46 protein-coding genes and 1 tRNA gene (1 of these 47 running past the window's edge) are annotated in these 57,671 nt (G+C 58.7%); 12 read left to right on the top strand and 35 right to left on the bottom strand.

The window, feature by feature from the left end:
- Positions 1–1,757, top strand: partial view of a MobF family relaxase gene (gene mobF, locus ACMXX3_RS00235; RefSeq protein WP_421082816.1) — the final stretch only. 1,873 nt of this gene lie to the left of the window's left edge; the window shows 1,757 of its 3,630 coding nt (coding positions 1,874–3,630); its start codon lies beyond the left edge, outside the window; it ends in the stop codon at positions 1,755–1,757.
- Positions 1,758–1,824: 67 nt separating this feature from the next.
- Here mobF and ssb read toward each other — a convergent pair whose 3' ends face one another.
- On the bottom strand, positions 1,825–2,376 hold the full coding sequence (ssb, locus tag ACMXX3_RS00230; RefSeq protein ID WP_421082815.1) for a single-stranded DNA-binding protein: 552 nt from the start codon (positions 2,374–2,376) through the stop codon (positions 1,825–1,827).
- A gap of 255 nt (positions 2,377–2,631) precedes the next feature.
- On the opposite strand from ssb, the gene ACMXX3_RS00225 reads away from it, so the two are divergent.
- Positions 2,632–3,138 carry a hypothetical protein gene (locus ACMXX3_RS00225; RefSeq protein WP_421082814.1) on the top strand — a complete coding sequence of 169 codons (507 nt, stop codon included), beginning with the start codon at positions 2,632–2,634 and terminating at the stop codon, positions 3,136–3,138.
- Positions 3,139–3,182: 44 nt separating this feature from the next.
- Here ACMXX3_RS00225 and ACMXX3_RS00220 read toward each other — a convergent pair whose 3' ends face one another.
- The 9 genes from ACMXX3_RS00220 to ACMXX3_RS00180 form a co-directional block, all read right to left on the bottom strand.
- Positions 3,183–3,983 (bottom strand): hypothetical protein, encoded by an 801-nt coding sequence (locus tag ACMXX3_RS00220; RefSeq protein WP_421082813.1) that lies wholly within the window; start codon positions 3,981–3,983, stop codon positions 3,183–3,185.
- A 68-nt stretch (positions 3,984–4,051) separates the two neighbouring features.
- The gene (locus ACMXX3_RS00215; protein WP_421082812.1) at positions 4,052–4,951 is read right to left on the bottom strand and encodes a hypothetical protein; all 900 of its coding nucleotides are present in this window, start codon (positions 4,949–4,951) and stop codon (positions 4,052–4,054) included.
- Positions 4,944–5,201 carry a hypothetical protein gene (locus tag ACMXX3_RS00210; RefSeq protein WP_421082811.1) on the bottom strand — a complete coding sequence of 86 codons (258 nt, stop codon included), beginning with the start codon at positions 5,199–5,201 and terminating at the stop codon, positions 4,944–4,946. Before ACMXX3_RS00210 ends, ACMXX3_RS00215 begins: the two co-directional genes overlap by 8 nt.
- 444 nt (positions 5,202–5,645) lie before the next feature.
- Entirely contained in the window at positions 5,646–7,466 is a 1,821-nt protein-coding gene (locus ACMXX3_RS00205) for a type IV secretory system conjugative DNA transfer family protein (protein ID WP_421082810.1), read from the bottom strand.
- Positions 7,463–8,998 (bottom strand): conjugal transfer protein TraC, encoded by a 1,536-nt coding sequence (locus ACMXX3_RS00200; RefSeq protein ID WP_421082809.1) that lies wholly within the window; start codon positions 8,996–8,998, stop codon positions 7,463–7,465. Before ACMXX3_RS00200 ends, ACMXX3_RS00205 begins: the two co-directional genes overlap by 4 nt.
- A gap of 16 nt (positions 8,999–9,014) precedes the next feature.
- Complete coding sequence (locus tag ACMXX3_RS00195; RefSeq protein ID WP_421082808.1) at positions 9,015–10,562, bottom strand: SCO6880 family protein; 1,548 nt, start codon at positions 10,560–10,562, stop codon at positions 9,015–9,017.
- A gap of 5 nt (positions 10,563–10,567) precedes the next feature.
- On the bottom strand, positions 10,568–11,524 hold the full coding sequence (locus ACMXX3_RS00190) for a hypothetical protein (protein WP_421082807.1): 957 nt from the start codon (positions 11,522–11,524) through the stop codon (positions 10,568–10,570).
- 90 nt (positions 11,525–11,614) lie between these two features.
- The gene (locus ACMXX3_RS00185) at positions 11,615–11,947 is read right to left on the bottom strand and encodes a hypothetical protein (protein WP_421082806.1); all 333 of its coding nucleotides are present in this window, start codon (positions 11,945–11,947) and stop codon (positions 11,615–11,617) included.
- 69 nt (positions 11,948–12,016) lie between these two features.
- Complete coding sequence (locus tag ACMXX3_RS00180) at positions 12,017–12,667, bottom strand: hypothetical protein (protein WP_421082805.1); 651 nt, start codon at positions 12,665–12,667, stop codon at positions 12,017–12,019.
- A gap of 192 nt (positions 12,668–12,859) precedes the next feature.
- Between ACMXX3_RS00180 and ACMXX3_RS00175 the strand changes: the two genes are divergently transcribed.
- Positions 12,860–13,018, top strand: coding sequence for a hypothetical protein (locus ACMXX3_RS00175; RefSeq protein ID WP_421082804.1), 159 nt, complete (start codon positions 12,860–12,862; stop codon positions 13,016–13,018).
- Between the two features lie 77 nt (positions 13,019–13,095).
- Here the strand turns inward: ACMXX3_RS00175 and ACMXX3_RS00170 are convergent, their stop codons facing one another.
- The 8 genes from ACMXX3_RS00170 to ACMXX3_RS00135 all read right to left on the bottom strand — a co-directional run bounded on the left by ACMXX3_RS00170 (position 13,096) and on the right by ACMXX3_RS00135 (position 19,489).
- Positions 13,096–13,794 (bottom strand): hypothetical protein, encoded by a 699-nt coding sequence (locus ACMXX3_RS00170; RefSeq protein ID WP_421082803.1) that lies wholly within the window; start codon positions 13,792–13,794, stop codon positions 13,096–13,098.
- A gap of 98 nt (positions 13,795–13,892) precedes the next feature.
- On the bottom strand, positions 13,893–14,549 hold the full coding sequence (locus tag ACMXX3_RS00165) for a hypothetical protein (protein WP_421082802.1): 657 nt from the start codon (positions 14,547–14,549) through the stop codon (positions 13,893–13,895).
- Positions 14,550–14,566: 17 nt separating this feature from the next.
- Positions 14,567–15,715 carry a transglycosylase SLT domain-containing protein gene (locus tag ACMXX3_RS00160; protein WP_421082801.1) on the bottom strand — a complete coding sequence of 383 codons (1,149 nt, stop codon included), beginning with the start codon at positions 15,713–15,715 and terminating at the stop codon, positions 14,567–14,569.
- A 41-nt stretch (positions 15,716–15,756) separates the two neighbouring features.
- Entirely contained in the window at positions 15,757–16,065 is a 309-nt protein-coding gene (locus ACMXX3_RS00155) for a hypothetical protein (protein ID WP_421082800.1), read from the bottom strand.
- 289 nt (positions 16,066–16,354) lie between these two features.
- On the bottom strand, positions 16,355–17,215 hold the full coding sequence (locus ACMXX3_RS00150) for an RNA polymerase sigma factor (protein ID WP_421082799.1): 861 nt from the start codon (positions 17,213–17,215) through the stop codon (positions 16,355–16,357).
- Positions 17,212–18,093: a DUF2637 domain-containing protein gene (locus ACMXX3_RS00145; protein ID WP_421082798.1), complete on the bottom strand. Its 882-nt coding sequence runs from the start codon at positions 18,091–18,093 to the stop codon at positions 17,212–17,214. Before ACMXX3_RS00145 ends, ACMXX3_RS00150 begins: the two co-directional genes overlap by 4 nt.
- Before the next feature lie 151 nt (positions 18,094–18,244).
- Positions 18,245–19,081: a hypothetical protein gene (locus tag ACMXX3_RS00140; protein ID WP_421082797.1), complete on the bottom strand. Its 837-nt coding sequence runs from the start codon at positions 19,079–19,081 to the stop codon at positions 18,245–18,247.
- A 12-nt stretch (positions 19,082–19,093) separates the two neighbouring features.
- Positions 19,094–19,489, bottom strand: a complete 396-nt coding sequence (locus ACMXX3_RS00135; protein ID WP_421082796.1) for a hypothetical protein — start codon at positions 19,487–19,489, stop codon at positions 19,094–19,096.
- 822 nt (positions 19,490–20,311) lie between these two features.
- Here ACMXX3_RS00135 and ACMXX3_RS00130 point away from each other — a divergent pair.
- Positions 20,312–20,839 (top strand): helix-turn-helix domain-containing protein, encoded by a 528-nt coding sequence (locus tag ACMXX3_RS00130; RefSeq protein ID WP_421083133.1) that lies wholly within the window; start codon positions 20,312–20,314, stop codon positions 20,837–20,839.
- Here ACMXX3_RS00130 and ACMXX3_RS00125 read toward each other — a convergent pair.
- From ACMXX3_RS00125 to ACMXX3_RS00115, 3 genes are all read right to left on the bottom strand, one after another.
- Positions 20,796–20,872, bottom strand: a tRNA-Met gene (locus ACMXX3_RS00125). The genes ACMXX3_RS00130 and ACMXX3_RS00125 overlap by 44 nt on opposite strands.
- Positions 20,873–21,031: 159 nt before the next feature.
- Positions 21,032–24,076, bottom strand: coding sequence for a UPF0182 family protein (locus tag ACMXX3_RS00120; RefSeq protein ID WP_421082795.1), 3,045 nt, complete (start codon positions 24,074–24,076; stop codon positions 21,032–21,034).
- 147 nt (positions 24,077–24,223) lie between these two features.
- Complete coding sequence (locus tag ACMXX3_RS00115; protein ID WP_421082794.1) at positions 24,224–25,321, bottom strand: PDZ domain-containing protein; 1,098 nt, start codon at positions 25,319–25,321, stop codon at positions 24,224–24,226.
- Positions 25,322–25,497: 176 nt separating this feature from the next.
- On the opposite strand from ACMXX3_RS00115, the gene ACMXX3_RS00110 reads away from it, so the two are divergent.
- Positions 25,498–26,892, top strand: coding sequence for a zinc-dependent metalloprotease (locus tag ACMXX3_RS00110; RefSeq protein ID WP_421082793.1), 1,395 nt, complete (start codon positions 25,498–25,500; stop codon positions 26,890–26,892).
- 69 nt (positions 26,893–26,961) lie between these two features.
- Here ACMXX3_RS00110 and ACMXX3_RS00105 read toward each other — a convergent pair whose 3' ends face one another.
- The 4 genes from ACMXX3_RS00105 to nudC form a co-directional block, all read right to left on the bottom strand.
- Positions 26,962–27,546 (bottom strand): M48 family metallopeptidase, encoded by a 585-nt coding sequence (locus ACMXX3_RS00105; protein ID WP_421082792.1) that lies wholly within the window; start codon positions 27,544–27,546, stop codon positions 26,962–26,964.
- Positions 27,546–29,357, bottom strand: coding sequence for an ATP-dependent helicase (locus ACMXX3_RS00100; RefSeq protein ID WP_421083132.1), 1,812 nt, complete (start codon positions 29,355–29,357; stop codon positions 27,546–27,548). The genes ACMXX3_RS00105 and ACMXX3_RS00100 overlap by 1 nt, the downstream gene beginning before the upstream one ends.
- Before the next feature lie 235 nt (positions 29,358–29,592).
- Positions 29,593–31,455 carry a family 43 glycosylhydrolase gene (locus ACMXX3_RS00095; protein WP_421082791.1) on the bottom strand — a complete coding sequence of 621 codons (1,863 nt, stop codon included), beginning with the start codon at positions 31,453–31,455 and terminating at the stop codon, positions 29,593–29,595.
- Between the two features lie 170 nt (positions 31,456–31,625).
- Positions 31,626–32,603 (bottom strand): NAD(+) diphosphatase, encoded by a 978-nt coding sequence (nudC, locus tag ACMXX3_RS00090; RefSeq protein WP_421082790.1) that lies wholly within the window; start codon positions 32,601–32,603, stop codon positions 31,626–31,628.
- Positions 32,604–32,886: 283 nt separating this feature from the next.
- On the opposite strand from nudC, the gene ACMXX3_RS00085 reads away from it, so the two are divergent.
- On the top strand, positions 32,887–33,870 hold the full coding sequence (locus ACMXX3_RS00085; protein WP_421082789.1) for a phosphotransferase: 984 nt from the start codon (positions 32,887–32,889) through the stop codon (positions 33,868–33,870).
- A 108-nt stretch (positions 33,871–33,978) separates the two neighbouring features.
- On the opposite strand, the gene ACMXX3_RS00080 is transcribed toward ACMXX3_RS00085, so the two are convergent.
- Positions 33,979–37,668 carry an ATP-dependent helicase gene (locus ACMXX3_RS00080; protein WP_421082788.1) on the bottom strand — a complete coding sequence of 1,230 codons (3,690 nt, stop codon included), beginning with the start codon at positions 37,666–37,668 and terminating at the stop codon, positions 33,979–33,981.
- Positions 37,669–37,687: 19 nt separating this feature from the next.
- The gene (locus ACMXX3_RS00075) at positions 37,688–41,161 is read right to left on the bottom strand and encodes an ATP-dependent helicase (RefSeq protein WP_421082787.1); all 3,474 of its coding nucleotides are present in this window, start codon (positions 41,159–41,161) and stop codon (positions 37,688–37,690) included.
- 164 nt (positions 41,162–41,325) lie between these two features.
- On the opposite strand from ACMXX3_RS00075, the gene ACMXX3_RS00070 reads away from it, so the two are divergent.
- Positions 41,326–42,021, top strand: a complete 696-nt coding sequence (locus ACMXX3_RS00070) for a 3'-5' exonuclease (RefSeq protein ID WP_421082786.1) — start codon at positions 41,326–41,328, stop codon at positions 42,019–42,021.
- A gap of 140 nt (positions 42,022–42,161) precedes the next feature.
- Positions 42,162–43,511 carry a threonine/serine ThrE exporter family protein gene (locus ACMXX3_RS00065; RefSeq protein WP_421082785.1) on the top strand — a complete coding sequence of 450 codons (1,350 nt, stop codon included), beginning with the start codon at positions 42,162–42,164 and terminating at the stop codon, positions 43,509–43,511.
- A 225-nt stretch (positions 43,512–43,736) separates the two neighbouring features.
- Here the strand turns inward: ACMXX3_RS00065 and hemL are convergent, their stop codons facing one another.
- From hemL to hemE, 8 genes are all read right to left on the bottom strand, one after another.
- The gene (gene hemL, locus ACMXX3_RS00060; RefSeq protein ID WP_421082784.1) at positions 43,737–45,062 is read right to left on the bottom strand and encodes a glutamate-1-semialdehyde 2,1-aminomutase; all 1,326 of its coding nucleotides are present in this window, start codon (positions 45,060–45,062) and stop codon (positions 43,737–43,739) included.
- Positions 45,063–45,128: 66 nt separating this feature from the next.
- Positions 45,129–46,145 (bottom strand): porphobilinogen synthase, encoded by a 1,017-nt coding sequence (hemB, locus tag ACMXX3_RS00055; RefSeq protein ID WP_421082783.1) that lies wholly within the window; start codon positions 46,143–46,145, stop codon positions 45,129–45,131.
- A gap of 9 nt (positions 46,146–46,154) precedes the next feature.
- Positions 46,155–46,988: a uroporphyrinogen-III synthase gene (locus ACMXX3_RS00050; RefSeq protein ID WP_421082782.1), complete on the bottom strand. Its 834-nt coding sequence runs from the start codon at positions 46,986–46,988 to the stop codon at positions 46,155–46,157.
- Positions 46,988–47,998 (bottom strand): hydroxymethylbilane synthase, encoded by a 1,011-nt coding sequence (hemC, locus tag ACMXX3_RS00045; protein WP_421082781.1) that lies wholly within the window; start codon positions 47,996–47,998, stop codon positions 46,988–46,990. The genes ACMXX3_RS00050 and hemC overlap by 1 nt, the downstream gene beginning before the upstream one ends.
- A 441-nt stretch (positions 47,999–48,439) precedes the next feature.
- The gene (locus tag ACMXX3_RS00040; RefSeq protein ID WP_421082780.1) at positions 48,440–49,741 is read right to left on the bottom strand and encodes a ferrochelatase; all 1,302 of its coding nucleotides are present in this window, start codon (positions 49,739–49,741) and stop codon (positions 48,440–48,442) included.
- Entirely contained in the window at positions 49,741–50,589 is an 849-nt protein-coding gene (gene hemQ / locus ACMXX3_RS00035; protein WP_421082779.1) for a hydrogen peroxide-dependent heme synthase, read from the bottom strand. Before hemQ ends, ACMXX3_RS00040 begins: the two co-directional genes overlap by 1 nt.
- Positions 50,590–50,624: 35 nt before the next feature.
- Complete coding sequence (gene hemG / locus ACMXX3_RS00030) at positions 50,625–52,103, bottom strand: protoporphyrinogen oxidase (protein ID WP_421082778.1); 1,479 nt, start codon at positions 52,101–52,103, stop codon at positions 50,625–50,627.
- Positions 52,104–52,114: 11 nt separating this feature from the next.
- On the bottom strand, positions 52,115–53,242 hold the full coding sequence (gene hemE / locus ACMXX3_RS00025) for a uroporphyrinogen decarboxylase (RefSeq protein ID WP_421082777.1): 1,128 nt from the start codon (positions 53,240–53,242) through the stop codon (positions 52,115–52,117).
- A 139-nt stretch (positions 53,243–53,381) separates the two neighbouring features.
- Here hemE and ACMXX3_RS00020 point away from each other — a divergent pair, with 139 nt between their 5' ends.
- The 4 genes from ACMXX3_RS00020 (at position 53,382) to ACMXX3_RS00005 (ending at position 57,599) form a co-directional block, all read left to right on the top strand.
- Positions 53,382–54,677: a glutamyl-tRNA reductase gene (locus ACMXX3_RS00020; RefSeq protein WP_421082776.1), complete on the top strand. Its 1,296-nt coding sequence runs from the start codon at positions 53,382–53,384 to the stop codon at positions 54,675–54,677.
- 44 nt (positions 54,678–54,721) lie between these two features.
- A complete protein-coding gene (locus ACMXX3_RS00015) occupies positions 54,722–55,399 on the top strand; it encodes a TetR/AcrR family transcriptional regulator (RefSeq protein WP_421082775.1) in 678 nt (225 codons plus the stop codon).
- A gap of 92 nt (positions 55,400–55,491) precedes the next feature.
- Complete coding sequence (locus ACMXX3_RS00010) at positions 55,492–55,713, top strand: DUF3107 domain-containing protein (RefSeq protein ID WP_421082774.1); 222 nt, start codon at positions 55,492–55,494, stop codon at positions 55,711–55,713.
- A 257-nt stretch (positions 55,714–55,970) separates the two neighbouring features.
- A complete protein-coding gene (locus tag ACMXX3_RS00005; RefSeq protein WP_421082773.1) occupies positions 55,971–57,599 on the top strand; it encodes a DEAD/DEAH box helicase in 1,629 nt (542 codons plus the stop codon).
- Positions 57,600–57,671: the final 72 nt, after the last annotated feature.

The following is a 57,671-nucleotide window of genomic DNA, read 5'->3' as shown; positions in this document are numbered from 1 at the left end:
ACCGCAGCATAGCCGCCCGCCTGGATGCTGAACACACCAAACTCGCTACCCTTGTTGCTGAACAATCCAAGTATCAGATACGCCCCGGCCAGTTACTGATTGTCGATGAAGCCTCTATGTCCTCCACCTCTGATTTGCACCAGCTCTACCAGCAGGTAGAAGCAGCTGGGGGCAAAATGCTTTTGGTGGGCGACCCTAAGCAGCTGGACGCTGTAGACGCCGGCGGTTTTTTGGGCTGGATGGAAAACAACGAACTATCTGCCAACCTCACCAGTGTTTGGCGGTTTAAAGCCGACTGGGAAAAAACTGCCTCCCTCCAACTGCGCCAAGGGGACATCAAGGTCATTGACACCTACCGCGAGCAGGGCAGAATCATTGATACCGACGACATTCTAGAAGCAGCCTATGCAGGTTGGAGCCAGGACACCCAAGCCGGTAAATCCTCCGTCCTCATTGCTGGAACGAACGCTGATGTGCTTGAGCTGAACCAACGTGCCCAGGCCGAACGCATTGAGCTTGAAGCCGTCGATACCTCTGAGAAGTTCGCTATCCGAGCCGGGCTGACTGCTTATAAGGGCGACACTATCCTAGCCCGCCAGAATAACCGCCAACTCATCGACTCCGAAGGTGACTTCATCAAGAACGGCACCCGCATGATCGTTGAGGACGTGCTTGCCGATAGAGTAAACGCCCGCAGGGAAGATACTGGGGCAACTGTCCAGCTCCCCCTTTCCTATGCCCGTCAATCCGTAGAACTTGGTTATGCCTGCACTATCCACCGTGCCCAAGGACTTACCGTTGAGACCTGCCATGTTGGGGTAGATGAGACCTACGGGCGTGAACAGCTCTATGTGGCGATGACCCGCGGTAAGGAATCAAACAAGGTCTATGTTCACGCCGAAGGTGTAGCTGAGGCCCCAGAGGCCGCCGATAACTGGGGCATGATGAAAGCCGTTGTTGCCCAAGACTCCAACGAGCTACTAGGGCAGGTGCTCAACAAGACCACCGGCGATAAGACCGCGCACGAAACGATGGATGCTGAATATGGTTGGGCACTCGATTTAGGCCGGGCAGCCAGAGAGCTAGACTATGTTGCTGACCTTTCAGCCACCCGCCGCACTCATCAGTGGTTCACCGAGCAGTTCAGCCAAGATGTTCAGCAGGTAGCTGATACCCCCGAATTGAAGAAACTCATCAAAGCTGTCAAGGAATCCGAGGCCGATTTTAGCGACCTGCCGCAGGCTATGACCGTCCCCGAAGCAACGACCTATTTTGAGCAAAAACGGGCAGAGACTGACTTATCTCTCTTAGCTGTACCGCGGCATATGACTGAGGACGAGGCAGAAGCGGCGGCAGCTATCACCGATAAGATCAACAGCCGCCTGGACACGCTCAAGGGCATGTCATCTCAAGAGCCCTGGTTTATTGAGCTGAAAGCTACTGCACCGGCCGCAGCTGATGCAGTGCTGACATGGCGGGCGCTATCGAATCAGACAGATGCTGACACCATGCTTGGAGACCCACCTAAAGCTAGTGAGAGGCGACTGACTGACTTCTTCGAGCAGGTAAAAGATATTGTTGAGCAGGCCGAGGCCCGCGAGACAAGAACTTTGGCCTACACCGACCATAACCTTATTGACACTGGCGATAGCTGGCAGCAGGAAACTGGCGGAACCCAGTGGGATGAGTGGACACCGGCGCACTCCCCCGCCCCAGAGCACCAGCCCGCTCCCGAGTCTGGCCCGGATATGCACTAGAGGCACAAGGTAAGACCCCCACCAGAGAGAGTTTCTGGTGGGGGTCTTTTAGCGAGAGCCTGATTTTTTAGGCGGCAGAGGGGCCGGAAAAGTCAGGTTGCTCTTGTGCTTGGAACTGAGCGGCCTGTTCGTGATTAGGCTGCTGGTAGTTCTGCTCAGGTGCCTGCTGGGCTTGTGCTGTAGCTTGAGGGCCCTGGTTCATCTGAGCTTGAGGGCCCTGCTGTGCTTGGGCGTTGTTCGGGTGAATCTCAACGGTAGCGAACTTCAACGACGGGGTGACGTCTGAGGCCCAGATACGATTACCGACTTGGGGGTTGTTCTCGCGGTCAAGGTAGGCATGGTTGGTTAAGTCCCCCTCAACGTTCACGTACTGCCCCTTTTTGAGAGAGGCGGTGACGTTTTGCGCGAGGTTGCCGTTAGCCCGGTTGTTCGCGTCGATTGCTACATCGTAGTAGACAGTGGGCCCATCTGCCCACTGGTTCGACTGGTTATCGTAAACGCGGGTGTTCTCTGCCAGGGTGAAGGTTGCCAGTGTACGGCCTTGTGGGGTCTGAATCATCTTAGGGTCATCGACGAGGTTGCCGCTGACCTGGTGATTACGGATGCGTGGGGACGCCATGTTTGGGACTCCGTTCTATACGGCTGTGGCTTCTGTGGGGTGCCTCAGCTCTGATGGGTACATGGTGAGGTGTTGGGCCTCACTATGTATTGCCATGAGGCCGGGAAACTGTAAAGCAAAAAATTTTCGTCTCTGGTGTTGCGCTCAGTACGCAAATCGCTATAGGATTATCTATACCAACATCTAGAGAGTTTCTATAGGAATCTCAAGATAAACAACGGGCTATCTCACAGCCCCCAAACAAAGGAGCCAAACATGGCCGCTAAAGCAATTGACGTCCAGGAGTTCGAGCAGGGACTCAACGAAGTAACAACCCACGCAGGAGGCAGCTTCACCCGCGAACACAGCGGCTTCTACTACCAAGTCACCATGAACAACCACAACTACCTTGTCCAAGCCAAGGTACGGCGCATCGGCCAGCAGCCAGACGAAAAGAAGGAAAGCAGCACAGCTACCATCAAGAACGATGCCCTCAAAGAACTAGAGAGCCTAGCCGAGATGTACGGCTCCGTCCCAGCTCTGGGCTACCGGGTCATCGACGAGTATTACGGCATCAACGACTTCGTGCTTATCACCCTCGATAACCACGAGAACCACCAACGAGGCCGCTCCGTCCTCAGCCGCACAGGAACCGGGCGAGTCTACAACGGCAAGCAGTTTTCCAAGCTCAACCTCATCAAGAATGACCTCATCGCCGCAGTGCGATACGACCAGCAGCAGTACACCAAGGGCAACCTCGTAGTAAAGCAGCGCATCGTCTAAAACAGAAGGGGGGCGGGAACTAAAGTTCCCGCCCCCCTTATTTTCTACTCCCATCCAGGGCCCTGCATCTCACGCCTATCTGCCTGCTCTTGAAACTGCTGATACTGCTGGTCAGCCACAGCCTGCTCACGAGCCTGCCCCGGCTCCGCTACTGTCCCAACTGGGACAGTAGCCCCCCGCGTCAGCTCAGTCTCACCAAAAGCCGACCACGACCCCTCAACCGCCTGCCCCGGCTCCCCCTCAACAGACGCAACCGGCTCATCATCAGCCCAAGACCACTCACCAGAGACAACCACCGGAACCCCATCAGGAACCTGCACCCCATCCGAAGCAACCACCACCGGCTTACTCCCATCCATCAGTCCGTCCGTCGGCTCATCCGCCCACTCCCAGCCCAACTTTTCCTCAGCAATCACCCGAGCCTGCTCATCAGTCACAAGCTCCCCTTCCGGCAAATGATGCTCATCAACCGGCTCCCGAGCAACCAGCCACGCAGCCTTACCCACATTCACCAGCTCATCACGCCCCACCTCAAAATCAATCGACGCATCTTCCTCCGCAGTCAAAAACACATCATCCCCAGCCACCTCAACCGGCTCAACAACCTGCCCATCAGACCGATCAATAAAAGCCACCGTCTGCCCCTGCTCATCTTGCACCTTCACATAAGAACCCCATTCCTCCTTCTTCTCCGGGGCCCACGAAGCATCCTTCACCTTCCCCTCACGCACCAGCCGAGCCAGACGCTCCTTCATCTCCCACGCCTCAGCCTCAACCAAAGCAGCCAGAGCCTGCGCCAGCTCCATAACCTCATCAGTCAGCTCATTATCCTGACGTACCACCATCACCAATCACCTTTCTCAAATCAGTTACTACAAGGGGCAGAACCATGCGGCTCTGCCCCTAGAATCATCTACTGCACCGAAGAAACCCGCTGCACACTCAGCTCATCCACGACCCACTGACCGTTCTCATCCTCATACTCCCAATAGGTCTTAACCAGCTCAGCCCCAGAAACCGCAGCCCGAACCAACGGCTGACCCTCACCATCAAAAGCAACTACCGGCTCACCAACCTGCAAGACCGGCACAGCAGCAGACGGAACCTCAACCGCAGCAGAACGCACCACAGTGCCCTCTGCATCCTCCGCAGCGATACGCCACCGGCCAGCAGAAACCCCCGGCAACTCATCAGTAATCTCATGCAAAGCTCTCTGCCAAGCCCACTCATCGACCTCAACCGCGTTCGGGTCAGTCACACGACCGTAACGCTCATCCGGAATATGCCCGTTACGACACTGCCCCTGAGACCCACTAGCCAAACGCCCCAAAAGCCCCGGCAAGTACGCATGAAAAGAGGTATAAGGCGTCAATGAAGCATCAGGGTTATGCCAAGCCTTCATCTCTGCGTTCGCTGCAACCCACAGATATTCCACAACATCCGAGTGCTCAAACCAGCACCCAGGAATCAACTTGGAATCTATCTTGTACGTCACCGCGAACCAGTCCACCCAACTACGCAGCCATATCAAGGCATCCCGCCGTTCACCGGCAGGCAGCTCCCGCCAGGCATACCCCAAAAACGGGTAAAGATCACGCAAGTTCGCAGCGTCAGCCGACCTCAAAGCAGGCGGGTCATACCTCTGAGGCTCCCCCTGCCCCGGCGCTATCGGCTCACTCGCGGCTATCTCTGCCTCATCAGGCAAAGGCTCTTCCTCTACCTGCGCTTCATCAGCAAAACTTGCCTGCTCCATTGCAGCAAACTCAGCATCCAAATCAGCATCAGATTGAATGTCATCCCACTTACTAGGCATGATAAGCCTCTTTCTCTTCCTTCTGCACCGCTCTCTTCAACAAGGCTCCCTGGAAACGCGCGCTAAGCATCAGCAGGGCCTCAAGCTGGGTACAGGATTCCTCAGCCTCTATCTGAACTATCCGGTCAAAACAGGGAGTATCAACCAGCGCCTCACACCCCGGCGGAGCACCAGCAATAGCATGAGATATGCCCTCAGCCCCAAAAGGCTTACCGCACACAAAGCAACCCTGCCCAGCCTGAACCATCATAAGAATCAATCTCCTTTCAACGTTTACGCCCTGTATTGCCACCGGCACGGCTGAACGTCAATCGCCCATACCGAGCCCGCAAAGAATTAATAATCCGCAACGAGGCCACCCGCCGCGAAAGCCCCGAAAAGTCCCGAGGATTAGAGTCCAAAATCCGGTGAACCTGCTCATGGTCATCACGACACAGCAAGATCACATCATCATCACGCTCACCAGAAACCCACTGACCACCGGGCAGCTGACGCACACCCTCATAACTCAAATGGTGCAGCTCCAAAGCCACCCCCTCATTCTCCGCCCGGCCACAGGCGGCGCAGGCCGGCAAAATATTTGCCGCCCGCAACCGCCCATAGAACCCAGCCCTGAACTTAGCCCACTCAGCAGACCTCAAATATCCCTGCCGGTAGCCAACAGAGCGCGAGGCGTGCTTACGTCGCAGCCCCATCAAGCCACCTGCTTAGACTTCGCCTGCATTTCGTAGGCTTCTTCAATGCTGGTAGCTCGACCAGACATCAATTCCTCAAACCGTTTCTTTGAGTCCTTAATGTCCTTAGCGTCCTTCCGGTCAATCCAACGGGTCATCTTCATCAAGATAGGCCGCGCATTACGGTTCAGCAGCAACCCATAGCCGGTTGGAATACGCCGAATCTCTGCAACGGTCAGCACCTGCACCTTAGTTTTCTGCTCTGAAACACTTCGCCCTGACTGCCACGAATCAGAAGTGCTAGCCACCGTCACTTCACGCTCACCAGCCAACTCAGCAAAACGCCTCAGCTCTGTGTCGTTGTTCGAGCCACCCAACTGAATCTGCAAAATAGCCGAATCAATCAGCGCCTGAGCTTCATCCTCACCCCACTGGCCGCGAGCCTGCGCCGGGGACTGGAAGATAACAAACGCCGAGATACCCACACCGCCACCATCAGCCATAATCTGCGGCAGCGAGTTCCACGGTGCCATATTGGCAATCTCATCCAGCACCAGCGACAGCGGCGGGTCAAGACGGTTGCCAGGCATCACGAACGCCATCTTGCGGGCTGTCTCCACAATCTCATCCATCAGAGCAATCAAGAACGGGGCCACCGCAGACCCACCAGCTTTAGAACCGACCAGATAGAGAGTAGAACGCGAGGCAATGAACTCTTGCGGGTCAATCACCTTATCCCCTGGCTTCGGGTCAAGGGCTTCGGCCACCTCCGGCACGCTCAAGGCCGAGGTAGCACCCATAACACCCATCCATCGAGCCCCACGATGCCTAGGGTCAGCCTTAATCTCACCGTCTAGAGCATCAGCCCACCCCGGCACAGCGTCCGGTGAACGACGTAGAATCTTCACAGCCTCAGCCGCAGCATCAGCGTTCTGACCCCACAAGGCGAAAGTACCCACCGAGACCTTACCCAGTGCAGCCGCGTGCAGCAGGTACGCCAGAATAGTTTTGGCAATATCCGCCCACTCAGCGTTCGTGCTTGAAGTGTTGAGGCGGGTAGCACCCACCAGAGCCTCAGCACGGCTCACAGCCCCTACCGCCGTCTCACACCCGCGGTAAGGCGTCCATTTCAAGGTTGAACGAACCCCAGACAGCCCCTGCGGGTCAAAGACGATACACGGGCCGACCTTCTGCCGCAGCTTATACGTCATAGCCACATTGTCCCCGCGCGTGGAGGTCGTAATGACAGCCCCCGGTGAATCCAAAATACGATTGACCACCAGGTAGAAGCCCTTACCAGAACGAGGCGGGCCCAGAACGACTACCGAATCTTCTAGTGACTGCCATACCTCCTGAGAATCACTGACCCCCAGCTTCACCCCAACATCCTTGAGAGTGGGCTTAGCCATCGTCGGACGAATCGAGGACGCCTTCTTTTTCAGTGCAGCCCGACCTGCCTTCTTATTGATTTCCCGACCCTTAGCGATACCCTCACGCTTTTTCAGGTCAGACAGGAACTTGTAGTCAGACTCTTTCCAGTTGCTCCACGCAATCATTCCAGCCACCGCCAGCACCACAAGCAGCACTAAGGCCACCACAAGGACAGTGACAAGCGTAGAGTTTTCCGGGTAGCAAGCCCCCGGCTCAACGACCACCGAGGCATCAAACCCACTAGAGAAAAAGCGCAACAACTCACCGGGGCTAACATGCCCCATCGACCCGGCACCACAGGCGACCGCAAAAGCCACCGCCAACACACCCACCGAACCGACGCCAACGCCAAGCACACAGATGCACACCACGGCCAGCAAAAGCAGCTGAGGATCTACATACCGGCTCATGCTACAGCCTCCATCTCGCTCTCATAGTGGGCAACTTCCATTGCCTCATTCGTATTGAAAACAGGCTCTTCGGGCTTAGACATCTTGTTATGAACCTTGAACGGCTTGCCCTCTAACAGCCACAAGCCCTGTCCCTGCCGCAGCCCAGAAACAATATCCCACTGCCGCTCAGACAGACCCAGCTTCTCAATCGTCCTCTCCTTCTCACTCTTGCCCTGGTGATAAACCACCTGAACAGACGAGTCACCCAGCAATGAATAAGCTGTTGCGCGAGAGGCCGAACCTTCATCACCTGCCATATCCAAATCCGCCAGCTTATGCAGCACCAACACATTGAACAGACCATAAGCACGAGCCAACTTCACCTGCGTCATCATGCGCTGCAAGGAACCAGCATCATTGAGGGCTTCCATGCCCTCTTCATAGACCACAATGCGCTGACCATACTCATCAGTAGTCACCGCAGCCTCAGCCCAAGTCTGAATACAGGCATAAGAGATTTTCTTGACCTTATCCGAGCTATTAGCAAAGGAACGGGTATTGAACACAGTGATAGGAGCCCAGGGGTTGAACTCCACGGTAGAGGGCCCATCAAACAACCCCTTCAAGTCACCTTCGACCAGGCGCTCAAGCGTATCGGCCAGCTGCTCGAACGCACGAGCTCGTGACTCGCGTTCCAGCTGTTCAGGTTCAGGCGAGAGAACTTCAGTCAGCAAGTCCGGGATAATCACAGCCCGCCCCTCAGCCTCAGCCCGCACCACTGCCCTATCCAAGGCATAAGACAAGGCGTTAGACTCCGCAGAGGTCAAATCGCGGCCCTCAGTAACAACACAAATCGCGTTCATCAGCGCCAAGCGACGCTCACGCACCATATCCGCCCACTCACCATCAGTAAGCGGCTGACCCTCCGCGTTAGTCCGGGGACGGTTGCCAGCATCCAAGGGATTAATGCGCGTACCAGAGCCATGACCGACGCTGATAACATCCCCCGATAGGTAATGAGCAACCGGCACCCACTCACCCTTCTTATCGGTCATCACCAGCCCGCGGCGTCCAGCCTGCACCAGACGGCATACCAGCGACTTAACCAGCGTGGACTTACCCTTACCCACACCGCCCAGGGCAATCATGGACATACCAGTGATGACCCCGGCAGCGTACAGTTCCCACGGGTCAAAGAAGAATCCGCCGCCGCCCATCTCATCAGAGCCGATATAAACCCCCGGCACCCCCAGCGACCCCGAGGCAACAAAAGGGTAAGCCGACGAAAGAACATAGGTGGTTGTCCGGCGAGTCCGAAAGACTGAGACCAGACGCCCGAAAAAGTTATGAGGACGGTTCGCCCCACCTGCCCCATACAAGGGGCCAGGAATGTAGTTCACGCGCTCACGGTCAATCTCACGCTGATACTTCTTCTGAACCTTGCGCTGTAAAGCACGCTTTTCTGCGCGGGTAAACTCCACATCATTAGGGTCATCCCACGAGAAAATGCCGAGCTCTTCGGGCTTTTCCTGAAACTTCTCAACCATCACAAACTCCCCTTGTCACCTAGTACCTATCGGCCCCATACCCTAGCTGGGCAGTGGCAGCCAAGAAACCTTCAAACTGCGACCCGTAGCACTTAATCAGCTTGAGGTGTGCCCGAGTAGCTGCTGACTTCAAATCCCTCTCATAAGCATCCAGTTCGTCTTTAGAACGCGCTGAGATGGAGATATAAGCCGAGTAGGACACGTCGCCAGAACCTTCCACCAGCTCATCTTCTCGACGCTCCAAGTCCTCCATCTCGCGCTGTTCCTCACGAGACAGACGCCGACCCATGCTCTGCTTGATACCCTGAGCCGTTTCGTAGTTCTTGATCTCACCGTTAATGCGCTTGAGGGCCTGCTCATCTTCACCGCGCTTAATGACCTGAGTTACTGCGTGCCTAAAATCCAGGCCCAAAATAACCTTTTCCATAAAGCCCGGCTCTACCGGCTTCATCGGCCACTGCTCTACGAAATAGGCGCGGTGCCACACATCATTCATCTGCATCTCAGTCCAATAACGGTTAGCACCCACAATTACCGGGTCAGCATGTTCGGCAATCAAATCGTTCGAGGGCGTCATGAAATCAGAGGTCATAGCTCGGCGTTCTTGAACCGTAATCCACCGTGATTCATACCCAGCTGAGGCAATATCTCCGGCTAAGGTCTCCATCTTGTAATCGGCAGTTCGCAGCATACCGACCACCCCGCCGCCGTTGTCCTTGATTTCGCGAGCCATCTCCGGGATAGAGAGATTGACCGTCAGATACTGCTCATGCTTTTTCTGCACATTGTTCTTGAGCAAATCCATGTACCCCTGATGAGCCACCGGATTAATGAGCTCACCGGCTCCGTTAGCTTCGGCAGCCTTCCGGTAGTAATCAATCATCTGTTCGCCCGAAACAACTTTGGTCACATCAGAGGGGAACATCGCCTGAACCTCACGGTGAGAGCCCACCAGATTAATCAGGGTCTCCCACTGCTCAAGAATCTCACCCTGATTAGGCACATCCTGCATCAGGAAGTTCTTAGCCTCAATCACCGCAGTGACAACAAGACGCTTTTTCACCGGGTTATGCACCACGCAGAACCCCGCCGGTGAACGATAGACGTTCAGCTCGTTAGCCGCCCCCGGCAAGTTCAAACGAATCGGCTTCGGGGTCTTAGCCGGAATAGGCTCCCCCCACTCGCGCGCTTCGGCCTCAGCCTTAGCATCAGCCTTGGCCGCGGCTGCATCCGCCTTAGCAATGGCCTTGGCATCAGCATCAGCCCCGGCCCGACGGTACTTATTCTGACCAGTAAACTTTCGCATCAAGTGCTGAATCATAAGCTCAATCCATTCAAAAAGGTGCAGATTCATAAACCTGCCCCAGCCAACAAAACCAATGAAGAAAAGCATGGCAACCGCTGAAACCCAGCCCCAAGGGAAGGGCAGCGAGGTAGAGATAATCAGGGTGAACACCAGCAAAACCAGCACTGCCGCAAGGGGCAGGGGCTCCAACCCGAGGATAAAACCGCGCTTCTCCTTACGAGGAAAATTAACCTTTTCTAGCTCGTACTCTTCAACAGCCATATCTCTTACTTCCTACGAATACGACGGGTTACATGCCGGGTAGCTGAGCTTGCTGCACGAGTCGGAGCCGCAGCGCTCTGACCCATTGCGTTATCTACCCCGCCGATACTTCCAGCAGCCGTAAAGGAAACTAGCTTCACGGCGGTAAAGGGCATAGCAATCGCCAGAATCAGACCAGCCAGACCCGCAAAGAACTGAGAGGATGAGTTGGCATAGTTGAAGATGTCCTGACTCATCACAATCAGGCCAGCAGCCAGCGGCTTAGACAGCAACAGGCCAACCACCAGCTGAGCCCACGAGCTAAACCAAGACTTAGTAACCTCCAAGCTGGTAGCCACCACAGCCCAACCAGCCATAGCCGCCAAAATAACAATCGCCATTGACCGCAGCGCCATCACAAAACCGAGGATGATCGACAAGAACCAAATAACAATCGCCAGTAGCAGCGCACCAAGCAGCTGCCACCCGCCGGCCTTTTCTGCCAGGCCGTCCCACATGAAATAGCCCTCAGCGACGCCGGTAATCTGTGAATCGCTCACCTGCAAGCCCAGAATGTTGATAAAAATCCCGGCATGACCATCCGATGAGCCGCCCATAATCCAGCTAGTTGCCTCATCGGCAGCAGCTGAACCGATTTGGATAAACCACACCGCAATATAGGTTGCTGGAATACCCAGTACCGCCCCACAGAAAGCGCGGGCCATACTCAACCCTGAACCCTTGACGATGGCAATCATTACCTGAATCGTTACCATCAGCACCAGAATCGGGGTAATAATCGGCATCCACGTTGCCAGCATCCCCTCATTGGTCGGAGTGCCCACTACCGCCGCCCACCACGAATCATCAATATTGGAGGATTCAAAAGCATTGGTCAGGTACTGGTCAGAGTCGGCAATGAACTTTTCGATGGCGTCAAAAAAGGTCTGCCCTGAGTCTTTGAAGATGTCAAGGAAAGCCATGTGCCCCTCAACCCCTTTCGCTGGAAAAGCCTGTTTAAAAAGTCAGTAGCCGCTGTTGTGATCTCACGGCGGCTACTGACGGGTGCGTTCTTAGAAGATTGATTGGCCGGTTGCCCAGAACACCAACGCCGAGATGGAGCCGAGGATAACCACACCGATAATGCCAATCAGGACGCCGCCGATACCGACCTTCTGCGCCGTGGAGTTAGAGACCGCCCGGCCAATCAGAGCGATAGCAACACCGATAGCCAAGATAGCCACCGACACCAGAATCAGGGTGCCGACGATAGAGCCGGTAAAACCCTGCAACCAGGCATACCAAGGGGCATCAGAGTTAGGGGTTACACCAGGGTCAAAACCTTCTGCTAGAACGGAGCCAGCAGCGACAGCCACAGGGGCAGTCAGAGAGGAAAGAACAGACACGGGAATCTCCTTCAAGAGTGTGTTGTGTAAATAGTTTGGGAAGTAATCGAGGGGATGAGGTAAGCGGCTTTAGAACTCCTTGGCGTCCCCGCCACAGGTAGCTTGGTCAAAATCATCGGGAATAACCCAAGTGACCTTAGAAGCCGTTGGGGCCTTGGGATTGACCCGGTTCATAGTCGAGCTGGAAACCACCTTGATTTTGTAGCAAGCATCCGACTTGTTCTCATCCTGCTCGGAGGGAACAAACTCAACAGTTGCCGTTGTCATCCGCCCGTTATCGGTATTGTCCAAGTCGTATTCTTCGTTCAGTGCGTCGAACTTTGAGCCCAGCACCGATTTAGCAATCTCCAAAGAGTCGATAGATTTACCGTTCTCAGGGGCTTTATCTTCGGTGTTGATCTCTTCAGTTTCGATAGCCTGAATGTTCTTATACGCCGCCTGAACTCGTTCCGGCTCAGCTACTGTCGGGGCAACATACAGCGTTGAGCTCCAGGCAACCCCACCAGAGGCAGAACCCAGAATCAGGGCACCAACCAGCGGTAAAGCCATCTTTGATACGTCTAGGTGACGTGACAGAAAGTTTGCCCGGCCAGTAACCCGTTGCGCCATAACTGCGACAATGAGCACCGCACCAAAAAGCACCAGAGCCACCAAAGCCCCGCCTAGCACCATGCCGACGCCGTGAACGAGAGTGGGGACAGATGACGAACTACTAGTCATGTGCCAGCACCTCCTAAATGGTCAATAAACGGTTCGAGCGCATCCGCTCACCATGTATTGCCCCCACCGACGCAACCTGTAAATCACGCCCACGAAATAACCGCTTAAAATTCCTGCCACTAGTACCGGAGCTTAAAAACGACCTGTAGGCTGAAGGTATATTCAACGACCCATCCGCAGGAGCAAACCATCATGGAATCCACCATCGCCATCATCGTTCTCATCGTCCTAGCCCTCTTCGTCATCAACTTCGCGCTAGGCCTTGCAAAGACCGTTCTCAAACTCGTGTTCTCACCTGCCGGTGCTATCCTTGGCGGTGTGGCAGCTATCATTTTCATCTTTGGCGGCTAGTCCACACGAACCTCTAAACGCATCAGCGGGGCTAGGTCACACCAGACCTAGCCCCGCTGCTTTATACCCGCAGATTATTACTGAACCTCATCACGCCAAGCATAGGAAGCCACCGACCAACCGGCAGCATCCTTAACCATCACCACGTCATAGACCCGTATCGTGCTCTCATCAGCCCAAGCCGACCCATCTCGCCCCAACCAATCCCAGCGCACCGCGAACTGCATAAACCGCAGCTCCCGCCCATCCCGGCTAACCCCTGAGAACTCTTGCACCTCATTGGTGTAGTCACTAAAGATGTCATAGTCCATCACATGAGGGGAAGAAAAGGCTTCACGCTCCACAACCTGCTCATCCCAAGCCACCGGCTCACCAGCCTGCGCCGAAACCCTGGCAACTAAGTCCTCATCGAACAAAGCAGCTGTGCGAGCAACCGCCTCACCATAGCCACGATCATCCCGCGCATCCCAGGTAGCAAGAGAAGTCACCGCCGCACGAGCAACCCCCTCAACTTGGCTACGGTCTATACCTTCAACCTTCGGAAAGACCACATCCCGCCGCTGCATAAAGGCCGAGGACGACGCGGCAGCGGTAGGCTCCACAGTCACCATTGACGCCGCCGGTGAGCTCTCAACCTCCCCCATAGCCCCCTGGCTCTCCTTAGTCTTGGGCAGAAAAGCCAAGATGCACACCAGCACCAAGGCCAGCGCCAACACCCCGGCAGTTACCCAACCAGCTTTAGCCCCTGCCGCCTGCTTCTTCTGTGAAACCATCATCAACTCCCCTTTGCCTCATTCTCTCTTCAATCAGTCCGTCAGTCCCACTATCCCCCTACTGTCCCAAGCGGGACAGTAGGGAGGGGGCCCATACCTAGCTAGTTCGCTTCGAATACACGAGTCTCAACACCATCAACGACCCAGCGCCCGCCCTCTTGAATCAAGGTCAGCTGCAAAACCGCATAGCCTCCATCCATCGACGCCCCATCACGACCAACCCACAACCAGCTAGCCATTTTCTGCTCAAACCGTGTGGCCCCCGTCGGGTCAATCAGCGGTTCAGTCGCTGCATCCGTCACCGTAGGACGAGTGTAAGCCTGATGTTCCTGAGCCATCACCCACTGACGCTGAATCCCGTTACGCTCAGGCTCCGCCAGCTTCTGCCGTAGCTGCTCACTCATCAGTTCATCAGCCCGCAGCATCCCAGCGGTCATAGTCCTATCAACCATCGAGTCAAAGCAATATGAAATCTCCATGAACCGCTGAGCTACCGCAGCCGAATCAGTAAAATCTACCCCCTCAGCTGTGGCGCATGTACCATCAGCAAGGATGTAAGTCTCTAAGGATGGCTCAGCCGTCGCCCCAGGACTCTCAACAACTGAACTGACTGTCGGTGACGCAGACGAGGCCAGCGGCGCAGAGACTGGCGAATCATCTGCCCCTAGCTTCATTGCCACCAGCACCGCAAGCACACCCACAACCAGCACCAAAGCAGCTATCAGAGCAACTAGCACCTTATTGTTCCGTTCAAACATCTTTGTTCTCTTCTTCCTTACTGAGACACCCAAGCGCCCTTAGCCTTCAACAAAGGCTCAGGGTCAAGGTTGCCGGAGCGGTCACTGTACCAAGCAAAATTGCGGGTATCGAAGCCGGGCTTATAAATCTCCAAGTGCAGGTGAGTGCCCGGCAGCGCCCCACCCATCTCCAAGATGGTGCCAGAGGTATTACCTTCCACCCCGATCACGTCCCCGCGCTTGAGCTCCTGGCCCACGCTCACCTGCTCAGAATGTAGATGGCAAAACCCGAATGTAAACTTTGGTTCAGCAGTGGCAGTACCCCATACGCACCCGTCCTTCGGGTATTCCTCAATAATCACTAGGTCAGTAGGGGCAATAATCGGGCCGCCGGGGTTATAACCAGCACCAGGGGTAGCAACATCTACACCCCAGTGAAACCCACCGTTAGCAGCATCTACACCATTGCCCAAGTCACGCGGCCCGTACCCATTGGTAAAGACACAACCGGGGCAAGGATTAGTCCACTCACCATCTCCCAAGTCTCCATCCCATGAGACGTTGCCTGTCTGAGAACATCCTTCTGAGAACTTAACTTGAGCAGCACCCATAATTTTTTCGATGTAGGCCTGAGTCTCTGGGTACGGCGGCACGCCACCGTATTCCATGACGGCCCCGATACCGGCGTTATAGCCTGCCAGCACCAGCCGCAGCAACTCGTTTGCATCATCCCCAGCCTGTTCTTGGTACATGGCCTTGAGGTCATTGATGAACAGGGCGTAAGCCTTCATCGCATCTTCTGGGTTGTAGGGGTCACCACCGGGGACGTAATGCTGAAAAGTTGAGTCAATAAACTGGGCCAGGCCTTTAGCCCCGGCATGAGAACCTGCGTTCGGGTCAAAGTTCGATTCAGCCCAAATCTGAGCGGCCACGACTGTCTCAGGCAACCCCGTCTCTTCGGCAGCCTTCTTAATCAAATCCGCGTATTCCTCCGGCACGTTGATGGTCTGCCCATCGGTGGAGCCCACCGTTTCAATACCTGCGGTGCATTGCCGTGAGGCGCTTTGAGCTTCTTGCTGCTGTTGCCAGCCAATCACCGACGTATTGACCAGCAAAAAGGCAACAAGCCCGCCGATAATCCCGGCAATGAACAAGAAAGGAAACGCCCACCACAGCAACTTGAGCATGAACCCTTTAGCGGCAAACGAAGCCACCTTGCGCCCGGCGCTCACAGAAGAACACCCGGCACAACTGTCCCACCTGGGACAATACGAGCAGAGCTGACCGGAACAAACTCCTTATCGGAGCCAGCGGGGGCACCAAAGAGCAGAATACTCACCAGCATTAAAGCCACCACCGCTAGAATCGTCAGCACCCCAAAGAGAGCCAGACGCCCGCGCGAGTCTCCCATCCAGGTTCCCAGTCGCTCTATCAAGTCCGAGGACTGCGAAAAATCCTCACGGAACCTTTGCCACAAGGAAAAATCGTTGTCCTCTAGCTGTGATGAATAGCGTGAACGTTTACGAAAAATACCCATACCCTCTATTGCCCCCGCAACCTACGCCTGTAAAACAAAACCCCACACCGGGGGCCTACGCGGCCCCCAAACCCCCGCGCAAGCTGTCCCCAGCTTGACCGGGCCTGCCGCGCGTTTCGCTAAAGCGACTCCCAGCGCTGGGGCGCTGTGAGCCCTCCGGGAACGCTTGCCCTAAGAGCTTGTGAGCCAGTAATAGCGTCGCGTCAGAACGGGGGGGTAAGTTTTCAACGGCAGGTACAAGAAAGTGCTCCCTAGCTTGTGGGTGAGCTAGAGAGCACTTCGAAGTTTTTCAAGGAATTAGCTTCTGACCGGGTTGGGGATTTAGCGAACCAGTTTCTGCTAAAGAGCGCGCTACACAGTACAACCGTTCAGCCCGTCCAATGTAGATACGTGCAGTATTGGGGGTGTAGCCGGTCATCTCTGAGACTGCTGCAATCAGCTCCGACGCCGGAACATTCCACCCACCAGCACGCAGCACAGCCAAGGGGATAACCCGCAGCCACTGCCGCTCAGCCTCATCGCTTGAGGGGAAACATTCAAGAATCTCCCGGACGGTAAGCGGTTGCCCTAAACGTCCGGCAGCAACCCTGTCCCAGTAGACCCCTAGCGAGTTATCGACCAGCTGAGCAAGATCCTGAACTACTCGCAGTGAATTACGCATAGTAGCCGGGGTAACTCCTAAAACCTCAGCCGCTTGCTTCACATCCCCGTCATACTCGCGTACCAAAGTCACAGCCCTATCAACCATGAATCCGTTTTCTGCCGCCTGATAAACGAGCCCCATAATGCGGGCTAGCTTCTCGGCTGAGAAAATCTGTTCGGTCACGTCCTCCGAGATGTCGGCAGTAACCGGGGCGTAGGGGTGAACTTCATCAGCCTGAAACCCTCCTACCGGCGCTTCACGGCCTGCGGTGCGTCCCCCACGTTTTACCAGGTTGTTTGCAATACCTGAGAGCCATGCCTGAAAGGTGCCCTTAGCTGGGTCAAAGGTATCGAGGCGGCGGGTTGCGACGATGAAAGTTTCTTGGGCAATGTCCTCTGCATCATGCCGACGCCCGAGAACCGTCATCTGCCGGATTGTACTGCGCTTGACCTTTTCGAGGTCATTGAGCATGTCCTCAGTCCAAGGGGTTATTGCTTCGGTGCTCATGCTGCTTGCTCCTCATCGTCGAAAAGTTCGGGCATGGTGTCTTTGAGCTGGTTCAAGCGGTTAGAGCCGGTGCGGGGGCTTTTGCCGATGAACTGCCCGATACTTGCGCCGGTGACTTTCTGCCCTTGGGCATGCTGTTCTTTGACCCACTGGGCAATAACCTCTAAATCATCCTCTGCGGGCTTCTGAGAGCCTGAATTATCTTCTGTGAGCTCCTGAGCGTTTTCAGGCTTTTCGTCGCCCTGGGCAGCTTCTGAGGGCTCATGCGGGGTATTTTCAGCAACAGGTGAGGCTTCAAGGGTGATCGGCGCAGCAGATAGCGGCTTTTCGATAACCGGCGCGGGGGCTGAAACTGGCTGCTGAATCTGCTGACGTGGGGGCAGCTCGTGCACTTCCTCAGCTTCTTCAAGCTCTTCGTTCTCTACTTCAACAGCCACCTCAGCAGCAGGTGAGCGGAAAGCCAGACGCGAGAGCTCTTCTGTAGCTGCAAAAACCGCAATCGGTGCAGCTGCTGCAATGGTGGCCCCGATAATCACCTGTGCCGGGGTAGTGCCCTCCCCCTTGCTGATAGCGTGAACCGCGTTAGCTACCACCGAGATAAGGGTAAAGACACCGAGCGAAACCCACGTAGCAAGGACTTTCTCATTACGGGCTTTATGGATAACCGCGGCCATCGAGTAGGCCAAGATTGAGATGTCGATAAAGGCCGGAACCGTCCACCGTAGCGAAACCGGCAGACCTACCCAGGCAGCTACATCCATAAGGCCGTTGAAGGAAACGAGGAAGGACGTAAAGCCTAGAATCATAATCAGCCCGACGGTGAGCCAAAGGGTTTTCATGGAGTCGGGGTTGATTCGAGGGCTGTTGCTCTTCTTCACGTTCTGCCTGTCCTGACCTGCTCTGCTAAACTGACCGGGATAGCCTGTTGCATCTGGTCGTTGAATAACTTGATGTGTTTGCTGGTTATCTAAATGAGTGGGAGTCTGGATTTTGCGGTTCGGCTCCCACTTTTTTGTGCTCAAAAAGTGGTTACTCATCATCGCCTCGCAGTGCTGCTAGTACCGCATCCAGTGTTGCCACGGATGATTCCAAGATGTTGATGATTTCCTCGTTTTCCCCGGTCAAGTCCGGTTGAAGATTGAACTGATTGATGAGCCCGGCTGTTGCCAGCAGTGAGCGGGTGGTGGTTGTTACGAGCTGGTGCGTGACCTGCCCAGGGTCGAATTTTTGTTTTTGATTGGAGAGGATCGAGACTTTTACGGCTTCTTCCATTTGCCGGGCCAAATCTTGTACCTGCTGCAACCCGTGGTCTGTCGTTTGTGGGCTGCTTGTCTGGGGTTCTTTCTCTGGCTTCTGGGCTGGTGTTGAGCCCTTGAAGTAGCCAATCCCTAAATCACCAACTGGCGTGTCGAGAAAGCTATCGTCCATCTCCAAAGCAGGCTTTTTCTTGCTGGTTCGTACCTTGCCGTCTAGCCCAGTTGTTTCCAGCGTTTCAGGTAGTTTCTGAGCTGCTTGGGCTTTTTGGATTTCCCGGTTCACTGATGATTTTGAGATGCCGGTGCTTGTTGCGATAGCGCGTGTAGGCATACCGGCTTCTGCCATCTCGATAACCGTTTCTGTTCGTTTTTGGCCGGTGAGTTTTACCCGCAGGTCTCCGAACTCTCCATTGATGTATGCGTCCCAGCTGTCATAGCCCAGAGTTTTCCAAACTTGGTGTTGCCAGGCGTGTATGTAGAGTTTGCTGGATTCGTGCAGGGACTCGCGCAGTTGTGCGGTGAGGTTTTTGGCTTCGAGGATTGTTAGTTCTTCGAGTACGTCCCCCTCTGCAAGAGCTGGGGCAACGATTTTTTCGATAGTGGTGCTCATGGCGTTTTCCTCCTATTGGTTGTTTGCAGCTAGTCGGTCTGCTCGGCAGCCGGGGCACTCGCGCCCGGCTAGATGTTCTGTGTGGTGGATGGGGCAGGTTAGTCGCTGAGTTACGGGTGCGGGCTTGTTGTGTTCAAGGACTGATTCAGCCAGGGACACGAGCTCTCGGAACTCTTTGGCGATGCAGGAGAAGGCGAACCGTTGAGGGCTTCGGACGTCCTGGGTTGAGCGGGCAAAGATGATGTCGATGATTTGGGCCAGCACTTCCTCGGTAACGGTTGAGGTGTCGTGTCCTGCCTGGTGCAGGTTTCCGCGTAGCTCTTGGTGATTGACTCCGCGGGTGATGACGGGTGCGGGCTTCTGATTTTTTGCTTCTTCGGTCAGTCCGTCAGTCCGTGAGTTTTCCACAGCGGCATTTTCTTTGACCGACTGACTGACTGGGATAGTCATTGGGATAGTCCGCGCGCGCGTTCCTATTAAGGCAACCTCATCAGTTTGTGCCAGAGTGGCACCTAAGTCGTGCCGTTCTGGCACCCAGACACCACTAGGTGCCAGAGTGACACCTAGTGTCTGACTAGTGGTTTCATAACTAGGTGCCAGAGTGGCACCTAGTGCTGTAGCTGAGTTATCCACAGGGTTCTTTGACTCATCTAGAGTTTCTAGGGGCGCACCAAAATGTGCCTGCCCGGCCTTATGAATCTGCTTTAGTGCTTTAAGGGTTCGCCAAGGGGTCTTAGTTCCCACGTTGTAAAGATGCAACACAATCAGGTCAGTTGGGCGTCCGCCAAATCGCTTGTAAGGGCGACGTTCACGGTGCAGCAAGTCGGCCTCTTCAAACTCTTTCAAGGTACGAATCACAGTCCGCTTACCCGCTGCGGTCTCATGCATGATAAAAGCAACGCCCTTATCACCTTCATGATCGGCAATGTAGCCGTCATCGTCGGCCTGCTCTGCAAGAAATCGAAGAATTGCAGTACGAACTACCGCCCCATTCTCGAACTCGTGAGTGCGTGCCCATTCAATAGCCTTGCTGCTCACTGGGCCACCAGACCCTCTTGGTGAGTCGGTTCAAACTTAAGAAGTTCGCACAGGTCTGTATCAAGAACTTGGGCAGCTAGCTCGACTTCCTTGACGCGCCATTCCACGCGCCCGCTCAGCCTATTTTGAAGAGCCGCAAGGGTCATCCCTAGCCCCTCTGCTAAGTGCTTTTGGGTTGTCCGCCGTCGCAAGATGGAGACTCGGATATTTGTTGAGATTGCTTCGTCGATGTCCATGAAACATAGATTACGTCATTTCGACGTACTCCACAACAGAAAGTACATCATTTCGATATATTTGCGTCATATTTCGATTGATAATGTGTTTCTACGCTGTAGAATCAACCGTATGGAAACAACTACACTTACAGCAGATACAGCCCTAGCCGCAGAAGTTCGTGCATGGATGGGCCGCCGTCAGATAACGCAGACTAAACTAGGTGAAATTCTGGGGGTTCCCCAAGCCAGCATCTACCGCCGACTAAAGGGTGAGATTAGCTTTAGTTTCAACGAGCTTCTTATCATTGCCTCATATTTCGGCATCACGGTAGCCGAACTGGTGGGCCCTGCCCTCTTAAATGCAAAAAGCCCCTCCCCTTTGCAGGTATCACAAGAAGGAAGGGCCAAAAAGAAAATCGCCCCTGTGGAACTAGTTCCAACAGGAGCGACTTATCAAGTGGTTGCGGGGGCAGGATTTGAACCTGCGGCCTCCGGGTTATGAGCCCGGCGAGCTACCGAACTGCTCCACCCCGCGGCGACTCATATAACTATACGCACCCCACACCCATCATGCAAGCCCAAACTGACATTTGTGAGTGAGAGCATAAATTTCACTGCTAACCCCGTCTAACAAAAGGACGGCGCCCCCTCCCCTGCTTACCGGGGAAGGGGCGCCGTCTTGCCACACTAGGATCTAGTTGGACGGGGTGGGGCTGGGTTCAGCGGTTGCCTCATCTGCTGAGGTGCTTGCTGTTCCGTCAAGCCCCTCTGCCTCAATAGCCCGCTGCAGGGCGTCGTTGAGGCGCTTTTGGGCATCGCCGTAAGCTGACCAGTCCCCGGCCTTCATTGCTGCGTCCGCATCCTGCATGGCCTGGCGGGCGTCCTGCAGGGCTCCGGTCAGGCTGGCATCAGTTGAGGCAGTCTGATCACCGGTAGCTTCAGCAGCCTGGGCATCGTCCACACCAGCGTCAGCTGCGGTCTCAGCACCTGATGAACCGCTAAAGAGTTCATCCAGGGCTTCTTCCAGGGTGGGGGCGAAACCAACCTTCTCGCCGAAGCCCACGAGGACGCGGCGCAGGGAGGGGTAGGCGGCATCGCCGGAGGACTGAACATAAACCGGCTGGACGTAGAGGATACCGTCACCGACCGGCAGGGTCAGCAGGTTGCCGTTGATGACGTTCGAGGCACCCTGGCGCAGAAGATTCAGCTCGGTCGATACGGAGGTATCGGAGTTGAAGACGTTCTGGGCTTGGCCGGGGCCAGGAACAACAGATGACCGGGGAAGCTCCAGGAGGGTGAGCTTGCCGTAGGAATCAGCCTTCTCGCCGTCCTTACCGGTGCCAGCGTCGCCGTTAGCAGCCAGGAAACCGTACATGACGTTTCGGGAGTTGCTGTCAGACTGCTGGGGGATGAAGCTGGTAGTCAGGGAGAACTGGGCTGAATCTTCACCCGGCATCTGCAAGGACATGTAGTAGGGCGGCAGGGGCCGGCCGCTGTCGTTGGTCGGGTCGTTGGGGATTGACCAGCGGTCATCTCCGTTGTAGAGGCTGCTCGCGTTCGTCACATGGTAGGAGTTGAGGATCTCTCGCTGGACCTTGAAGAGGTCCTGGGGGTAGCGCACATGATCGATCAGGGAGGCTGACATCTCGCTATAGGGGCGGACAGTCTCAGGGTAGACCTTCTGCCAGCTCTTGAGTACCGGATCCTGGTCGTCCCAGGCGTAGAGGGTCACCGAACCGTCGTAGGCGTTGACGGTAGCCTTGACGGAGTTTCGGATGTAGTTGACCTGGGTGTTTGGCAGGGCCTGGGCGGCACCGGTAGCCGTATCAGAATCTGCTGTCGCAGAGTCCAGGCGGGCAGCCTGGGAATAGGGGTACTGGTTGCTGGTGGTGTAGGCATCGACGATCCACAGCACCTGACCGTCCACGATGGCTGGGTAGGGGTTGCCGTCCACCGTGAGGTAGGGGGCTACCTTCTTGACGCGCTCGGAGGGGTTGCGGTCGTAGAGAATCTGGGATTCAGGACGGACGGCGTCCGAGAGCAAAATATCTGATGACTGGAACTTGATGGCGTAGGACAGGCGGTTGAAGGCGTTGCCAATGTTGGGGCCGCCGTTGCCACTGAAGGTGTACTTAGCGTCCGAGCCTTCCTTGTCATCGGCGGTTTGGGGGCGGTCCAATTCTAGGGGCTCGTCCTCGGAGCTACCGCCGACGATGGAGTAGGTGGGTGAGCTCTGGCCGAAGTAGATACGGGGTTCGTAGTCCTCGCTAATTGCGCCGGTGGCACGGATGCCGGACTGGATGAACTTGGGCTTACCGTCTGCTTCAACCTGGTTGCCGTAGGCTGCAATCACACCGTAGCCGTGGGTGTAAACCACATGCTGGTTGACCCAAGATGATCCTTCATTCTGGGCGGGGTTGAGCTCACGGGCTGCAATGACAGTGTCGGTTTCAACGCCGTTAATGGAGTAGCGGTCAACCGAAAGGTTCTTCCCGAACTGGTAGTAGGGGCGGAACTGCTGCAGCTGGGCGAAGGCACCGGAAACGACGTTGGGGTCCAGCAGACGGATGTTAGAAATCGTCTCGCTTTCCCCCCGGAGGGCTCCGGCCTGGGTGCTGGTGGTGGCGTCGTAGTTTTGGACGTCAATACTATCGAGCCCGTAGGCGGCCCGGGTCGCGTCGATATTGCGCTGGATATAGGGGGCTTCGGTGGCCTGTTCGTTGGGAACGACCTGGAAGCGCTGGATTACCCAGGGGTAAATACCGCCGGCGACCAGGGAGGCGATGACCAGGACGGCAGTGCCGATAATGGGCAGGCGGAAACTACCCTTGAAGGCTGCGACGATAAAGAGGGCAGCAACCAGCAGGCTTGCAATAGCCAGAATGGCGTTGACCGGAATAATGGCGTTGACGTCGCTATACATAGCACCGGCCCAGGAGCCAGATTGATCCTGGGTAGCGTTGTAGCGGGCCAGCCACAGGGTTACCGCCCGCACCAAGATGAAGGCGGCACCGAGCAGGGCAAAGTGACGGCGGAAGTAGACCGTTGTGGTGATCCCCTTCTCCCCCACAACCAGGCCACCGTAGAAGTAGTGGATGGCGAGCGCGGCCATAGCTGAGAACATGATGATGGTGGTCAGCAGGCCGGTCAGGACGTTGAGGAAGGGCAGGGTGAAGATGAAGTAGCCTAGGTCCTTGCCAAATTCGGGGTCGGCAGAACCGAAGGTTTCGCCGTTGAGGAAGAGCAGGACGGTTTCCCACTGGGACATTGCTCCGACGCCGACGAAAGCACCAACGAGGATTGGAACGACCACCAGCATTGCCTTGCGGACTTTTTCGACACCCTGGCGGTAGCGTTCCATGTTTTGGTTGAACAGGTCTTGGAACTCAGCGTAGGGGTCTGGGATGGGGTTGCCGTCCGAGTCGATGCGGGGTGGGCCGGGTCGGCGGGGGGTGGGGGCCGGGGGCGTTCCGTGCTTGTAGGCGTAGAAGATGCTGGCCCAGACGGCCAGGCCGGTCAACAGAGCTGCTACCAGGAAAACCGCACCCTTGGTGAGGTTTTGGGTGATGAACACCGTGAGATAGCCCAGCTGGTCGTACCAGAGGACGTCGGTGTATACCTGGGTGGCGAACACGAAGACGACAACGAGGACGGCGATGATTGCCGCGGTGATGCCGAGGGGGGTGTTGCGGGGGCTCCGAGGAGGCGTGGAACGGGGAGGGGTACTCGCGGTGCTCACAGGTTTCCTTCAGTGCTGGAGAGTGGTGTGCTGAAGTTGGCACTTTACTTGCACCATTGTGCCAAAGATAACCTTGAGTTTCGAGGGCACCCCCTGGGTTTTACGCTCTGGGCTGGCTGTTGTAGACAGCGGGGGTTGGGTGGGGTCTTATTGGTTGTCGGGCAGGGGGCAGGAGGCGAGAGTAGCTGGGTCGGTACCGGTGCCGATGGCGGTGACGGCTTGGGCAGCCTCATCAAGGGTAGATACTCCGATGACGGTCAGGCCGTCGGGGATGTGGCCTACAACTTCATTGCAGTTTTCGGTGGGGGCAAGGAAGACGGTTGCGCCTGCTTCTTTTGCCCCGTACATTTTCTGACGGATGCCACCAATGCCGCCTACGCGGCCGTCCGAGTCGATGGTGCCTGTGCCGGCAATGTGCTTGCCGCCGGTCATTTCTCCTTCGGTGAGTTCGTCCATGATGCCCAGGGCAAACATCATGCCGGCTGAGGGGCCCCCAACTTCTTCGAGCCCGTAGGTTACCTGCATGGGAAAGTCGAAGGTGCGGGAGAGGTAGAGGCCCAGGACGTAGCGATCAAGCTCTTCATTGTGGACGGGGGTGACGGTAACGTCGCGGGTTTCGCCGTCCTTTTCGAGGGTGAGGGTTGTTTCTTTCCCTTTGCCCTGGTTGAGGAGGTCGATGAGTTCGGCATAGGTTTTCAAAGGGGCGCCATCGAGGGCGGTGAGGATTTCACCTTCCTGGATGAGTCCGGCGCTGGGTCCACCCTCAACTGTGCCTGAGACTTTCAGCTGCTCCCCGTAGTCGATACCGAGCTGGGTGAGGGCAGCGGCCTGGGCGACTTCCTGGGAGTTGGTCATATCGGCACTGTTTTGGGCGCTGACGACGTCGCGGGTGAGGGTCGGGTCGTAGATGAGGTCGCTGGGTAGGGCGGTGGTGGATGATCCTAGCCACGAACTTAAAGCCTGCAGGGCACCCAGGGTTGAGTTAGGGCCGCCTGCAACGGATACCGTTGTCATATCAAGGTTTCCGGCTACCGGGTAGGTCTGGGTTCCTTCAATTTCAATCAAGGGTTTACCCTTGTAATCCCCGATGGTGTTGAAGGTCGGCCCGGGCGCCTCCGTCACGAAATCAACCGGAATCACAAAGGCCAGCAGGCACAGGCCCGTCGTGCCCACTGAACTCACCCGCCGCATATCAAGACGACGGGAGGACGGGGCAGCAGGTTCATTCCGGCGAGAAAAAAGCATGCTACTAGATTACTAGCAAAACCATTGCCCTTCCTCCCCCGTCCCCTAGAATCAGGCAAACTCCCACTTGGCTCACGGCTAAAGCTGGGGCAAGCTACCGGCAAAAAACAGTAGGCTAGATTCAAAGACCTAAGGCGCCCCGGTGCGCCCCGGCCAAACCAGAGGAATCCACCACCGTGTCACAGAACCCATTTGACCCATCATCAGGCCGCGACCCTCTCGAAGAATTCATCAAAAAACTTCGCGAACAAGGATTCGACCCCTCAGCTATGGGGGGCTCAGCCGCTTTCGATCCCGACGACTTCAAAAACATGGGTTTCCCCTTAGATCCCAGCATGATGTCAGGTATCTTCGCCCAGGTTAATTCCATGATGAGCGCCCAGCCCACCGACGAACCCGTCAACTGGGACATGGCCAAGCAGCACGCCCGCCAGGTTGTAGCCGCAGGCGAAGATCCTTCAGTGACCGCCTCCCAGGTCGGGGCCGTCCGCGATGCTTCTGCCCTAGCCGACCTGTGGCTGGACCCCGTCACTGCCTTTGACCGTCCCAGCTTCGGGGTTGAGGCCTGGTCAAAGGCCGAATGGGTGGAGAACTCCTTCACCACCTGGAAAGAAATCTCAGGGCCGGTAGCTGAAGAAGTATCCCAGGCCATGTCCACCTCTATGCAGCAACAAATGCCCGAGGAAATCTCAGGCTTGCTCGGGGGCGGCAACATCTTTGCCGGTATCGGTGGCATGATGTTTGGGATGCAGATGGGCCAAGCCATCGGCAAACTGGCTGAAGAAGTCGTTTCTTCCACCGACATCGGCATTCCCCTGGCCCAAGGACGGTCGGCCCTCCTACCTGGCGGCATTGCGGCCTTCGGAGACGGCCTAGAAATCCCTGCCCAAGAAGTCATGCTCTACCTAGCAGTGCGCGAAGCTGCCCTGACTCGTTTGCACAAGACCCACCCCTGGCTGCGGGAAGATATTATCGCCCTCATCAAGCGCTTCTCCCGGGGTATCCACGTCGATATGGAACGTATGCAAGATGCGGCCCAGACCATTGAGTTTGACCCCTCAAACCCAGACTCCCTCATGGATGCGATTTCCGGGGACATGTTCAAGCCCCAGCACACCGAAGACCAAAAGCTAGCCCTGGACCGCCTTGAGACCCTCCTTGCCCTCATAGAAGGCTGGGTCAGCCTGATTACCGAACAGGCAACCGGCAACCTCCCCAAGGCCCCCCAGCTTGCCGAGACCATGGCCCGCCGCCGCGCAACCGGCGGGCCAGCCGAACATGCCTTCTCCCAGCTCGTCGGTCTTGAACTTCGCCCCCGCAAAATGCGCGAGGCCCTGGCCTTCTGGCGCCACTACGACGAAGCCCACGGCTATGAAGCCCGCGACGGCCTCTGGGCAGGCCCAGAAACCCTTCCGACCGGCGAAGACCTCGACGATCCTGCAGGATTTGCCTCCCGCCGGGCCCTGCTCAACGCCAGCGAAGATGAGCTCGACGCGGCCCTCGAAAAGCTCCTCGCCGGTGGCTACGATGAGCCAACCGATCGGGGAACCTCAGAACCCGAAGAACAATAAACCAACCCCTCACCGAAAAGACCAGCGGCAGACGTCCCCGTTTCCCGCTGGTCTTTTGGTGTATTGAGCCTATGGTTTATGAGAAGGATCCATCAGCTGACTCTGCCGCTCAGCAAACTCCAGCCCCTTCAGGAAAGCCCTGGCCACTTCCCCCTGCGGATAGCGGGATTCTAAGGCCCGAAAAGCAGCCGAATGATTCGGATGCACAAAGTGGCAGAGTTCGTGAAAAATCACGTAGTCCACAACGTACTCGGGTGCCCCCTGTAAAACATTACTAATTCGAATACTAGAGCGGCCCGGGGTAGCTGACCCCCACCGACGCTGCTGGTTGCTCACCCACCGAATCGAGTCCGGTTCGTGACCTTCGGGCAGGTACTGATCTACGAGGGCTGACGCCCGCTGTTTAAGATAGCTGTCTGAACCCATCACCCGACGGCCAGCATTCGTGTGGGCCACTTGAGCCAGCACCCGGGGAACAAGGTGCTGAATATGCTCCTCGACCAGGGCTGCAGGAAGAGAGGCTGGCACCATGAGCCGCACCCGACCATCGGGCAGGCTTTTAGCCGCCACAGACTTCCTCCGCCTGGTCGAGTAAACGATTTCAAGTTCGGGGAAGGAACCGGTTGCAGGCCGGATTTCCGACTCTTTAGCCATCACAAACCCCTAGGAGCTACATCGTCAATGAAGCGCGATCGTTTGCGCGAACCGCGACCACCGGGCGTCCGCGATTTAGACCAGGTCAAGGTGAGATGGGTGCGGGCACGGGTAATTCCCACATAAAAAAGACGACGTTCCTCATCGACCTCATCAGCGGTCTGGGCAAAGCTAATGGGCATGAGCCCCTCCGAAAGTCCAGCAAGGAACACAGCCTCCCACTCTAAGCCCTTAGCCGCATGCAAGGAGGCCAGGGTAACACCGTTGAGGGAGGGGGCGTCCCTATGCAAGGCCCGCTGGTGGAGCACCGATGCCAGCTCAAACAGGGTAAGAGGCGGCGGAAGCTCCTGGGCCCCGTTCGCCTTGGCCCGGGCCCGTTCAGTCTCCCGGTCAGCAATCAGCCGGTCAGCCAGATTGACCAGGGTTTCCAGGGATTCCCAGCGGGAACGTTCCTGGCCAGACCGCTGGGGGGCAGTAGGCTTCCACCCCAGACTCTTGAGGTTATCCCGAACAAGCTGGCCCACATCGTCCGATTTTTCAGCCCCCTTAGCAGCGCCCTGCAGCATACTCATCGCCGCCCGCACCTCTGCCCGGTCAAAGAACTTCTCCGCCCCGCGCAACTGGTAGCTGATACCGGCAGCAGTCAGGGCCTCTTCAAGGGCAGCAGACTGGGAATTGGTTCGGTAGAGGACAGCGATATTAACCGGTTCAAGGCCGTCCTTTTCCACCAGGTCTTTAATATCTTCAGCGATACCCTGAGCTTCTTTTTCATCATCTGCATATTCAAACCACTCCGGCCGGGGGCCGCTCTTACGCTGGGAGACCAGTTCAAGAGGTGGCGCCCAAGAGTGGGCAGTAGAGTCTGGGCCAGGACGGCGGGTAGCCAACAGGCGGTTAGCTAGGTCGACAACCTCGGGGGTAGACCGGTAATCCCGCACGAGCTTCACCACGGTTGCGTGTTCATAGGTACGGCGGAAATCAATGAGATGGCGGCTGGTAGCTCCAGCAAAGGAGTAGATGGTCTGGGAGGCATCCCCCACCACGCAGAGGTCATCCCGGGGCCCCACCCAGGCCTGAAGAAGCCTTTGTTGGAGGGGGCTAACGTCCTGGTATTCGTCCACCACAAAATGGCGGTACTGTTCCCGAATCTTAGCTGCGATCTGATCGTTCTCTTCAATGATCGCGATGGTCAGCAGCAGGATATCTTCAAAATCAATGACGTTTCGTTCGTCTTTGAGCTCCTCGTAGGTTCTCAGGAGCCGGACGATGTCAATGACGGTGTAGCTCCCCGGTAGCTCCCTGCCCTTGAGTTTCTGTTTAAGGGACTCAGCTGTGAGCAGGTTTACCTTAGCCCACTCAATTTCACTGGCCAGGTCTCTCACAAGGGCCCGGTCGGTCGGCAGGCCCAACCGGCGGGCCGATTCGATGATGTACTGGCTCTTGTTGCTGATGATGGTTGGAACCGAACCACCAATGGCTACCGCCCAGAAGTGTCTCAGCTGGGCAAGAGCAGCTGAGTGGAAGGTTCGGGCAACGACGCCCACTGCCCCGAGTTCCCGTAGCCTGACCTTGAGTTCTTCTGCGGCCCGGGTGGTGAAGGTCAGGGCCAGGACGGAATCTGGCCGGTAGCGTCCGATGGCAATGCCATAGGCGATGCGGTGGGTAATGGCCCGGGTTTTACCGGTACCGGCACCAGCCATGACGCACATAGGGCCGGTCAGTTCGGTTGCAACCCGCCGCTGTTCAGGGTCAAGACCCTCCAAAATAGACTCGGGGCTAGGGGAAACAGGGGCAAGCGGCTGGGCCCTCATGGCTTTATTGTGCAACCCTAATCTCCTCTTCCCCATATTTCAGTCTCTTCAGGGTGCCCGCCTCAGTCGGGGGCAATAAGCCTTACCAGTCTACCGGCTGAAGAACCCTGCCCGCTCCCCTGCTACGTCTACCGATCCTTATGTGATGGCCCAAACGACCCCGCCCCGCCACCTCTCAGTCGAGGGGCGGGGCGGGGCGGGGCGGAGCAGGCTTTATTCCTGGGTAGGTGGTGTTTTAGCGACCGGGCCAGGGCTGAGCGAGCAGGGGACCCTTCTGGGTCAGGCGGTACATGAAGGCAGCCATGGCATCGCGCTTGACGGGATCATTAGGTTTGAATGAGCCGTCAGGGTAACCGGTTGAGATGCCCTGGTTCTTCACCCAGGCGATTTCCTGCTGGAAACCTGATTTACCAGTATCCCAGAAGCCACCGACACCGGTGTTTGCAGGGCTACCTGCGGCCCGGTACATAAAGGCTGCCATTGCCTCACGGCTAATGGGTTCCTGAGGACGGAAAGTGCCGTCAGGGTAACCGGTGGTGATGCCTACAGAGCGCATCCACATGATTTCCTTGTAGAACTGGTGGTCTGTCTGGACATCACGGAAAGCAGTCTGAGCAGGTGGGGTGTAGGCAGGGGAGCCTGCAAGGCGGTACAAGAAGGCAGCCATAGCGCCACGTTCAATATTTGCAAGGGGGCGGTAGGTGCTGTCAGGGTAACCAGTGGTGATGCCGGTATGGGCCAGCCACATGGTCTCATCGTAGAACTGGGTTCCGGCCTTGAAGTCAGAGAATGCTACGGGTGCAGGATGCTTTTGTGCGGCAGTCCAGGCAAATTCAGACTTCTTGGGGGCTGCAATCAGACCGTTGGGGCCGAACTTCTGGAGGGTACCGATGTGCAGGAATCGCTGGTTGCTGGTGCAGGCGGTTGACGTTTCAAAGAAACGCTCGCGAGCGCTACGGCATGCCAAGTCATAGCCTGCTCGTTCGGGGCGCCAAGCAGCGGTAGCTAGACGGAGCTGACCGGCAGTATCCAGGAAGGCGTTAGAGCCGCCGGGGCCGCCCAGGGACCAGCGGGCGTCGTTCTGCAGAACAGGAGTGTGGCTGACGCGCTTACAGGGGCCGACGGCGCTGGTGCACTCAGCGTAGCCGGTGCGGTAGTCCAGGGTGGAGTACTGGCCTCCCGAGTAGAAGAGGTAGTACTTGTTCTGGTAGCGGACCATCGAGGGGTTCTCAATGAGAGTCTCTTCCCAGGTCTGGGAGTCACGCTGACCAGCCTTGGTCATAACACTGGTTGCTAGCAGGCTACGAGCCTGGGAGCCAGCGGCCCAGCCGTTGCCGGCATTGTTCAGCTCACGGGCCCAGACATTTGTCTTGGTGGCGCGGGCAGCGTTGCCCTCGTTCTTCCAGTACAGGTATACCTTGCCGGTAGCAGGATCCTTAAAGAGGTCTGGATCAATTGCACCTGCAGGGTCATCTGAACAGACAAAGGGGGCTGAGGCCGTATCGAAGAAGGGGCCGGTAGGCTTGTTACCTTGAGCCAGGCCGATACACCAGCGGGTAACACCTGGGACAGTAGAAACTGTTTTTGCAGCGTATGCCATCAGGTATTTGCCATTGGCAGCCTTTTCAACAGCCGGTGCCCAGATTTCATAGCAACCTGAAGTGCTGGCGTTACAGTTAGGTTCACGCTGGGCCCACTTGCCGGGGAGGGCAAGGGCGTCATTGTAGAAGTAGTCGTTACCGTTCAGAATCGGACGACCATCAGGGGACGTGGTTCCGGGACGATAAGACTGGTTTGTGGTCCAGCGCTTAAGGTCCTGTGAAGTAATCAAGGGAACATTACGGCCACCGCCATTAGTGCCGTATGCGTAATAGGTGCCGTTTTCAACGAAGACATCGGGATCAGCCAAATCACCAATAGTGATGTTATGGCCGCTGACCCACTGGCCAGTCGTAACGTAGGGCTTATTCGGAACGAACCAGGGTCCGTCCGGGTAAGCGTTGGCGGGAGGAGCTGCCATCAGGGCAGCCAAACCACCAGCAAGAGTAGCTGCAGCAATCCGTTGTACGGTGCGCAGGCGAGATCTAACAGAAACCATAAGGCCTGTCCTATCTATGCGAGTGAGTAAATGTAGTGTAAATCTTTCACAAGCTGTGTGTTTGCTGGTAAAAGAATAATTACAGAGTAACATGCACCATATTTACTACAAAGGATAGATAGGCAATTTCCCGTCAGTTGGAAGAGCATCTACCCCAGGGGCCAGAGCTACTACCGGTCGTCCAGGGGGCTGCCTAACCAATGTTCAATCAAGCGGCGGGAAATCGAGGCCTTGCCCGGTAGCTGCACCTCCCCAGTGCGGTAGGCCTGGACCAGCTCAGCCCGGCTAAACCACCGGATCTCTTCAATTTCGCTTCCATCAGCCTCAACGGCGTCGGGATTAGAAATCTCAGCAATAAAACCGCACATAAGAGACCGGGGGAAGGGCCAGGGTTGAGAGCCCACATACCTTTGAACCTGCACCAGGCCACCGCATTCCTCAAAAACCTCCCGCACCACTGCAGTTTCCAGAGACTCACCGGCCTCCACAAAACCAGCAAAGGTAGAGTAGCGGCCCCTACCCCATGCCCTAGCCTGGCCCAGCAAAATTTTCTGCTCTCCATCAACCAAAGCGGTCACAGCAGTAATAACGGCTGGATCCGTACGAGGAAAAAGCTCCCGTCCTTCGTCCGTGACCCGCACCCAGCCGCCCCGAACCGCAAACGTGGGGGAACCCGTCCTTTCATCAAAGCCAGATGCCCCATGCCAGGCTTCTAGAGCAGCTGCCGCAGCAAGTACTTCACCCCAGGCCCAGCTTTCGCCCCTGCCCTCATAGCCGTAGGCGGCGAGGTCCCGAACCCCCACCCAGGTACCGCCCGTTCGGGCAGCTAGCAGATCGGCTACAGTCTGCTCCTGATTCTCAAAGCCCTGAAGATTCAAGGGCTCAGCTCCTAGATCCAAGTAACGATCAAAGTCCCCGAGCAGGGCGAGGACGGGCTGCTCCTCACCCGATTCAGGAAGGGCAGGTCTAGATTCCGCTAAAGGACGCACCAACCGGGTCCCGGCAAAAATGAGAGTTGCTGCATGGTGACGGTCAGTAGCTGTGTATTCCAGCAGGGCCTGCCGGTGCAGGGCACATACCCGGGCAAGGTCCAGGGGGAGCTCGCCGTCCTCCCCCACCAGCACCCGGCCCCGGTCAACCGCGATCAAGGCAGGTGGTAGCGGCCAAGGATACAAACCCTGATCAGGGACGTCCTCCCCCACTAACGACTTACCCAGGGCATCAAAAAATCCTGGTATTTCCCGTAGGGTACCGGCTGTCCGCACCCGGTCAGCAACCAGAGGCACCCGCCCCAGGGGCGAAAACCAGTCAGGACAGCTGGCCCTATTCTGGCCCTGTGTCTCTGCCCCGCTATGTGTGCTGGTCGACAGTTTGCTGGGATTTGAAGAAACCACCTTAAAACACCCCTCGAACTCTTGTAGGCTTGAATACGTGACTTCAACACCGCTTCAACTTGCCGCCATCGTATCAGCTGGAGTGCCCGGCCTCTACCCCGTCGCAGCTCTCCCCTCAGCTGATGACACCCATGACTTTGACTCGGCGATTATCATCGACTCCGCCAACAAGCGGTGGCGGGTCCGCGCCCCCAAACACCCTGAAGCCAGCGTCCGGCTTGAAGCAGAGCACGTTATTCTTCAGTCCTTCACCCCCGGCCTTCGGGCCCGCCTGCCCTTCCTCGTGCCCACCATTGTCGGCACGGTCACCCTCGACGGCCGCCAAGCCTTCATATATTCGCATGTTCCCGGCCGCCATCACGATATCGACGAACTGACCGATATTTTCTACACAACCAAGCCTGGCCAGGCTGGCCTTGTAAAGGATCTGGCCCACGCTATCGCCACCATTCACGTCTTCCCCACCACCATTGTCGAGGACGCTGACCTGCCCGTGTACACCTCAGAGCAAGTCCGCGAACGGCGTCTGGCGGAACTAGACTTAGCCGTTGCAACTGGCAAGGTCCCCTCCGGCTTGCTGCACCGGTGGGAACAGCAGCTCACCAGCCAGCCCCTCTGGGACTTCCGAACCCGTGTAATTCACGGAGATCTCAACGAAGACAACCTGGTTCTTGAGCAGAAGAAAATTGTAGAAATTACCGGCTGGTCTGAAGTCTGCGTTGGAGACCCTGCCCAAGACTTCGCCTGGTTGCTGGCCTGCGAAGACCCTACGCTCCGGGAACAGGTCTTTGAGGCCTACCGCAAGGAAATGCCACAGGAGCCTGACCGCCACCTCGAAACCCGCGCCAATCTCTACGCTGAGTTTGCCCTGGCCCAGTGGCTAATCCGAGGGGTAGAGCTAGATGACAGAATCATGATTTCTGAAGCGGTCTCTATGCTCAATCAACTCGAAGCAGAACTTGCATCAGCAGGTCAGCTACAGCCAAAGATTGATGAGACGGTCCCTGAACCACTCGACTAAACAGCCTTGATGAGGGCCGTATTTGACGCGGGGCTTGCCCCACCGATATAGGTGGGGCAAGCCCCGTTTGTCGTCTGTTCCTCCCCTTCGGGCAGGGACGGTTCTGCCCTAGGGGTGCATTAAGCGGGCTGCAGCCTGCCCTAGCTTCTCAGCTCGTTTGAGTTTCTTCTCCATCATGTCAACGGAAACTGGCTGGTCGACTTCCTTGGTGTCGCCCGTAGAAGCATAGAAGAAGAAGGCCTTGACTCTTTCCTCGGGAACGTCCATGAGACGGGCAAAACCGATGCGATAGAGGGCCAGCTGGACAGACCTCGCCTTGAATTCTTTCTCATTTCGGGGCGGCTTGCCCGTCTTCCAGTCCACTAGTTCGTAGGTGGTTGAGCCGTCGTCATGGTGGCTGGCAAATATAGCGTCAATTCGGCCACGAATCGTTATCCCACCGATAGGTGTCTCCAGGGGATATTCCAATGCCCAGGGTTCTCGCTGGGCCCAGGAACTCTCGAGGAAGTTCTCCTTCAGCTCAGGCAGGTTGAGCTCGACGTCAGCGTCCCCGTCATCGTAATCCTCGGCAAGTTCTAGCATGCCCAAGGTGCCGTAATGGTCCTCAACCCAGCTATGGAAAATAGTACCCTGGCGGGCAGCGATGCTGGGGCGTTGGGGCATCGGCCGGCGGATATTATCAATGACGTCCTGGGGGGTCGCCAGCATTGCCACCAGCTGGGAAGCGGAAAGGTGGGTGGGCAGTTCGAAGTCCTGGTGCTCGGAAGGTTGGGCTAGGAGCTGGAGCAGGAGCTCAGTTTCTTCCTCCCAATCAGCAATCATCTTCTGAACCTCGTCCGCCGAATCTAGCTCAGGGTTGGGTAGGGCCTCCAGGGCTTCCCGGTAGTCAGCCTCGGTCAGACCTCCTGCCGACACGTTGAGGGCAGCCCGCTGGACCACCTGGCGGGGGGTTAGCCCGGTGGTAGCCCCCTTAGGGGCCGCAGATGCTTCTTTAATCTGCGCGGCAGTTACCTCAGCAAGGTCCTCTGGGGAGCTCCATGTCAGGGCCTGGGGCCCGTCGAATGGATCATAGGGCCACAGGGCAGTTGCAATGGCCACCGCCTGGGGGTTGCTTTCCCCGTTGGTTTCAGGGCTCATGCGAGAAACAGTGTCTACCAGGGCAGCAGACTCAAGTTCTTCTAGGAAGCTGGAGAGCTGGCGGGGTTTTGCCCCGGTCCCCTTCCAAGCGGAAGAGGTCAGCATGAGCAGGCTCCTGGCCCTGGTGAAACCAACGTAGGCAAGGCGGCGCTCCTCATTCTTCCGGTAGGCAATAGCATCGTCCTTGAGCAGGAGCATGAACTCGCCCAAATCAGCTAGGGACTCAAAATCTGAGCGCCAGGCAGGGAGATAGGGGGCATCCCCGCGCAAGGGCCAGGGCAGGTTATTTGATTTCTTCGTCCAGCGTTCATCCTTGTTATCGGGGAATTCCCCGTCTGCCATGCCGGGTATGTAGACGTGGTCCCATTCCAATCCCTTGGAGGCATGGACGGTCAAAATCTGCACGGCGTCCTTACGGGGGGCTTCAGGGACCATGTCTAGGCCAGATTCCTCGTGGACGGTTGCGTCCAGCCAGGCCAGGAACCCGGTGATACCGGCGGCTGAAGCACCGGTGGCACTGAGGGAGAAGGTGACGGCCGAGTTGTCCTCATCGGGGTCAAGCCCGTTGGCAGCTGCATGGAGCAGGGCTGTGACGCGGGGGGCGGTCGCTTCGTAGGTTGCAGCTACGTCGAGGAGGGCATCAAGGTTCCTCCGGGCTGTGGTAGCGCGGACGCCGGGGCGGGCAGCTAATTCGATATCCAGCAGTAAGGTGCGCTCAATTTCGGTGATGAGGGTGGTGAGGTCATCGGCGGTAAACTGACGCAGGTAGGCCAGCTCTTTGGCCAGGGCCCCTAGGCGGTGTAGCCCTTCAGAGGTAATAGACCGGCCGGTTCGTGGCGATACCCAGTCGGCAGCTGGTAGGTTTTCTAAGGCTTCAATCAGGGAAGAGCTGTCGGTAACATCAGGAGCTGCGGCTTTCATGAGACGGTCGTACTCGACCCGGTGATCGGAAGAAAACTCAGCCTGGTCCTTATCTCTTTGGGGCTCTTCCAGTTCATCCAAGATTTCTTGTTCTGCCCTCAGGTGGGCTGCCTGCTCTGAAATCCCGTACCGGATTTCAAGTTCCCTTTGTTTTTTCAGGAACTCTGCCCAATCGCCAAAGGCTAAGAGGTCTGACAGACCAAGGCGCCAGCGGGCTCCGGCAAGCAGCCGCATGAGGGCATCCGACCGGCCCGGATCGCTCAAGACCCGCAGGACGGCTACTGTATCTACGACTTCAGGTGTATCGAGGAGACCACCCAAACCAACCACCTGGTAGGGAATACCCAGCTCATCAAAGGCTACCCGGATCGGGTCCATGTAGGCCCGCTTCTTACAGAGCACGGCCATCGTCGGCATCTCGTCGACGGGTCGGTGGGCAAATTTTCCCCGCTCTTGGGCGATGGAGGCTGCAATCTGCCTTGCCTCCTGCTGGTCGGTGAGGTATTCCCCCAACACGACCCTGCCGGTCGTAGGGTTGGGGCGGGTACGCAGGGGCGGGACCTCAATTTTGTGGTGGCTTGTCACCCAGTCGGGCTGGGTGGCCAGGGGGGCAGCTGCAGTGTTGGCCGCTTCAAGGATGGCAGTGTCATTGCGCCAAGCAACAGTAAGGTAACTGGCTGTACGGTCGGTGGCGGGGAAGTAGTCGTAGAAGCTAAATAGCTGGCCGTCAGAGGCACCGCGGAAACCGTAGATGGACTGTTTGGGGTCGCCTACTGCCATGACGGGGTGCTGGTCCCGTCCTTGTGTACCACCAAACAAATCCGAAAAGAGCTGCATTTGGGCGTGGGAGGTGTCCTGGAATTCATCCAGCAAGACCACCTTGAAGCGTTCCCGTTCCGTGGTAGCTGCAAGAGGCACTTCCCGAGCGATTCGGGCTGCATTGGCGATGAGGTCCCCGTAGTCCAGAACCTGCATCTGTTGCTTGACTCTGAGATAGCGTTTGGCCAGTTCTGCATAAAACTTTCGCATCTCAAGTCCCTGCACCAGGCTCCGCTGTTCGGAGGTTGCTCCCTTGGAGGTTGGCTTGGGCAGATGGGCCACCCGGGCCAGGGTTGTATCGCACCACTCGATGACCTGGTCAGGGGTAATGAGGTGTTCTGAACACTCACCAGCTAGGGAAATGACGTCCGAGACCATAGTTGATTTGGAGACTTCCTTTTCGGGAAGTTTGCCCTCATAGTGCTCAACGATTTGGGCTACCAGTTGCCAGGTTTGGGCACCGCCTAGCATTTGGGCATCGTCCTCAATACCGATTCGTAGACCGTATTGTTTGACCAAGGTGTTGGCGTAGGAATGGTAGGTCAAGATGGTGGGATCGCTGGTGACCTGGTCGCCGGTTTCCCCCTCCTGCTCCCTGACCATCCCCTGCCGACGGAGTTCTTCCAGCCGCGAGCGCATTCTCTCCCTCAGCTCACCGGCAGCCTTCCGGGTAAAGGTAACGCCTAATACCTGGTCAGCTCGAACGAGGCCGTTAGCGACCAGCCAGACCACTCGGTCGACCATGGTTGCGGTTTTGCCGGAGCCTGCACCGGCTACAACTAGGCGGGGAATCAGGGGGGAGGAAATGATGGCGGACTGCTCTTGGGTGGGCCGGGGCCGAACGAGAGCATCTGCAAGTTCTTCGGGGGTTTTCAGTTCGGTATCAGCGGGGAGACCGAACAGGGTGGGGTCGATAGTCATGGTTGGGTTCTCCTTGCTGTTACTGGGCTGGTCGGACGGTGATGGCGCGGCCTCGTGCGCAGAGGGGGCAGATTTCGGGCAGGGTGCACCCCACACCAAAAGTGCCTTCGCCGGTGTGGCGGGCCTGGATGAAGTCGTTGGCGATAAGTTCAGCTGCCCGGGTGATGAGATCTACCGCCCAGGTGCTTTCTTGAGTGAGTGGTTCCTGGGCCTGTTCAGAATAGCTCTTTGTAGAATCACCGATCTGTAAGAGCAGGGCACCGCCGGAGAGCTCCTGGAGGCCGTGGAGGGGCAAAACGGGCCTGTCCTGGGATGTTGCTGGGGCGCCGTCCTGATGAGCCGAGACTTCCCGGCTCATCTGTTCCCCTGCTCCAGCTTCAAGAGCTACCTGGTAGGCAGCCAGCTGGGGGTGGACTTGAATATCTGCCTTAGAAGGCTTTGATTTGCCTGTTTTGATGTCAATGATGACAAAACGGCCCAGCTGATCGACCTCTATGCGGTCGACCCGGCCTGAGAGGAGGGCGTCCTTAGTGGGGCCGGGCACGAGTACACTGAAGCTGCCTTCAACACCGACAAGGCGACGTCCCTTTGCCGGCAGTTCTCTCACGTATTCAGCAAATTTCATCACCATGGTCTCAGCCCGCTCGATCGTTTTTCGGCTTTCCCAGGTATCGGGTAAGCCCAGCTCTGGCAGACGCAGTCGAAGCTCATCGCGCAGGGTGATGCCGTCGGCGTCAGGGAATTCTTCGCAGATGGAGTGGATGAGGGTTCCGAGGCTGCGGGAGGCGTCGGTGGCAGCTTCAGCCCGGGCTGCTGAGACGAACCAGTCCAGGGGGGACTTGTGGATCTTCTCGATCTGGGAGGGGGAAACTGGCACGGGTCCTTCCCCCATAAAGGCGGGTGCAGTTGATGAGAGCGAGAGCATTCCCCACCAGGACGAGGGGTGGGCACCGGGTAGCTGAATTCCTGAGGTTGATTCTGGGTCGGCAAGGCGGTGGAGCAGGCGAGCGGCGGCATCTGCCTTGGCCGGGGAAAGGTGTTGGGCTTCAGCCCACTGGCGTAGCTCTGCGATGAGGGAGCGCAAGGTCATGGGCCGGCGTACCTCTGTGTTGGTGCGTTCTCCCCCTTCTGGCGGGGCAAAGATATCCAATAGCTCGCTGGGGGCCTCGTCGACCGATGATACCGCTGTGCAGACCACTCTTTCACTGGCACGGGAGACTGCCGTTGAGAACATTCTAATTTCGTCAAACCGGTTGGCCTTCATCCGCTCCAGTAGGGCATGACCCTGGTTTTGGGCTGTGCCCGGGGTCAATCGGCCGGTGACGGCGTCCACCAGATCAAGGGTGCCGAGCAGTGAGCCGCGGACTGTGGTGTTTGGCCAGGTGCCGTCCTGGATTCCAGCAACGTAGACAGTATCCCACTGGCGGCCTGCTGCCAGGGCCGGAGTCAGGATTTCAAGGGCGTCCCGGTAACTGGTTCTTTCGGCCAGGGTATCCATGGGTAGGTCTTGGGAGTCGATGTAGGCCAAGAATTGTTCTGCTGTTGCCCCTGGCATTTGGTCGGTGTAGCGGGCAGCCGATTCAAAAAGACCGATCATGGCGTCAAGGTCTCGGCCTGCCCGGTCGGCCCCGGCGCCACCGGTGAGGTATTGTTTGCGCCAAATGGGGCCAAGCCCTGATGCTTCCCAGAGGGCCCAGAGGACGGTCTCTGCTGTTGCCCCAGGCTCGTTGAGGGCTTTTTCTCCAGCTGACAGGACGGCTGCCAGACGGCGGGCTGCTTGTCCTGCACCTTGGGTGGGTAGCTGGTGGGGGTTCATGAGGGCTTCGACGAGTAGGGCGTCACTATCTCGTGAGCCCCCAGAGCGAAGTTCGTTAGCTCGGAGTCGCTGGCGGAGGCGGCGGATCTCCATGGTGGTAGCTCCCCCCAGGCGGGAGGTGAGCAGGGCAATGGCGGTATCGACGCCTAGCCCCCAGGCAGCACCGGCTTTCTCCACGAAGGGGCTGGGAGTTAGGGCCTCCTGGCTAGCAGGATCTGTGACCTCTGAATGTGTTAGCCCCGAACTCGTAGTGGTAAGGGCTGGCTGGGTAGTTTCACCTACTTCTTGATGTGCCTGGTCTTCTTCTTGGGCCCGGACCGTCCGCGTATGCAGTATGAGCCCCAGGGCATCGAGGAAGGGGCGGGCTGCCGGTTCATCCCGGACGGGGGTGAGGGAGGCAGCGGTTTTGACGGGTAGGCCCAGGTTGATCAGGGCCCGTTTGAGACGGGTGACCTGGGAGCTATTTCGCACGATAATGGCGCTTCTTGAGTAGGCCTTGCCCCGGTAGAGATGGTCTTCAAGAATGAGCTGGGCCAGCAGCTGGTTTTCGTGCTGGGGGGTCTCCACCGTGTGGCTTTCCACAGCTGCCCGGTGATCTTGGGCTTTTTCAGGGTTGAGCAGGGCACCGTCGTCCCCTACCGGCAGGAGGGCTTCTTCCCGGGGATGGTTCTTGGGTTGTTTGAGTTGACGGAGGTGGATAGCCCCCGGGGTCAGGGGGAGACGGCTGGCGACTTCGGCCCAGCGGGAGGCTATGGCAGGGGCCATCCGCCAGCTGGTTTCCAGTTGGACTGTGGTGAGGCCGCCTTCAAAGAGGCCGGGTAGGGTTCCAACAAGGTGGGGGGTTGCGCCACGGAACCCCTGCACGACGGTATCGGTGCATGCGGTAAGACAGACGGTGGCGGGTCTGGTGTCTCCCCCCATGCCTGCTGTGGGGGGCCCAACCAGTAGTCTCAGGAGCTGGTAGATAGAAGGGGTCTGCTCTTGGACGTCATCGACCAGGATGAGGCTGTAGCGGCTGCGTTCAGCTGCGAGGAAGGCAGGGTTGGCTTTGAGGGCCTTGGCTGCTTCGTGAATGAGGGCAGCTGGGTCGTAAGCGTTGGGGGCCCGAAGAGCCCTGACCTGCCGGTATTCCCTATAGAGTGTGGCCAGGCTGGTCCATTCCTTCCGCCCGTAGAGCTCACCGAGTTCGGCCACCTTATCTGCTGACAGGTCGTATTCGGCCATGCGGTCGAAGAAATCACGCACCTCATGGCGGAAGCCCCGGGTTTCTATTGCTTCTTGCAAATCCTGGGGCCACATGAGGGCGGTGCCGTACCCCTGCCGGTGGCCCTCCAGCAGCTCCTTAATCAGGACGTCCTGTTCTGGGCCACTCAGGAGCTTAGGGGTATGGTCGACCCCGGGCAGGTAGCCTTCCATCTGTGCCCGACGTAGAAGATCGTAGGCGTAGGCCTGCCAGGCCTTGACGGGGGCGGTTGAGACGGTGGCAGTGATACCGGTGGAGAAGGCTTCTCGGAAGCGGGTGGCTGACACCCGGGTGGGGGTGAGCACCAGCAGGCGGTCGGGGGCGCCTCCCTGGTTGACGAAGTCGATAGCGGCCTCGAGCAGGCGCTGGGTTTTTCCTGTTCCAGGTGCCCCCAGGTATAGGGTTGCGGAATGTTCAGCAGGAGTGTTTTTCACTGTCTTCTCCCCCATTGGTGCTTGGCAGAAAACTGGTGCATGTTTTCTGCTTTAGGTGGTGCATGTACCTTTATCCCATCATAGGTGCCTGACATTTTAAGAAGCTGGGAACAAGGCCTCCGATATATTTTTTGCAGGTGGCCAGACCCGCTACTATCAGGAGTATGACTTCACAGACCCCCTGGACTGAACTTCCCCGCGCCACCTTTGACCTTGAGACAACCGGAGTTGACCCCAAAACTGCCCGGATTGTCACAGCGTCCCTGGTCTTGGTCTCCCCGGACGGCGACGTCCTTCGAGCCGGGGAATGGTTGGCTGACCCCGGTATTGAAATCCCCGAGCAGGCCTCTGCCGTTCACGGTATTACCACCGAGTACGCCCGGGAGCACGGCAAACCCGCAGCCCAGGTGGCCTATGAGGTTGCGATGGCTCTGGGTGGTTTGTTTGCTGACGGGGTGCCCGTTATCGCCTTTAATGCGGCCTACGATTTTTCGGTCATGCACTATGAGTTAGCCCGCTACGGCTACCCGCCCCTGAATTGCTACCCGGTGCTTGACCCCCTGGTTATCAATAAGCACGTCCACAAGTTTAAAAAGGGCAAGCGCACCCTAGAAGTGCTGGCCAGCGAGTACAGCGTAGAACTAGAGAACGCCCATACCTCCAAGGACGATGCCCTGGCAGCTGAGCGCCTGCTGACGGCTATGAGCTTTGAGTACGACGAGATTGAACAGCCCGCCACCACCCTACACGAGCAGCAGATTACCTGGGCGGCTGAGCAAGCTGCTGAGCTGCAGGACTACTTCAACCGCATTGGCAAGCAGGCGGACGTCAGCGGCGCCTGGCCAGTACGTACCGACTAGCCTTCCCCTCGAGGACTATATCAGGACGCCGGGGCGGGGAGGGTGCCTTGAGCACCGTCACTCTGCCCCGCTCCGTCCTTTCTGGTAGGAAAGCTACTAGATTAAGAAGAGGAAAACACCCTCTTTGACTAGGAGCTCCCGTGAGCCAGTCTCCCTCACCCCATCCGGCCACCAACAGCATCTACCTCGGCTCCACCCGCAACCAGCACCAAGAACTGGTAGCCCAATCAGCGGTTGTGCTCAAACTTGGGCTGCTTCTGATGAAATCCGGGGCGAGCGCCTACCGGGTCAAGGCTTCCATGTCCCGCCTGGCCAAAGCCGTAGGGCTGGAGGAACACCACGCCCAGGTGCACTTCACGGAAATCTCCACCACCGCCTACTCAGGCGGCAACTTCCGCACTGAAATTGCTGAGACCCGAATCAAGGGAATCTCCGCCTACAAGATTGACCTGCTCAGCGATTTTGTCTCCTCCCTACCCGAGCGCATCGACCCGGCCGTCGCTGATGCCACCCTTACCCGTATCGAGAAGGAAAAGCCCCTCTACGCCCCCTGGCTCCTAGCTCTCGCTGCCGCTCTGGCCTGTGCTGCCTTTGCCTTCCTCAACTGGGGCGGGGTCATTGAGTGTTCGGTCGTTCTCCTAGCTGCCTTTGCCGGCCAGCTGCTGCGTTCTACCCTGGCCCACAAGGGACTCAACCACATGGCGGTGTGGATGCTCTGCGGCCTGCTCTCAGCCGGTATCTATGTGGGGGTCATGTCAGCGCTCATCGCCCCCGGTCTCATCGCCGATAACCACCTGGTGGGCTTTATTTCGTCGATTCTCTACTTAGTGCCCGGCTTTCCCCTGGTCACCGGTATGTTAGAGATAGCCCGGATGGACTTTGCCTCGGGTATTTCCCGCCTAACCTACGTTGCCCTGCTCTTGGGTAGTGCTTCCTTTTCGGTCTGGCTCATTTCCCTGGTATTTAGCCTCCCCCTCGAACAGGCTCCTGCCCCGCACCTAGACTTCTGGCTGCTCCTGATCCTGCAAATGCTGGCTTCTTTCACAGCGGCCTACGGTTTTGCCATGCTCTTTTCAGCCACTCCCCTCTCCTGTACCTGGGCAGGGGCAATCGCCGCAATCGTGAACCCGGGTCGTATCTGGTTGATTGAAGCAGGCTGGGCACCCCACCTAGCTATCGCCCTGGCTGTTTTTACTGCCGGGGTGCTCTCCGAGGTGGTCGCGCCCCTACACTCGCGGAGAGTCTCGCGCGTCTCCCTGGCTGTGCCAGCTACCGTCACTATGGTTCCTGGCGTCATGTTCTACATGTCCATGGCCCACTTCTCCAATGGGGACGTGAACGAGGCCCTGGCCAGCTTTGTGCAGGTCCTGCTCATCTTCGCTGCCCTAGGTATGGGCCTGGCCCTGTCCCGCCTGCTCATGGACAAGAACTGGCTGTACGACCGCGACACCCAGAACCTGGCTGCCCTGCCGCAGGGGCATATGAGATAGCCGTTAGAGCTCCTGAGTTCCCACATAAACACAAGCGCGGTGCACTGGCCGGTAGCCAACTGGCTGGGGCTGGCATGAATCGCTAGTGATGAGCACCGAGATTCCGAGCGCGCGAGGAAAATAAATCTTGGTGCGAATCTGGCGAGTTTGGGAGCCAGTTAACGAGCCAGCGAGAAGGTTAGTTGGCGAAGGTCAGTGCACCGCGCATGTGCATAGGGTTTTATTCTAGGCTGTCGCTTCTGCCGCTGCGCGGGCTGCCTCGGGCAGGGCCGAGATGATGCGGTCCATGGCAGCATCGTCGTGGGCAGCTGAGAGGAACCAGGCTTCGAAAGCGCTGGGCGGCAGGTAGACGCCGGAGTTCAGCATGGAGTGGAAGAAGGCGTTATACCGGAAGGTTTCTGACGCCTTGATATCGTCGTAGTTGTGTACACCCTTCTCAGCGGTACCGAAAGCAACAGAGAAGAGGTTTCCTGCAGTCTGGATGGAGTGGTTGACCCCCTCAGCGTTGAAGGCTTCAACCAGGGCGGCCTGCAGCTGGGCTGAACGGGTATCAATCGTCTCATAGACAGCAGCGTCAGCGGCCTTGAGGGTTGCAAGACCGGCAGCCATGGCGATGGGATTACCAGAGAGGGTACCTGCCTGATAAACCGGGCCGGTGGGGGCAAGGTACTCCATGATTTCGCGCTTACCACCCAGGGCTGCCATGGGCATACCGCCACCGATCACCTTGCCGAAGGTGAAGATATCGGGGGCCCAGTTGCCCTCAGCCGGTGAGGTGTAACCCCAGTAGCCTGCGGACGAAACGCGGAAGCCGGTGAGCACCTCGTCGAAAATCATGAGGGCGCCCTGTTCGCGGGTAATCTCGCGCAAGAAGGCGTTGAAGCCCTCAGCGGGGGTAACAACACCCATGTTGCAGGGGGCAGCTTCGGTTATGATGGCGGCAATGTCGCCGGGGTTGGCGGCAAAAGCCGCGCGGACGGCGTCCTCATCGTTGTAGGGCAGAACGATGGTTTCTGCGGCGGTGGCGGCGGTGACGCCTGCCGAACCGGGCAAGGCAAGGGTGGCGACGCCAGAACCGGCTTCTGAGAGCAGGGCATCGACGTGGCCGTGGTAGCAGCCTGCGAACTTAATAATCTTGTCGCGGCCGGTGTAACCGCGGGCCAGGCGGATGGCGGTCATGGTCGCCTCGGTACCGGTGGAGACCATGCGGATCTGGTCGATGGTACCGGGGGCTACGGCGTTGATGCGGTCAACCACCAGTTCAGCCAGTTCGGTTTCAGCGGCGGTTGAGGCGCCAAAGGAGAGGCCGTGCTCTACAGCCGCGTGGACAGCTTCGATGACGCCGGTGTGCTTGTGGCCGAGCAGGGCCGGGCCCCAGGAACAGACCAGGTCGACGTAGTTGCGGCCGTCCGCGTCGGTCAGGTAGGGGCCAGCGCCCTCCACCATGAAGGCGGGGGTGCCCCCTACTGAGTTGAAGGCTCGGACGGGTGAGTTGACGCCGCCGGGAATGACGGCAGCTGAGCGGGCAAAGAGGTCTTCAGAGACGGTCACAGGGAACCTTTCTGTGGTTTTTGGTTCTAGAAGTCTTGTGTTTAGTTTAGTCTGGTGCAGCCGGTCTTAGGCTTCTGCCAGCCAGGTGGCGGCTTCTGTGGCGTAGTAGGTCAGGATGATGGAGGCCCCGGCCCGGCGGATCCCCATGAGGGCTTCCAGGGCAACCGCCTTGCGGTCGATCCACCCCTGGGCGGCGGCTGCTTCGATCATGGCGTATTCGCCGGAGACGTGGTAGGCGGCGACGGGGACGGGTGACAGGTCAGCTACCTCTCGCACGATGTCCAGGTAGGCGGTAGCGGGCTTGACCATGACCATATCGGCCCCCTCGGCGATATCGAGTTGAACCTCGTAGAGGGATTCGCGGCGGTTAGCCGGGTCCTGCTGGTAGGTTTTGCGGTCGCCGGTGAAGGTGGATCCCACCGCATCGCGGAAGGGGCCGAAGAAGGCCGAGGCGTATTTTGCGGAGTAGGCCAGGATTGAGACGTCGGTGAAACCGGCATCGTCGAGGGCGGTGCGCATGGCGGCAATTTGGCCGTCCATCATGCCGGAGGGGCTGACGGTGTGGGCCCCGGCGCGGGCCTGGGAAACCGCCATACGGCAGTAGGCTTCGACGGCGGCGTCGTTATCAACAACAGTATTGCCAAAAGCGTCTTCGGTAAGGGGGCCGCAGTGGCCGTGGTCGGTGAATTCGTCCAGGCAGGTGTCAGCCATGACGACCACAGAGTCGCCAAAGTGCTGGCGGACGGTGCGGATAGCCCGGTTGAGGATGCCGTCCTCAGCCCAGGCAGCGGAACCGGCCGCGTCCTTATCTTCATCGCGGGGCACACCGAAAAGGTCGATGCAGCGCACGCCGGCGTCGACGGCCTTTTGCACCTCACCTATGACGGTTTCCAGGGTGTGCTGGTACTGGCCGGGCATGGACTCAATGGGCACCGGGGCGTCAATGCCGTCGCGCACAAAAAGCACCTGAACCAGGTTAGCCGGAGTCAGGGCTGTTTCTGCGGTGAGGGCCCGCATGGGGCCGGTGGCGCGCAGGCGGCGGGGACGGACCGGCAAGGCTGAGGGGGCAAAAAGATCTGACATGGTGGTTTCCTATTTCTTCTCTGAAAGGAGGCGGGCTGCTTTGGCCAGGTCAGCCGGGGCCGGGCTAGCAGATACGGTGAGGTGCGCAGGACGCAGGTGCTCGGGTAGGTCGAGGGCAGCCGCCTCGGTGCTGGCTCCAATAGCGACGGTGGGCGGCAGGGGGCTACCGGCGGCATCCGCTAGGGTGCGCAGGAGCAGGGGTGAGGTTGCAACCAGGACGTCGGTTTCGGCAAGCGCGGTGACGGCAGCTTCCAGGGTCAGGGCGGTGGTATCCGGTTCGGACACTCCCTCGGGCAGATGGCTGCTCAGGGGGTGTTCAGCCGGGTAGGGCACCATGTCGTAGACCTGTAGGGTGGCTACGGTGTAGCCGTAGTCGGTCAGCCCCTCTTCGAGGGCCGGTGAGGCGGTGGTGCCCTGGATAGCCAGGACGGTTTCGTCCATAGGGTTATCCCACTCTTCATCAATGAGCCACTCATCGACCATGCCAGCTGCTGACTGGGTTTCAGGTACGAAGTCCACCAGCAGGCCCCGGTCGGTCAGGGCCGCTTCGGTGGCCTTACCGACAGCTGCAATCTGGGCTGCTCCCAAAAGCTCTGCCAGGCTTTGGCCCAGCCCCTGAGCAAGGGCGTCGAGTCCCAGAACCCCGTTGACCGAGGTGAAGGTAACCCAGGAAAACTCCCCGCGGATTAGGGCGAAGGCAACTTCTTCCCAGTCCTCCGGCTGGCTGCCGACCGCGTCCAAGATAGGGGCATAGAGTACCTGCGCGGCGGCGTCCTGCTCAGCGATAGCCCGGGTAAACCCAGCCGCCTTAGCCGGGGTTCGAGTGATGAGGTAGCTAGGCATTATTCCCCCGCCCTCTCTAGACCCGCGAGGGCTGCTGCCCCCATGCCGAGGAGGTCTTCAGCGGCCTGAACGCCCAGGGCCCCTGCTGCCTCCACTGAAAGGGTTGGGGTCTGGACGGTGTGGCGCAGCAGGTCGGTGCCGTCGGGGTTGGCCACAGCCACCGTAAGAATGAGCTGGCCAGTCTTAAGATAGGCGTAGGCCCCAATGGGGGCGGCGCAACCTGCTTCCAGGCGGCGCAGCAGGGAACGCTCAGCGGTCACAGCCAGCTGGGTCTCGGTGTGGTTGATAGCAGCAACAGCCTGCCCCAGCTCAGAACCATCAGCGACGTCCTCGCTACGAATCTCAATGGCCAAAGCCCCCTGTCCCGGGGCAGGAACAACCCTGTCAACGTCCAGGTACTCGGTGATGGTCTCCGCAAGACCCAGCCGGTGCAGGCCGGCAGCAGCCAGCACCACGGCGTCACAGTCACCGGTGATAGCACCGAGCTTCTTTTCCCCGTGCAAACCGTGGGCGCCCACCCCGTAGTGTTCATTACCGGCCACGCGGGCAAGACGGGTACCCACATTGCCGCGAATATCAACAATGGTCAGGTCGGGGCGGATAGCCAGCAGCTGGGCTGCCCGGCGGGGTGAACCGGTACCGACTCGGGCACCAGCAGGCAGGCTCTCCAGGGTCAGCCCGTCCCGGGCACACAGGGCATCCCGGGGGTCCTCCCGCTCAGGAGTGGCAGCGACGGTCAGCCCCGGGCAGGGGGCGCTCGGCAAATCCTTCAGGGAATGGACGGCCACATCCACTCCCCCCTCCAGCAGCCGGGAGCGCAGGGTTGCCGCAAACACGCCGGTACCGCCCAGCTGAGACAGCGGGCCGGTCAGCACGTCCCCCTCAGTTTTAACGGTGACGGTGGTGAGCTCAATACCGGTGGCCTCGTGCAGACGCTGAACAGCCCAGCCGGTCTGGGTAGTGGCAAGGGCCGAGCCCCGCGTACCTACGGTAAATGTTCGAGCTGTCAAGGAGCGTCCTTTCGTACAATCTTTGTCAGAGTTTTAGTCCCGAGGCCTGGGGGTGGGCTGAGGGCGCGTGCTATGGGGAACACGCAGCGCTCGCAACCGCTCTCGCTCCTCGCCTGGGGGCTCGTCGCGATTCACCGCCAGGCCCGATCCACGCGAGCTAGTTGCGTGTTCCCCTCCGCCCGCTTTCCTGGCCCATGCGGCAACCGGGCGGCGGGGCATATATGAAGCCAACTGGCTGGGGAAACCAAAGTTCGCGCCGTAAGGCGCGGGGGCTGCTGCCGAAAGCGAGCGTGGATTGGGCCTGGCAATGAATCGCCCCAGCGTCTGGAGCTACAATGCGAGCTTGCGAGCAAGCTCCAGAGGCGGGGTGAGAATGGTTGCGAGCGTGGCAGCAGCCCCCGCGCCACCAACCCTAACCATAGCTTTACCCCGCCCTAGGTGTTACCCCTGGTAATCAGCAATCACCGGCTTCTCGGAGCCGGGGCGCAGGGACTTGCAGCAGTCAGGGTCGCAGGCGTCGAACCAGCCCTTACCGCCGCAGACGGACTCGCGAGCGGCCTCTACCCCTTCAGCGTCCTGGGCGGGGGCGGTGGAGGCGACTCGTTCGGCAATGAGCTGGCGCAGGCCCTCAACGTAGGCGGGGTGGGTGCCGGGGGTGGGGGTTCGTACGGCTGCAAAGCCCAGGTTTTCGCAGGTGGCAAGGGCCTCGGTGTCGAGGTCCCATTTGACTTCCATGTGGTCTGAGACGAAGCCGAGGGGAACCAGCACGATGCCGTCCACCTGCCCTTCGAGGGCTTCGAGGGCGTCATTGACGTCGGGTTCGAGCCAGGGCATGGACGGCGGGCCGGAGCGGGACTGGTAGACCAGCTCCCAGTCAACCTGATCGAGCAGGGCAGGGTCGATGGCCTGCACACCGGCGAGGACGGCGCGGGCAGCCTCTAGGTGCTTTTCGACGTAGGCGGAGCCACCTTCGTAGTTGACGCCGCGGGGGCCAGCTTCGTTAGCGGCGCTGGTGGGCACAGAGTGGGTGCAGAACATAATGCGGATTTTTCCGTTGCCCGCAGCGGTCTTTTCAGCGGCAGCCAGCTGGGCGCGGACGTCCTTGATTCCTTCTACCAGCCCCTCAACAAAGGGGGTGATGAAGCCGGGGGTGTCCCAGAACTGGCGGACCTTATCGATCTGCAGTTTGCCTTCTAGTCCCAGCTTTTCAAGGGCGATACCGTAGTCTTCACGGTACTGGCGGCAGGATGAGTAGCCGGGGTAGGCACTGGTGGCCAGCACCAGGATCTTGCGTTTGCCCTCGTCGTAGGCCTGCTGGACCACGTCATTGACGTAGGGCTCCCAGTTTCGGTTGGCCCAGGTGATGTCGATAGCAGGGCCCTTCTCCGCGAGGGCTTCACGCAGGGCCGCTAGTAGGGCCCGGTTCTGGTCGTTGATGGGTGAGACGCCACCGTTGGCCCGGTAGTGGGTGGCAACTTCTTCCAGGCGCTCGTCGGGGATGCCGCGACCGGCGGTGACGTTGCGCAGGAAGGGGATGACGTCCTCCTGACCTTCGGGGCCGCCGAAGGAGGAGAGAATCACCAGGTCGTAGTCCTGGGGGGCGGACGCGCGGGGTCGGCTTAGGGTGGACTCGGGGGTGTAGTCGGCGATAGTGCCCTCATCGAGCACAGCCGGGCCGTTGGAAGCGGTGTTGGCCGGATCTGTCTGGTTGGGGATAATATCGGCAGGAAGCTGGGCGGTCATTATGCAATCACCTGGGCAATCTCGGCAGCTTCGATACGGCGGCCGGTGTAGAAGGGGATCTCTTCGCGCACGAAGTGGCGGGCTTCGGTGTTGCGGAAGGAGCGCATGAGGTCAACGATGAGCACCAGTTCGGGGGCTTCAAGGGCGATGAGCCACTCGTAGTCATTCAGGCCGAAGGTGGCGATGGTGTTGGGCAGGACCTCGGGGAAGTCAATGCCCTTCATGCCGTGGTTCTTCATGATCTCACGGCGCTTTTCGGGGTTGATGGTGTACCAGTCGAGGGAGCGCACGAAGGGGTAGACGCAGACCCACTTTTCGGGCGCGATACCCTTGGCAAAGGTGGGGGTGTGACCGGCTGAGAATTCAGCGTCGCGGTGCACGCCCATGGTGGACCAGACGATCTTGGTGCCTGAGAAGGCCTTAGTGCGGCGGAAGCTACGAATAGCCGCCTGCAGGTCTTCTGGTACAGCACCGTGTACCCAGACCATGACGTCCGCATCGTTGCGCATAGCGGACACATCGTAGAAGCCACGGGTAATAACACCCCTACCTTCAAGCTCAGCAACCAGGGCCTCGATCTCAGCGGTAGCTTCGGGGCTGGTCGCAGCAGGATCAGCGGCGCCTTCGCGGGCGAAGACGGTGTAAAGGGCGTAGTGGAACTGGCTGTCGCCTTCGGCTACTTCGCCGGGGCGCTGGCCCTGAATCTTACCGAAAGCGTCCTTGGCGGTGGGCATGGGCGGACGGCCGCCGTGGCCGTGACCTGCTGAGCCGTGGGAGTAGGAGCCGTGGCCAGATCCGTAGCTGGAGGAGCCGTGACCTGCGGCCTCGGGCTTACCGTGGTGGGACATGGGAGTAGACCTTTCTCGTCCTATGGTGGGGGCGTTTACGCGGTGGGATCGCTGGGACGCCCAGGGGTTTGGGCAAAATTTTTGATGTGGGCGCGGGTATCTGCAGTGACGGCAGCCAGGCCGGTTCCGGCAATCCAGGCACCGACTGCGGTTGCTCCGGGCAGCTCCTCCAGGGCGGCACGGAAGGCGGTGACCCGCTGGGTGTGGCCGGGGCTGGTGGAAGGTAGGACGCCTTGCCAGCGCACAACATCAGCGGCGATGAGCTGGGACTTGCTGATTGGCACTCCCATCAGCTGGCTGGCATCGTGCAGGGCCAGGGTCACCAACTGGTCGTCGTGGAGGGCAAGTTCTGAAAGCGGGGAGGTGTCGTGTTCCTTCCCTCGGCCGTAGGAGAGGCGCAGGATGTGACGGCCTGGCCCGACTTCGTCGGCAACCCAGCGCCATTTAGCGGTGGCATGGGTGAGGGCCTTGGCGCGGACGTTGGTGGCCAGTTCGCTCACGAGCAGGCCGGTTCCGCGCGGGGCGTTGTTGAGGGCGGGCTGGTCGAGGACGAGGGTCACCAGGGCCACTTCGGGGCCGGGCTGCACCGGGGGCAGGGCTGAGGAGGGCAGGTGGGGGCCGAGCAGGCGGATGGAGGTTTGGGCGTCGGTGGCTACCACGAGCTGGTCGGCCCGGATGGTGGCTGATTTTTCGCCGTATTCGGGCTGGCGCTGGATCGCAATCCACCCGCCGAAGGGGTCCCTATCGACGGCGATAGTGTCGAAGCCCGTCACAATCCGGACCCGGTGACGCAGAAGATCATCTACGAGGGCTTCTGACAGCTGGTTCATGCCGCCCTTGATACCTGCGACCAAGGATCCGGCAGGTGAGGCTGCACGGAGCCGGGCAGCGGCCGCTGACAGGGAACCGAGTTCGCCAAGGCCGGTCAGGAGCCCGGGGGCAATGGCAGCTATTTCCAGCTTGTCCGGGTGGACCGAGTGGACGCCTGAGACGACCGGGGTCACGAGACGGTCCAGGACCTGCTGGCCCATGCGTAGGCGCACCAGCTCACCCAGGGTCTTGGCGTGAGAGCCAGCTGAGCGGGGCAGAACAGCATCCAGCTTAGCCCGGCGGAAACCGGCCTTACCGAGGATCTTTTTCAGGACGGGGTCTGATAGGTTTCCGGGTATGCCGAGGGTACCGGTTGAGGGTGAGGGGAAGGGGCCTTCGGGCAGGTAGAGCCAGGAGCCGTACCCGGCCGGTTGCACAATCTTGTCGCCGAGGCCGAGCTCTTCGAGCAGGGTACGCACGGCTGGGGTGCGGGTGGCAAAGGATTCTGCGCCGGAGTCTAGGACGACCCCGGCCAGCTGGTGGGCGCCGACGGCACCGCCAAGGTGGTCTTCCCGTTCGAGGAGGGTGACCTTGGCTCCGGCCTGGGCAAGCTCGCGGGCAGCTAGGAGCCCTGAAATGCCGCCACCGATCACGAGGGCTGTGCCGGGGGCGGATCCTGGGGCGGGGGCGGGAGTCGGTGCCATGGTGCTTTTACCTAGCCTTTTCGGGTTTCGGTGTGGATGTAGTCCACCAGCTTGGTGAGAACGGTGGGGTCGGTGGTCGGGGGTACCCCGTGGCCAAGGTTGACCACATGGGCCGGGGCACTGCGTCCTTCTTCAAGCACTGCGTCGGTGTGGGCTGCCAGTGCCTCCCAGCCCGAGGCTAGCAGGGCCGGGTCAATATTGCCCTGCAGGACGACGCCCCCACCCAGGCGGCGCTGGGCTTCTGAGAGGGGTAGGCGGTAGTCGACACCGATGACGTCCGCCCCGGCTTCGAGCATGGCGGGCAGCAGTTCGGCGGTGCCGGTTCCGAAGTGAATACGGGGCACCCCGTAGTGTTCAACCGCTGCCAGGGTAGCTGCCGAGTGGGGCATCACAAAGCGGCGGTAGTCTGCTTCTCCCAAAGAGCCTGCCCAGGAGTCAAAGAGCTGCACGGCTGAAGCACCTGCCTCAATCTGGGCTGCCAGGAACTGACCTGAGGTGCGGGCAGCCCAGGCACCTAGTGCTTCCCAGGCTTCGGGGTCAGCGTGCATCATGGTGCGCGGACGCAGGTGGTCGCGGGAGGGGCCGCCCTCTACCATGTAGGCGGCCACGGTGAAGGGGGCACCTGCGAAGCCAATCAGGGGGGTTGAGCCGAGCTTTTCGACGGTGAGGGCAACGGCTTCCCGGATGGGGTCGAGGGCTGAATCTTCAAGTTCGGGGAGGTTCTTGATGTCCTCAAGGGTGCGGACGGGGGCATCCAGGACGGGGCCGCGGCCGGGCACAATATCTACCCCGACTCCGGCTAGTTTCATGGGAATGACGATATCGGAGAAGAAGATACCGGCATCCACCTTGTGGCGGCGCACCGGCTGGACGGTAATTTCTGCGGCCAGTTCGGGGGTAAGGCAGGATTCCAGCATGGGAATACCCTCACGCACCTGGCGGTATTCGGGCAGGGAGCGTCCTGCCTGCCGCATGAACCAGACCGGGGCGTGCTCGGCTTCGCGCCCGGTGAGGGTGCGAATCATGGCTGATTCACCGGTGTTGGCAGTCTTGAGGGGGTGGGAGGACGGCAGGTGGGCCAGCTGCTCGTCGGTGAGCAGGGGGCGCTGACGCAGGGGTGCGTTGGGGGTTTCAGTCATATACACCATTGTGCCAAATCCAGCCCCAAACTTTAGAGACAGGTTGTCGTTGTTGCCCCTGCAGGCACCCCTTGGCCGGCACCTTAGTGACACTTTGTCACCGCAGGTGCCAGGTGCAGCTGAGTATGATGGAGGGGTTGTGACAATCTTTAGCCTGGTAGCCTCGCACAAGACCGTTGATTTGACCACTGTCGCTCGACTCAGCGAAGGCCTTGAAAAAATCCATCAGCACCTCGCCCACCTCGGACTTTCCGGCGAGGTCATCTTGTCTACCTGCAACCGGTTGGAGCTCTACGGTGAGCTGCCCTCCCAGCCCGGCTACACGGATCAGGCTGCCCAGGACCAGGTGGCTGATACAACAGAGCAGATTTACGATCTTCTCACCAAGACCTCAGGCCTGACCTACGACATCGTTGAAAACAGTTTTGATGTGCACGTCAATCAGGACGCTGCCCACCACCTCTTCACCGTTGCATCGGGCCTGGAATCAGCGGTGGTGGGAGAACGGGAAATCACCGGCCAGGTCCGTCGGGCCCTGATCGAATCCCAGGAGCAAGGACGGGCAACGGGCAACCTCGTGCGTCTCTTTGAGCACGGGGCAGCCACAGCCCGCAAGGTCGGCCAGTCCACCATGCTCGGCTCCCGGGGCCGCTCAATTGTGTCCGTCGCCCTGGATTTAGCAGATGAAACAGCTGATCAGTCCTGGCCAGAGCGGCGCGTCCTGGTCTTTGGCACCGGCGCCTATGCCGGGGCAACGGTCGCTGCCCTGCACGCCAGGGGGGCCACCGATATCTGGATTTACTCCCGCTCCAACCGGGCAGCTGCCTTTGCAGAAAAACGCGGGGTGAGCCCCGTCCCCCACGGCGAGCTCTACCAGCAGATGCAAGAGGCCGACGTCATCATCGGCTGCTCAGGGGGCTCCTCCCCCATGCTGCCGATTGAGATACCCCCCGGTAAGCGCGTCATCCTTGACCTAGCCTTGACCAGGGACTTCGCTCCGGAAGTGGCCGACATCCCTGAGGTTGACCTCATTACACTAGAAACTGTCCGTCTGGCAGCCCCGGAAGAAACAGTCGAATCCGTCCACACCGCCAAGACAATTGTCAACCAGGCCGCAACTGAGTTCTCCACCCAGGAAAAAGCCCGTAGCGTCGATGCTGCCATTGTTGCTCTGCGAGAACACACTATGCAAGTACTCGACACTGAACTCGCTAAGGTGCACAATCAATATGGATGCACAGCTGCAACCGAGCAGCTTGAACTTGCCATGCGCCGCATGGTCAAGTCCCTCTTGCATACACCCACGGTTCGTGCCAAGGAACTGGCCCGAGAAGGCAAAGGTGATGTCTACATCAATGCCCTCCAAGCCCTCTACGGTATCGAAGTCCACCAGGAGCCATCCCCCAGGGCAGATTCCCCCTCTGCCAGCTCCTGACCCCACCCACCCTGAGCACCCAAACACCCAAGGTAGATGAGCTAATGCCAACCCAGCTATTTTCTGCAGATCCTGAAGACGATGATCAGGAGTTCGAGGAAGATTTCGCAGAAGAAACCCGCCCCCAGTCCCACCTACCCCAGGAACTCCGTCGCCGGCAGCTCATCGCAACAGCAGCCCACGTCTTTTCCTCCAAGGGCTACCAAACCACCAGCATGGAGCACATCGCTCAGGCCTCCCACATCACCAAGCCCGAGCTCTACCAGTACTTCACCGGCAAACGGGATCTCTATATGGCTGTCTTGGACGAGCAGGTCGACGGCCTGCTCACCCAGCTAGTTCAGCCCCTCTATAACACCACCGATAACCGCGAACGGGTTCGCGGCATGATTTCAGCCTTTTTCTCTTTCGCCCGCAACAATGCCTCGGGCTACCACATTATCTTTGACTCAGATCTTCACGCCGACCCGGCTGTGCTAGAGCGGCTTGAGACGGTACATCAGATGATTGCCCACCATATTGCCGACGTCCTTGCCCCGAATGCTGGTATCTCCCACCGTGAAGCCCTGCTCACCGCCCGGATGCTCACCGGCATGGTCCTGAGCGCAACCCGCGCCATCGTCGGGGATCCAAATAATGACGAGGCTTTGGCAGAATCAGAGCGGACAGTCTTCCGCCTGGCCTGGGGCGGTATCTCCCAACTCCATGAGGACTGGGAATAGCCTTTAGCTCAGACCGAAACTTCCCCCTGAGCCGACCGTCCTCGCGTAAACTGTGGAAGAAGCACGAAACCTTACCCCTGAAAGGCCCACCTGTGGACATCAAAATTGGCGTACTCAACGTCCCCACCCACGTCATGATCGAATCAGACGAGACCCCCGAGGCCGTCAAGGCCAAGGTGGCAGCAGCACTTGAACAGGGCGGCTTGCTCGAACTGACCGACTCCAAGGGCGCAACCACCCTCATCCCTGCAGCCAACATCGGCTTCGTTGAACTCGGCACCGAGTCCAAGCCCCGGATTGGCTTCGGCATCTAAGGCCCAAAGAACTTCCAATCCCCTCAGGCACCAGCTATTTTCAGCTGGTGCCTTTTGTCTTAGCCCCTCTACCGGTAGAATGAGACTGTTAACCCGGTTGCCCGGTCGTCCCTCGATACCGAAGAACTTTCGCACCCTGACCAGCTCTCCCCGGCCACCACCTATGGCCTGAGGTTGCTAGAGCACCACCGAAAACCCACGATCGGCTTCCACCACCCTCGCGCCCCCTGGGCCCCATTTAAGGAACCCGATCCTTCGTGACTGAATTCGATACCAGCAAAACATTCGCTGACTACGGCGTCCGCCAGGACATCGCCGATGCCCTAGCCGCTAAGGGCATCACCAGCCCCTTCCCCATCCAGGCTCTGACCTTGCCGGTGGCCCTCTCTGGCCAGGACATCATCGGCCAGGCCAAGACCGGTACCGGCAAGACCCTGGGCTTTGGTCTACCTGCCCTGCAGTCTGTTACCGGCCCCCAGCAGGAGGGCTACGAAGCCCTCACTGCCCCCGGTGCCCCCCAGGCCCTCATTATCGTTCCTACCCGCGAACTGGCAATCCAGGTAGGTGATGACCTATCGCTTGCTGCCTCCCAGACCGGAGTGCGGGTTTCAACCCTCTACGGTGGCCGCCCCTACGACACCCAGGTCAAAGAACTTGAACAGGGGGTTGAACTGATTGTCGGCACCCCCGGCCGTCTGATTGACCTGCACCGACAGAAGTACCTCAATCTCTCCCAAGTAAAAATTGTGGTCCTCGATGAGGCCGACGAAATGCTGGATTTGGGCTTCCTACCCGATGTTGAAAGAATCCTCTCTGCGGTACCCGAGAAGCGCCAGACCATGCTCTTCTCTGCCACCATGCCCGGCCCCGTCCTCACCATGGCCCGCCGCTACATGAGCCAGCCCATGCATATCCGCGCCGAATCTGGCGAGGAAGAAACCATGACCAAGGCTTCCATCCGCCAGGTCATTTACCGGGCCCACCCCCTAGATAAGGACGAGCTGGTCGGCCGGATTCTGCGCTCTGAGGGCCGGGGCCGCACCGTCATTTTCACCAAGACCAAGCGGTCTGCAGCCAAGCTCTCCGACGAACTGACTGACCGGGGCTTTGCCGCCGGTGCTATTCACGGCGACCTCAACCAGGGGGCCCGCGAACAGGCCCTGCGGGCCTTCCGCAACGGCAAGATCGACATCCTGGTTGCCACCGACGTTGCAGCCCGCGGTATTGACGTTGAGGACGTCACCCACGTCATTAACTACCAGTGCCCCGAGGACGAGAAGACCTACCTGCACCGGGTGGGCCGCACCGGCCGGGCCGATAAGGAAGGTACCGCCGTCACCCTGGTGGATTGGGAGGACGTTCCCCGTTGGAAGCTCATCAACAAGGCCCTGGAGCTAGGCGTTGACGAGCCTGTTGAAACCTATTCATCATCCCCCCACCTCTTTACCGACCTGGGCATCGCCAAGGGCACCAAGGGCCGCCTGCCCAAGGAGGAGCGGACCGCAGCCGGTCTGCAGGCAGAAAAGGCTGAGGATTATGGTCAGTCCCCCAAGCGCGATCGTTCAGGCCGGGGTGGCAGAGGCGGCCGCGGCGGTGAGGGCCGGGGACGGTCTAGCTCCCGCTCCCCGCGTCGCACAGGTGGCCGTGATGGTGGCGAGAAGCGCGGTGAGAAGCGTCAATCCCAGAGCGGTGAGGGCCGGGAAGCTGATTCGAAGCCGCGCCGCCGTACCCGCCGGGTTGAGGGTGAGGTCGGGCAGGAGCGTCCTGCCCGCCAGCGCCGGAAGCCTGCAAGTGAGGGGGCGCCCCAGGGTGAAGGCTCCCAGTCGGCTGAGGGCCAGCGTCGCCGCCGCCGTCGTACCCGCCGGGTAGAGGGTAGCGACAGCTAACCACTAGGTACCATCTAAATGAGAAATGACCAGCAACTAGCTGGTCATTTCTCATTTAAATGGTCTTTTCGC

It is taken from the genome of Rothia nasimurium (assembly GCF_049068285.1).
Classification (GTDB): Bacteria; Actinomycetota; Actinomycetes; order Actinomycetales; family Micrococcaceae; genus Rothia; species Rothia nasimurium_I.
The sequence above is the reverse complement of the archived record's forward strand: the minus strand, read 5'-3'. Positions and strand labels throughout refer to the sequence as shown.

What these genes read in the sequence shown, in the direction of transcription:
- ACMXX3_RS00050 (WP_421082782.1), bottom strand. Translation starts at nt 46,988, where the DNA reads ATGCCTAGCTACCTCATCACTCGAACCCCGGCTAAGGCGGCTGGGTTT.
- ACMXX3_RS00220 (WP_421082813.1), bottom strand. Translation starts at nt 3,983, where the DNA reads ATGGTGGTACGTCAGGATAATGAGCTGACTGATGAGGTTATGGAGCTG.
- ssb (WP_421082815.1), bottom strand. Translation starts at nt 2,376, where the DNA reads ATGGCGTCCCCACGCATCCGTAATCACCAGGTCAGCGGCAACCTCGTC.
- ACMXX3_RS00175 (WP_421082804.1), top strand. Translation starts at nt 12,860, where the DNA reads ATGGAATCCACCATCGCCATCATCGTTCTCATCGTCCTAGCCCTCTTC.
- ACMXX3_RS00105 (WP_421082792.1), bottom strand. Translation starts at nt 27,546, where the DNA reads ATGGCTAAAGAGTCGGAAATCCGGCCTGCAACCGGTTCCTTCCCCGAA.
- hemG (WP_421082778.1), bottom strand. Translation starts at nt 52,103, where the DNA reads ATGGCACCGACTCCCGCCCCCGCCCCAGGATCCGCCCCCGGCACAGCC.
- ACMXX3_RS00140 (WP_421082797.1), bottom strand. Translation starts at nt 19,081, where the DNA reads ATGAGCACCACTATCGAAAAAATCGTTGCCCCAGCTCTTGCAGAGGGG.
- ACMXX3_RS00115 (WP_421082794.1), bottom strand. Translation starts at nt 25,321, where the DNA reads ATGCTTTTTTCTCGCCGGAATGAACCTGCTGCCCCGTCCTCCCGTCGT.
- ACMXX3_RS00210 (WP_421082811.1), bottom strand. Translation starts at nt 5,201, where the DNA reads ATGATGGTTCAGGCTGGGCAGGGTTGCTTTGTGTGCGGTAAGCCTTTT.
- ACMXX3_RS00180 (WP_421082805.1), bottom strand. Translation starts at nt 12,667, where the DNA reads ATGACTAGTAGTTCGTCATCTGTCCCCACTCTCGTTCACGGCGTCGGC.
- ACMXX3_RS00070 (WP_421082786.1), top strand. Translation starts at nt 41,326, where the DNA reads ATGACTTCACAGACCCCCTGGACTGAACTTCCCCGCGCCACCTTTGAC.
- ACMXX3_RS00225 (WP_421082814.1), top strand. Translation starts at nt 2,632, where the DNA reads ATGGCCGCTAAAGCAATTGACGTCCAGGAGTTCGAGCAGGGACTCAAC.
- ACMXX3_RS00015 (WP_421082775.1), top strand. Translation starts at nt 54,722, where the DNA reads ATGCCAACCCAGCTATTTTCTGCAGATCCTGAAGACGATGATCAGGAG.
- ACMXX3_RS00170 (WP_421082803.1), bottom strand. Translation starts at nt 13,794, where the DNA reads ATGATGGTTTCACAGAAGAAGCAGGCGGCAGGGGCTAAAGCTGGTTGG.
- hemE (WP_421082777.1), bottom strand. Translation starts at nt 53,242, where the DNA reads ATGACTGAAACCCCCAACGCACCCCTGCGTCAGCGCCCCCTGCTCACC.
- ACMXX3_RS00095 (WP_421082791.1), bottom strand. Translation starts at nt 31,455, where the DNA reads ATGGTTTCTGTTAGATCTCGCCTGCGCACCGTACAACGGATTGCTGCA.
- ACMXX3_RS00040 (WP_421082780.1), bottom strand. Translation starts at nt 49,741, where the DNA reads ATGACCGCCCAGCTTCCTGCCGATATTATCCCCAACCAGACAGATCCG.
- ACMXX3_RS00165 (WP_421082802.1), bottom strand. Translation starts at nt 14,549, where the DNA reads ATGTTTGAACGGAACAATAAGGTGCTAGTTGCTCTGATAGCTGCTTTG.
- ACMXX3_RS00160 (WP_421082801.1), bottom strand. Translation starts at nt 15,715, where the DNA reads ATGCTCAAGTTGCTGTGGTGGGCGTTTCCTTTCTTGTTCATTGCCGGG.
- ACMXX3_RS00190 (WP_421082807.1), bottom strand. Translation starts at nt 11,524, where the DNA reads ATGGCTTTCCTTGACATCTTCAAAGACTCAGGGCAGACCTTTTTTGAC.
- hemB (WP_421082783.1), bottom strand. Translation starts at nt 46,145, where the DNA reads ATGTCAGATCTTTTTGCCCCCTCAGCCTTGCCGGTCCGTCCCCGCCGC.
- ACMXX3_RS00130 (WP_421083133.1), top strand. Translation starts at nt 20,312, where the DNA reads ATGGAGACTCGGATATTTGTTGAGATTGCTTCGTCGATGTCCATGAAA.
- ACMXX3_RS00100 (WP_421083132.1), bottom strand. Translation starts at nt 29,357, where the DNA reads ATGAGGGCCCAGCCGCTTGCCCCTGTTTCCCCTAGCCCCGAGTCTATT.
- ACMXX3_RS00215 (WP_421082812.1), bottom strand. Translation starts at nt 4,951, where the DNA reads ATGCCTAGTAAGTGGGATGACATTCAATCTGATGCTGATTTGGATGCT.
- ACMXX3_RS00205 (WP_421082810.1), bottom strand. Translation starts at nt 7,466, where the DNA reads ATGAGCCGGTATGTAGATCCTCAGCTGCTTTTGCTGGCCGTGGTGTGC.
- ACMXX3_RS00195 (WP_421082808.1), bottom strand. Translation starts at nt 10,562, where the DNA reads ATGGCTGTTGAAGAGTACGAGCTAGAAAAGGTTAATTTTCCTCGTAAG.
- ACMXX3_RS00080 (WP_421082788.1), bottom strand. Translation starts at nt 37,668, where the DNA reads ATGACTATCGACCCCACCCTGTTCGGTCTCCCCGCTGATACCGAACTG.
- ACMXX3_RS00155 (WP_421082800.1), bottom strand. Translation starts at nt 16,065, where the DNA reads ATGGGTATTTTTCGTAAACGTTCACGCTATTCATCACAGCTAGAGGAC.
- ACMXX3_RS00150 (WP_421082799.1), bottom strand. Translation starts at nt 17,215, where the DNA reads ATGAGCACCGAAGCAATAACCCCTTGGACTGAGGACATGCTCAATGAC.
- hemQ (WP_421082779.1), bottom strand. Translation starts at nt 50,589, where the DNA reads ATGTCCCACCACGGTAAGCCCGAGGCCGCAGGTCACGGCTCCTCCAGC.